The organism is Allochromatium vinosum DSM 180 (genome assembly GCF_000025485.1).
In the GTDB taxonomy this organism is placed as follows: Bacteria; Pseudomonadota; Gammaproteobacteria; order Chromatiales; family Chromatiaceae; genus Thermochromatium; species Thermochromatium vinosum.
On record NC_013851.1, the window covers coordinates 287,296 to 344,966 of the forward strand.

The 57,671-nt window shown below is 63.5% G+C and carries 44 protein-coding genes and 1 pseudogene (1 of these 45 running past the window's edge); 19 read left to right on the forward strand and 26 right to left on the reverse strand.

The window, feature by feature from the left end:
* The 11 genes from ALVIN_RS01220 to ALVIN_RS01270 form a co-directional block, all read right to left on the reverse strand.
* On the reverse strand, positions 1-2,467 hold the 5' portion of the coding sequence (locus ALVIN_RS01220) for a hybrid sensor histidine kinase/response regulator (RefSeq protein WP_012969483.1). It extends 605 nt beyond the left edge of the window; 2,467 of the gene's 3,072 nt are visible here — the first part of the coding sequence; the start codon lies at positions 2,465-2,467; the stop codon falls past the left edge of the window.
* A 34-nt stretch (positions 2,468-2,501) separates the two neighbouring features.
* A complete protein-coding gene (locus ALVIN_RS01225) occupies positions 2,502-3,137 on the reverse strand; it encodes a carbonic anhydrase (protein WP_012969484.1) in 636 nt (211 codons plus the stop codon).
* Between the two features lie 61 nt (positions 3,138-3,198).
* The gene (locus ALVIN_RS01230) at positions 3,199-4,497 is read right to left on the reverse strand and encodes a dicarboxylate/amino acid:cation symporter (RefSeq protein WP_012969485.1); all 1,299 of its coding nucleotides are present in this window, start codon (positions 4,495-4,497) and stop codon (positions 3,199-3,201) included.
* Positions 4,498-4,515: 18 nt separating this feature from the next.
* Positions 4,516-6,489: an alpha-amylase family glycosyl hydrolase gene (locus ALVIN_RS01235; RefSeq protein WP_012969486.1), complete on the reverse strand. Its 1,974-nt coding sequence runs from the start codon at positions 6,487-6,489 to the stop codon at positions 4,516-4,518.
* 33 nt (positions 6,490-6,522) lie between these two features.
* Positions 6,523-7,284, reverse strand: coding sequence for a hypothetical protein (locus tag ALVIN_RS01240; protein ID WP_012969487.1), 762 nt, complete (start codon positions 7,282-7,284; stop codon positions 6,523-6,525).
* Positions 7,262-8,473: an AAA family ATPase gene (locus tag ALVIN_RS01245; protein WP_012969488.1), complete on the reverse strand. Its 1,212-nt coding sequence runs from the start codon at positions 8,471-8,473 to the stop codon at positions 7,262-7,264. The genes ALVIN_RS01240 and ALVIN_RS01245 overlap by 23 nt, the downstream gene beginning before the upstream one ends.
* 12 nt (positions 8,474-8,485) lie before the next feature.
* Positions 8,486-8,899 (reverse strand): PIN domain-containing protein, encoded by a 414-nt coding sequence (locus ALVIN_RS01250; RefSeq protein ID WP_012969489.1) that lies wholly within the window; start codon positions 8,897-8,899, stop codon positions 8,486-8,488.
* The gene (locus ALVIN_RS01255) at positions 8,886-9,119 is read right to left on the reverse strand and encodes an AbrB/MazE/SpoVT family DNA-binding domain-containing protein (RefSeq protein ID WP_012969490.1); all 234 of its coding nucleotides are present in this window, start codon (positions 9,117-9,119) and stop codon (positions 8,886-8,888) included. Before ALVIN_RS01255 ends, ALVIN_RS01250 begins: the two co-directional genes overlap by 14 nt.
* Positions 9,120-9,210: 91 nt before the next feature.
* Positions 9,211-10,131, reverse strand: a complete 921-nt coding sequence (locus ALVIN_RS01260) for a PfkB family carbohydrate kinase (RefSeq protein WP_012969491.1) — start codon at positions 10,129-10,131, stop codon at positions 9,211-9,213.
* A 14-nt stretch (positions 10,132-10,145) separates the two neighbouring features.
* Positions 10,146-10,982: an HAD-IIB family hydrolase gene (locus ALVIN_RS01265; protein ID WP_012969492.1), complete on the reverse strand. Its 837-nt coding sequence runs from the start codon at positions 10,980-10,982 to the stop codon at positions 10,146-10,148.
* Positions 10,979-13,150 carry an HAD-IIB family hydrolase gene (locus ALVIN_RS01270; protein ID WP_043795467.1) on the reverse strand — a complete coding sequence of 724 codons (2,172 nt, stop codon included), beginning with the start codon at positions 13,148-13,150 and terminating at the stop codon, positions 10,979-10,981. Before ALVIN_RS01270 ends, ALVIN_RS01265 begins: the two co-directional genes overlap by 4 nt.
* 268 nt (positions 13,151-13,418) lie before the next feature.
* On the opposite strand from ALVIN_RS01270, the gene ALVIN_RS01275 reads away from it, so the two are divergent.
* Together ALVIN_RS01275 and ALVIN_RS01280 are read left to right on the forward strand one after the other, a co-directional pair.
* Positions 13,419-13,835, forward strand: coding sequence for a PaaI family thioesterase (locus ALVIN_RS01275; protein ID WP_012969494.1), 417 nt, complete (start codon positions 13,419-13,421; stop codon positions 13,833-13,835).
* The gene (locus tag ALVIN_RS01280) at positions 13,816-14,649 is read left to right on the forward strand and encodes a competence/damage-inducible protein A (RefSeq protein ID WP_081442699.1); all 834 of its coding nucleotides are present in this window, start codon (positions 13,816-13,818) and stop codon (positions 14,647-14,649) included. Before ALVIN_RS01275 ends, ALVIN_RS01280 begins: the two co-directional genes overlap by 20 nt.
* Positions 14,650-14,676: 27 nt before the next feature.
* On the opposite strand, the gene ALVIN_RS01285 is transcribed toward ALVIN_RS01280, so the two are convergent.
* Positions 14,677-15,012: a flagellar protein FliT gene (locus ALVIN_RS01285; RefSeq protein WP_012969496.1), complete on the reverse strand. Its 336-nt coding sequence runs from the start codon at positions 15,010-15,012 to the stop codon at positions 14,677-14,679.
* 96 nt (positions 15,013-15,108) lie between these two features.
* On the opposite strand from ALVIN_RS01285, the gene ALVIN_RS01290 reads away from it, so the two are divergent.
* The 4 genes from ALVIN_RS01290 (at position 15,109) to ALVIN_RS01305 (ending at position 20,724) form a co-directional block, all read left to right on the forward strand.
* Positions 15,109-16,341 carry an efflux RND transporter periplasmic adaptor subunit gene (locus ALVIN_RS01290; protein WP_012969497.1) on the forward strand — a complete coding sequence of 411 codons (1,233 nt, stop codon included), beginning with the start codon at positions 15,109-15,111 and terminating at the stop codon, positions 16,339-16,341.
* Positions 16,338-19,499, forward strand: coding sequence for an efflux RND transporter permease subunit (locus ALVIN_RS01295; RefSeq protein ID WP_012969498.1), 3,162 nt, complete (start codon positions 16,338-16,340; stop codon positions 19,497-19,499). The genes ALVIN_RS01290 and ALVIN_RS01295 overlap by 4 nt, the downstream gene beginning before the upstream one ends.
* A 162-nt stretch (positions 19,500-19,661) precedes the next feature.
* Positions 19,662-20,096, forward strand: coding sequence for a rhodanese-like domain-containing protein (locus ALVIN_RS01300; RefSeq protein ID WP_012969499.1), 435 nt, complete (start codon positions 19,662-19,664; stop codon positions 20,094-20,096).
* Positions 20,097-20,160: 64 nt separating this feature from the next.
* A complete protein-coding gene (locus ALVIN_RS01305) occupies positions 20,161-20,724 on the forward strand; it encodes a peptidylprolyl isomerase (RefSeq protein WP_012969500.1) in 564 nt (187 codons plus the stop codon).
* A gap of 54 nt (positions 20,725-20,778) precedes the next feature.
* Here ALVIN_RS01305 and ALVIN_RS16415 read toward each other — a convergent pair whose 3' ends face one another.
* On the reverse strand, positions 20,779-21,129 hold the full coding sequence (locus ALVIN_RS16415) for an Hpt domain-containing protein (RefSeq protein ID WP_012969501.1): 351 nt from the start codon (positions 21,127-21,129) through the stop codon (positions 20,779-20,781).
* A gap of 195 nt (positions 21,130-21,324) precedes the next feature.
* Between ALVIN_RS16415 and ALVIN_RS01315 the strand changes: the two genes are divergently transcribed.
* Positions 21,325-22,482, forward strand: a complete 1,158-nt coding sequence (locus tag ALVIN_RS01315) for a response regulator (protein ID WP_043795468.1) — start codon at positions 21,325-21,327, stop codon at positions 22,480-22,482.
* Between the two features lie 62 nt (positions 22,483-22,544).
* On the opposite strand, the gene ALVIN_RS01320 is transcribed toward ALVIN_RS01315, so the two are convergent.
* The 3 genes from ALVIN_RS01320 to nifJ form a co-directional block, all read right to left on the reverse strand.
* Entirely contained in the window at positions 22,545-23,390 is an 846-nt protein-coding gene (locus ALVIN_RS01320; RefSeq protein ID WP_223295244.1) for a DNA ligase, read from the reverse strand.
* Positions 23,391-23,532: 142 nt separating this feature from the next.
* Complete coding sequence (locus tag ALVIN_RS01325; RefSeq protein WP_012969504.1) at positions 23,533-24,549, reverse strand: dihydroorotate dehydrogenase-like protein; 1,017 nt, start codon at positions 24,547-24,549, stop codon at positions 23,533-23,535.
* A gap of 75 nt (positions 24,550-24,624) precedes the next feature.
* Positions 24,625-28,206, reverse strand: coding sequence for a pyruvate:ferredoxin (flavodoxin) oxidoreductase (gene nifJ, locus ALVIN_RS01330; protein ID WP_012969505.1), 3,582 nt, complete (start codon positions 28,204-28,206; stop codon positions 24,625-24,627).
* Positions 28,207-28,486: 280 nt separating this feature from the next.
* Between nifJ and rimI the strand changes: the two genes are divergently transcribed.
* Positions 28,487-28,930: a ribosomal protein S18-alanine N-acetyltransferase gene (rimI, locus tag ALVIN_RS01335; protein ID WP_050750350.1), complete on the forward strand. Its 444-nt coding sequence runs from the start codon at positions 28,487-28,489 to the stop codon at positions 28,928-28,930.
* A gap of 527 nt (positions 28,931-29,457) precedes the next feature.
* Positions 29,458-32,517 (forward strand): calcium-binding protein, encoded by a 3,060-nt coding sequence (locus ALVIN_RS16420; RefSeq protein ID WP_012969507.1) that lies wholly within the window; start codon positions 29,458-29,460, stop codon positions 32,515-32,517.
* A 222-nt stretch (positions 32,518-32,739) separates the two neighbouring features.
* On the opposite strand, the pseudogene ALVIN_RS18370 reads toward ALVIN_RS16420, so the two are convergent.
* The 5 genes and pseudogenes from ALVIN_RS18370 to rpe form a co-directional block, all read right to left on the reverse strand.
* Positions 32,740-33,046: pseudogene (locus tag ALVIN_RS18370) on the reverse strand (IS982 family transposase); the annotation flags it as partial.
* A 194-nt stretch (positions 33,047-33,240) separates the two neighbouring features.
* The gene (locus ALVIN_RS01350) at positions 33,241-34,989 is read right to left on the reverse strand and encodes an SWIM zinc finger family protein (RefSeq protein WP_012969508.1); all 1,749 of its coding nucleotides are present in this window, start codon (positions 34,987-34,989) and stop codon (positions 33,241-33,243) included.
* A gap of 22 nt (positions 34,990-35,011) precedes the next feature.
* Entirely contained in the window at positions 35,012-36,511 is a 1,500-nt protein-coding gene (gene trpE / locus ALVIN_RS01355) for an anthranilate synthase component I (RefSeq protein WP_012969509.1), read from the reverse strand.
* Positions 36,512-36,648: 137 nt separating this feature from the next.
* Positions 36,649-37,323 carry a phosphoglycolate phosphatase gene (locus ALVIN_RS01360; RefSeq protein ID WP_012969510.1) on the reverse strand — a complete coding sequence of 225 codons (675 nt, stop codon included), beginning with the start codon at positions 37,321-37,323 and terminating at the stop codon, positions 36,649-36,651.
* Positions 37,324-37,354: 31 nt separating this feature from the next.
* Positions 37,355-38,047, reverse strand: a complete 693-nt coding sequence (gene rpe / locus ALVIN_RS01365; protein ID WP_012969511.1) for a ribulose-phosphate 3-epimerase — start codon at positions 38,045-38,047, stop codon at positions 37,355-37,357.
* 267 nt (positions 38,048-38,314) lie between these two features.
* On the opposite strand from rpe, the gene ALVIN_RS01370 reads away from it, so the two are divergent.
* A complete protein-coding gene (locus ALVIN_RS01370) occupies positions 38,315-39,355 on the forward strand; it encodes an NADP(H)-dependent aldo-keto reductase (protein ID WP_012969512.1) in 1,041 nt (346 codons plus the stop codon).
* A 52-nt stretch (positions 39,356-39,407) separates the two neighbouring features.
* Here ALVIN_RS01370 and ALVIN_RS01375 read toward each other — a convergent pair whose 3' ends face one another.
* The gene (locus ALVIN_RS01375; protein WP_012969513.1) at positions 39,408-39,800 is read right to left on the reverse strand and encodes a septal ring lytic transglycosylase RlpA family protein; all 393 of its coding nucleotides are present in this window, start codon (positions 39,798-39,800) and stop codon (positions 39,408-39,410) included.
* Between the two features lie 154 nt (positions 39,801-39,954).
* Positions 39,955-42,594, reverse strand: coding sequence for a glycosyltransferase (locus tag ALVIN_RS01380; protein ID WP_012969514.1), 2,640 nt, complete (start codon positions 42,592-42,594; stop codon positions 39,955-39,957).
* A gap of 403 nt (positions 42,595-42,997) precedes the next feature.
* Here ALVIN_RS01380 and ALVIN_RS01385 point away from each other — a divergent pair, with 403 nt between their 5' ends.
* The 3 genes from ALVIN_RS01385 to ALVIN_RS01395 all read left to right on the forward strand — a co-directional run bounded on the left by ALVIN_RS01385 (position 42,998) and on the right by ALVIN_RS01395 (position 46,552).
* Positions 42,998-44,242 (forward strand): pectin acetylesterase-family hydrolase, encoded by a 1,245-nt coding sequence (locus ALVIN_RS01385; protein WP_190275516.1) that lies wholly within the window; start codon positions 42,998-43,000, stop codon positions 44,240-44,242.
* A gap of 223 nt (positions 44,243-44,465) precedes the next feature.
* Entirely contained in the window at positions 44,466-45,140 is a 675-nt protein-coding gene (locus ALVIN_RS01390) for a winged helix-turn-helix domain-containing protein (protein WP_012969516.1), read from the forward strand.
* Entirely contained in the window at positions 45,137-46,552 is a 1,416-nt protein-coding gene (locus tag ALVIN_RS01395; protein WP_012969517.1) for a sensor histidine kinase, read from the forward strand. Before ALVIN_RS01390 ends, ALVIN_RS01395 begins: the two co-directional genes overlap by 4 nt.
* On the opposite strand, the gene ALVIN_RS01400 is transcribed toward ALVIN_RS01395, so the two are convergent.
* Both ALVIN_RS01400 and ALVIN_RS01405 read right to left on the reverse strand, forming a co-directional pair.
* The gene (locus ALVIN_RS01400) at positions 46,546-48,807 is read right to left on the reverse strand and encodes a patatin-like phospholipase family protein (protein WP_012969518.1); all 2,262 of its coding nucleotides are present in this window, start codon (positions 48,805-48,807) and stop codon (positions 46,546-46,548) included. The genes ALVIN_RS01395 and ALVIN_RS01400 overlap by 7 nt on opposite strands.
* An 85-nt stretch (positions 48,808-48,892) precedes the next feature.
* Positions 48,893-50,101, reverse strand: a complete 1,209-nt coding sequence (locus ALVIN_RS01405; RefSeq protein WP_012969519.1) for an exo-beta-N-acetylmuramidase NamZ family protein — start codon at positions 50,099-50,101, stop codon at positions 48,893-48,895.
* A gap of 149 nt (positions 50,102-50,250) precedes the next feature.
* On the opposite strand from ALVIN_RS01405, the gene queA reads away from it, so the two are divergent.
* The 6 genes from queA to ALVIN_RS01435 all read left to right on the forward strand — a co-directional run bounded on the left by queA (position 50,251) and on the right by ALVIN_RS01435 (position 56,122).
* Entirely contained in the window at positions 50,251-51,282 is a 1,032-nt protein-coding gene (gene queA / locus ALVIN_RS01410) for a tRNA preQ1(34) S-adenosylmethionine ribosyltransferase-isomerase QueA (RefSeq protein ID WP_012969520.1), read from the forward strand.
* A gap of 70 nt (positions 51,283-51,352) precedes the next feature.
* Positions 51,353-51,781 carry an H-NS histone family protein gene (locus ALVIN_RS01415; protein ID WP_317623701.1) on the forward strand — a complete coding sequence of 143 codons (429 nt, stop codon included), beginning with the start codon at positions 51,353-51,355 and terminating at the stop codon, positions 51,779-51,781.
* Positions 51,782-52,143: 362 nt separating this feature from the next.
* Entirely contained in the window at positions 52,144-52,419 is a 276-nt protein-coding gene (locus tag ALVIN_RS01420; protein WP_012969522.1) for an RNA recognition motif domain-containing protein, read from the forward strand.
* 127 nt (positions 52,420-52,546) lie between these two features.
* Positions 52,547-54,382 carry a M61 family metallopeptidase gene (locus ALVIN_RS01425; protein ID WP_012969523.1) on the forward strand — a complete coding sequence of 612 codons (1,836 nt, stop codon included), beginning with the start codon at positions 52,547-52,549 and terminating at the stop codon, positions 54,380-54,382.
* Entirely contained in the window at positions 54,375-55,373 is a 999-nt protein-coding gene (birA, locus tag ALVIN_RS01430; protein ID WP_012969524.1) for a bifunctional biotin--[acetyl-CoA-carboxylase] ligase/biotin operon repressor BirA, read from the forward strand. Before ALVIN_RS01425 ends, birA begins: the two co-directional genes overlap by 8 nt.
* Before the next feature lie 14 nt (positions 55,374-55,387).
* The gene (locus tag ALVIN_RS01435; RefSeq protein WP_012969525.1) at positions 55,388-56,122 is read left to right on the forward strand and encodes a type III pantothenate kinase; all 735 of its coding nucleotides are present in this window, start codon (positions 55,388-55,390) and stop codon (positions 56,120-56,122) included.
* A gap of 46 nt (positions 56,123-56,168) precedes the next feature.
* Here ALVIN_RS01435 and ALVIN_RS01440 read toward each other — a convergent pair whose 3' ends face one another.
* Positions 56,169-57,626 carry a formylglycine-generating enzyme family protein gene (locus ALVIN_RS01440; RefSeq protein WP_012969526.1) on the reverse strand — a complete coding sequence of 486 codons (1,458 nt, stop codon included), beginning with the start codon at positions 57,624-57,626 and terminating at the stop codon, positions 56,169-56,171.
* Positions 57,627-57,671: the final 45 nt, after the last annotated feature.

Sequence of the window (57,671 nt, forward strand, 5' to 3'; positions counted from 1 at the left end):
GAATCGACTCCAGCGCCTGTCTGTCCACAAGGCTCGTTGGCGGGGGGGCATTGCGGGTCTCGGTTCGCGGCGCCGGCTGAATGTCCGCCGTGCGTTCCAGTACGTGCGGCAGCCAGCGCGCGAGCGTCTCGGTCAGTCGTTCGGGCTCGATGGGCTTGGCGAGGTGATCGTTCATGCCCGCCTCGATGCACTGCCGGCGGTCGCTCTCGAAGGCGTTGGCCGTCATGGCCAGGATCGGTAGCTCGCGATACTCGGCTCGCGCGCGGATGGCGCGCGTGGCTTCCAGTCCGTCCATGACCGGCATCTGGACGTCCATGAGCACCAGATCATAGGCGTTGGCGCACACCTGCTCCAGGGCTTCCCGGCCGTTCTCGGCCAGCGTCACGCGCGCACCGGTAGCCTGGAGCAACTGGAGGATGACCTCCTGGTTGATCTCGTTGTCCTCGGCGACCAGGATGCGCGCACCGCGCAGGCGCTCGCCATGATCGGCGGGCGTGTCGACCCGATCCTGAACGACGGGCAGATCCCGTGCGCCCTGGAGGGCTGCCGCCAGCGCATCGTGCAGACCAGAGGGCGTCACCGGTTTGGCGAGCACCTGGATGGCGCCCATGTCTTCGCGGCAGCTGTCTGGAAGCTGATCGCCATAGGCCGTCACCATGAGCAGTTCGGGGTGATACCGCACAGGCAGCGCCTGAAGACGCCGGACCGTCTCCAGGCCGTCCATGTCCGGCATCTTCCAGTCGATGGTGATCAGATGATAGGGATCACCGCGTCGATCGGCCTCGATGACGGCCGATACGCCCTCCAGACCGCCGGCGACCGCCTCGGCGCGCAGGCCCAGGCTTTCGAGCAGATGGATCAGGATGGCGCGGGCCTCGGGATGGTCGTCGATCACCAGGGCGCGGCGTCCGCGCAGATCTTCGAGCTTGGGGTCGGGGTGGGCCGGTTCACGCGCCGGTTCGAAGGGGATCTCTAGCCAGAATTCGCTGCCCGTGCCCGGCTGGCTGGACGCGCCGATCCGACCGCCCATGAGTTCGGTCAGACGCTTGCTGATGGCCAGTCCCAGCCCGGTGCCGCCATAGCGGCGCGTGGTGCTGCCGTCGGCCTGCTCGAAGGCGCGGAACAGGCGCGCGAGCTGCTCGGCGGTCATGCCGATGCCGGTGTCGCGGACCGTCCAGCGCAGCCACAGCGTCTCGGGGTCGGCCGCGCCGGCCAGCGGCACGGACATGGGGTAGACCGCGATGGCGATCTGGCCGCGTTCGGTGAACTTGACTGCGTTGCTGATCAGATTGAGCAGGATCTGACCGAGGCGGACGCCATCGCCATGCAGCCGCAGCGGCACATGATCGAGATCCACCAGGACGTTCAGTTCCTTGGCCTGGATCTGATCGGCGACCAGATTGAAGACATGGTCGAGCACGCGCGCCGGCTCGAAGTCGCGGGCTTCGAGCGTGAGCTTCTCGGCCTCGATCTTGGACAGATCCAGGATGTCGTTGATGATCTGGAGCAGATGCTGGGCCGAGTCGTTGAGTCGGTTCAACTGCTCGGTCTGGCGCGGGGTGAGCGGCTCCTGCCGGATGAGATGCGAGTAGCCGATGATCGCGTTCATCGGGGTACGGATCTCGTGGCTCATGTTCGACAGGAAGGCGCTCTTGGCGCGGTTGGCGCCCTCGGCGGCGACCTTGGCCGCTTCCAGCTCGGCGGTGCGGGTGGCGACCAGTTCCTCCAGATGTCCGCGATAGGCTTCCAGCTCGCGCGCCGTCTCCAGGCGCTCGCGCTCCTGCCGCTTCAGTTCGGTGACGTCGCGCCAGACACTGGAGATCAGTGTTCGGCCATCGTGTATGACGCGCCGAAAGTTGATTTCGACATCGTGAATGCGGCCCTCCTTGTCACGATGGCGCGTTGCGAAGCCGCCGATGTCCGCGTTCAGGATGGCGGCAATGTTGGCAGCGATCTCCTCGGACGCCTGTTCGGCCTGGATATCGGTGATCGACAGGCAGGCGAATTCCTCGCGTGTGTAGCCGAGATCACGATAGACCGCATCACTGAAGGCCAGGAAACGCCCGGTCTCCGGATCGACCAGCGCGATGGAGTCCGTGGTCTGGGCGAACATGGTCTCGATCAGCAATTCGCGTTCGGCGAGTCGCCGCGCGTTGGTCAGGTCACGCACGACACCCAGGAATTGGGCGTTGGTGTTCAGCGGGCAGATACGCGCCTCGAACTCGCGCGGACCATCGGGCAGGGGAAGGACGTACTGGAAGCTGACCAGCTCGGAACGCTCGACCGCGGCGGCGAGATATCTGTCGAACAGCGCCGCGACATCGGGCGGCAGCACCTCGCCTGGATGTTTGCCGATGAACTGTTCGGGCGGGACATAGAGCCTGTCGGTCGGCCCGCGAAACTCAAGGATGGTTCCGTCGGGCGCGAACAAGAAGAACAGGTCCGGAATGCTCAGTCGCGGATCCACGGGTGAACTCCGGCCACGTTTGGCGGCTAGTCGTTCAAGCGTCCGGAACCCCATCGAAGAAATCGACCCGCCCGGTCTCCAGCGCGTATTCGGCGCCGACCACCAGCAGTCCGTCGCTTTCGATGAGTGATTCGATGATGCGCGAGCCGTGACGCAGCTGGTTGGCCGAGGCACGGACGTTGGCGCGCACGGCGGCGCCGCGCAGGGCCTCGCGATCGTAACGCAGATCGGTGTCGAGCAGCGGCTGCACCGAGGGTTTGACCCGATCGACGATGGAGGCGATGTTGCGCGATTCGCTGCCTTCGCCTTCGAGCAGGGTCTCGATGGTGGCGGAGACGGCGCCGCAGTGCGAGTGACCCAGAACCACGACCAGCCGGGTGTTGTAGCGTGAGACGGCGAACTCGACGCTGCCGATCTGGGACGGAGCGACCACGTTGCCGGCGACACGGATGACGAACAGGTCGCCGAGTCCCTGATCGAAGAGAATTTCGGCGGGGGCGCGTGAATCCGAACAGCCGAGGATGATGGCGAAGGGTTTCTGGCCGGCGGTCAGTTCGGCGCGGCGCTGATAGCTCATCATGCGGTCGAGGCTGGTGAGGTTTTGCGCGAAGCGCTGATTGCCTTCGCGCAGACGGTCGAGGGCCTCGAGGGCGGAGATCGTGTTGGGCATGGAGCAGGGTCTCTCGTTCGGCGGTGATGTTCGAGTGATGCCGGGGCATCGAACGCGCATTCTATACCGAAGGAACAGTACTGTTTGGCTGTAATTTCAATACATTCCGTTCGCCCTCGCTGCGGGCGATGATGACGGCGCCGCAGGAATCGCTGAAGACGTTGACGGCGGTGCGCATCATGTCGAGCACGCGGTCGACGGCCAGGATCAGGCCGATGCCTTCGAGCGGCAGACCGACGGCGCTCAGGATGATGGCGATGGCCACCAGACTGGCGGCCGGGATGCCGGCCACGCCGATCGAGGTCAGGAGCGCCAGCGAGACGACCAGGAATTGGGTGCCGAGGCTGAGTTCCAGCCCATAGGCCTGGGCGATGAAGAGCACGGCGACGCATTCATAGAGCGCGGTGCCGTCCATGTTGACCGTGGCGCCGAGCGGCAGCACGAAGCTGCTGGTGCGGTTGGAGACCCCGGCGTTTTTCTCCACGCAGTCCATGGTGATCGGCAGCGTGGCCGAGGGGGACGCGGTCGAGAAGGCCGTCACCAGCGCCGCGCCCATGGCAGCATAGTGACGGCGTGGATCGACGCCGCCGAGAAAATAGAGCAGCAGCGGCATCACCACCAGGAAGTGCGTGGCCAGCGCCAGGGTGACGGTCAGGAAGAACAGCGCCAGCGGGCCGAAGGCTTCCAGCCCGGTATCGGCCACGGTGCGCGCGACCAGGGCGAAGACGCCGATGGGCGCGAAACGCATGATGAGATCCGTGATGCGCATCATGATCTCGAACAGACCCTCGAAGAACCGGCGCTGGATGCCGCCCTGAGTCTCGTTCAGGCGCGTGAGGAAGAAGCCGTAGAGCAGGCTGAAGAAGATCAGGCCCAGCATCTGGCCCTGGGCGGCAGCCTCGATCACATTGGTCGGGATCATGCGCAGGAAGACCTCGACCACGTCGCCGGCGTCGCGATCGCCGAGGCGCTCCTGCAGGGCGGCGGCCTCGGCGCTGAAGCCGAACACCTCGGCCGGGTCGCCCTCGACCACGCCCGGCTGGATCAGATTGGCCAGCGCCAGACCGACCAGGATCGCCAGCAGACTGGTCATGGCGTAATAGCCGAGCGTCTTGCCGCCGAGTCGCCCGAGATGTTCCGAGCCGCCCAGTCCCGAGACGCCGACGATGATCGAGGAGACGATCAGGGGCACGATCAGCATCTTGAGCGCATTGAGGAAGAGCTGACCGACGAAGTCGAAGATGGCGTAAAAGCTGACGCCGAACAATCCGGTCTCGCGACCGACGATCAGCCCGACCAGCACAGCCAGGACGAGCGCGATCAGGATCTGCCAGTGGAGCTTGAGTTTGAGCAGCGACATAGCCAGGGTTCCTGTGATCTAGAGCAACGACCGCGCCCGCTGATCGGCGAGCCAGTAGAAGTGATAGGGCGGGATCACCACCCGGTTGTTGAGCAACGCCGGTGAATCACCGCTGACCAGATCCTGGATCTGCCCGCCGCGGAACAGACCGCGATAGGCCGGCGCATCCAGATCGAGATACTGCGGCGTGACATCGAAGTTAGCCGCCACCAGCACCGAACTGCCCGGCATACTCGGATGCGTGCGCAGGAAGGCGAAGATGTGCGGATTGCCCGCGTCGATCAGCTCGCGGTTGTTGAAGTCGGCGAAGGCCGGGGTGTTCTTGCGCACCGCGATCAGGCGCTTGAGTCCGTCGAAGATCCGCTGCTCGACCGTGCCCTGTTCGCGTCGGCGCTCGACCCGGTTCCAGTCGATGCGCGGACGGTGGATCCAGCGCGCATCGCCTGCCTTGTTCACGTCGTCGAGGAAGGAGCAGTCGTTGAGCGTACCGACCTCGTCGCCGTACCAGATCAGTGGGATGCCGCCGAAGGACAGGATCATGCCGTGCAGGGTCAGGATCAGCGCGACCGAATGGTCGATGGCGGTCTGATCGCCCGAGTCGAGCGCCGCGTCCAGTCCGGCCAGCGAGGCCAGCGCCCCGGCGATGCGCGCATCCCCGGTCTTGTGATTGACGCCGAAGGGTCGCCCGCGCGCCGGTGAGCCTTCGAAGGCGCCGGTGAACCAGTCGACCAGAAAGCGCCGATGGGCATAGGGATCATAGTCACAGGCGCGGATGTCGGCATCGTCGAAACCGAGACCGATGTCGTCATGACAGCGCACATAATTCAGCCAGGTGGCACGGTCGAGTTTGACCGGCAGGCTCTTGATGCCCTGGCTCAGGAGTTTGGCGTTCTTGGTCGCCACCGCATCCCAGAGTAGCGCCATGAAGGTGGCGTTGTAGGCGATCTCGCATTCCTTGGCGATGACGGCGTCCTCGCCGAAATACTTGATGATCTCGGAGGGCGCGACGATGGCCTCGGCGATGAACAGCGTGCCGGGGGCGACGACCTGACAGCAGTCCTTCATCATTTGCAGGATCAGATGCGCCTCGCGTTCGTTCTGCGAGGTGGTGCCGATCTTCTTCCACAGAAACGCCACGGCATCGAGCCGCAGGATGTCGGCGCCCTGATTGGCCCAGAACAGCACGATGTCGAGCATTTCGATGAAGACGGCGGGATTGGAGTAGTTCAGATCCCACTGATAGGTGTTGAACACCGTCATCACCCACTTGCCCATGTCGGCGTCCCAGGTGAAGTTGCCGGGCGCGGTCTCGGGGAAGATCTCGGGCAGGGTCTCCTCGAACATGTCGGGCACGTCGCGGTTCGGGAAGACGTAGTAGAAATCCTGATAGGTCTTGTCGCCGTTGCGCGCCCGTTGCGCCCAGTCGTGTTCGTTGGAGGTGTGATTGACCACCACGTCGAGCGTGAGCAGCATCCCGCGCGCGCGCATGGCCTCGCCGAGCGCGCGCACGTCCTCGACCGTACCGGCGCGCGGGTCGATGTCGCGAAAGTCGCTGACCGCATAGCCGCCGTCGCTGGCCCCGAGCGGACAGCGCAGGATCGGCATCACATGGACCATGTTGACGCCCAGCTCCTGGAGATAGGGCAGGCGTTGCATCAGCCCCTGGAGATTGCCGGCGAAACCGTCGAGATAGAGTGCCATGCCGGTCCATTCCTGGCTCAGGAACCAGTTGTGGTTCTCCTCGCGCTCCATGTCGAGCCGGCGCAGTGATTCGGGCCGCGCGATGTAGGCGCGCGCCAGACGCTCGGTCAGCTCGGTGATCCGCTCCTTGAAGTCTTCGCGATGGCCGTAGAGATGGGCGAACAGCGAATGGATGGCATAGAAGTTCGCGCCCAGGCGGGTGTAGAAATGACGCAGATCCTCGCGCACCACCTGATGGCTGAGGTCGTCGAGGATATCGTTGAGAAGGGCGTGTGAAACCTGTTCGTACATGAGCGATACGTCCCCTTGAGGGCCTGAAAAGGGTCATTGACCGACACAGCCATGCGCGGACTGCTCGCCCCTTGATTTCTCCGGTGCAGCAAGCACCGCCTGTAGCCGATGGCGGAACTCGACGAAGCTCGGCATCGCGATTCTGGCTGCATCCACCCGACCGTCGCGCACCAATTCAGCGAGTTGAGCGGCTGTTGACGGCTCACCCAATGCCGCTTCCAATTGCGCTTTGAGTGGTTCGAGGCCGGCGTCGTTTCCCGATGCCTGTTCGATGTGGTCGCAGTGCTGATACGGTTGGAACAACTTGAGGGCACAGAGTAACCAGGCTTCGGACTTGGGATTGGGGATCATGGGGACACCGACCGAACAGCCTTCATAAGCGAAGCCGTGACACATGGAGTCCCATTTGTCGCGCCAGACGCCGCGCCCAGCCGACTGCGTGCCGTCGCCATCCCGGAAAAGTATCGGGATAACAGGTTGCTCCCAGAGCTTGGCCAGCTCGGCGGCAATCTGCGCCAGTCCGCGCGCATTGCGGAAGTAGTAGGCCGTTTCTTTGCCGCGGCGTCGCCCTGGTAAAGAGGCCGGCTGCAATCTTTTCGAGACTTCGGACAGTCGCTGCTTTGAAACACAGAACATCAACTCGGCATCGATGAACGGATAGCCTTCCGAGGTTTCGGCGATCTGATCCACCAGCCAGGCCATGGGACCGGCCTCGAAGGCCGTGCCCATGACGGGGTCAGCCCCCGTACATCGTCCCATGTCGGTTGGACCCTCACCGCTGACGAGGATCAGCATTCGGCCTCTCCACGTTGATGGTGCGCATAGCGTCGATTTCTTCGGGCAGGCGCGACAGGTGCGTATCCACGAAGGCTTCGCCCGGCCCCATGACTTCGAGCTTGGCGGCCAGCGAGGGGATCGAGAAAAAGGGCACCGCTCGCGTGAAGCCCTCCGGCGTCTTGTAGAGGTACTGCACCCCCTCGCGTGCCACCGAGTCGTCCAAGTAGTTCAGGATCATCGGGCTATGCGTCGTGACCAGGATCTGTTGGTGCGCGTTGACCAGCACATCAAGCAGAAACTCGACCAGTTCCGGATTGATGCCGTTTTCGATCTCATCGAACAGCAGAAACTGATGGTCGGTCAGAATCTCAGCCAGGATCGCCATCAGGCGCAGCATCCCGTCGTTGATATGACGAGCCTCGGTATAGAGTCCCTTGTCGCCGAACTGTTCGCGAATCCCCAGTTCTTTCCAGCCCGCGCGTAGCGAGCGGGTCACGAATTGCTCCAAATGGGGATAGGCGGTCTTCAGTTGACTCCCCAGAGTCAGTCGCTGCTCATCCGACAGCTCGGAGAGGAAGGCCGAGAGGCGTTCTCCGCCCATTCCCAATTCGCCCTGGCTTTGGGCGGCACGCTTGCGCAAAAGTTGAGGCGCGAGCAGGTCGAGCGAGGCGGTTTGCTGGAGAAAGCGCTTCAGCGGCAGCAGTGGCTTGGGTAGAACCTCATCTTTGAGCTGAGACAGGATCGAGCCTTCGTATTCGAAGGCGACCTTGGTGCGTGCGACCGTTGCTCCAGCGTGAACGACATCACCGAACCAATAATGTCCATCAGCGACCGAAAGCAGGGTTTTGCCATTGAGCTTCACGGTCTCCTGTGTGCAGCGCAGGAGTGAGCGGTTGAAGCTACAGTCCCAGGAGAAATTTCCATCGGCGCCCGACAGATCGATGCTCAACTTGAGGTTGCTTTTGCCGCTTAGCTTCGAGTTGATATCTCCCGGTTTCCACTGACGCTGCTCCAGCCACTGCGAAACATTGCCCTTGAACAGTCTGGAGATGAAATCGATCGCTTGCAGCACGGTCGATTTGCCCGAGCCGTTCAGACCGATCAGGCAGGTGAACGCGGCCAGCGATAGCTGGAAGTCCACCAGCGACTTGAAGTTGTCGACGTAGATGGATCTCAGACGGATGGGTGGAGCAGGTTGAGCGCTCACGATATGCCTACTTTAACAAGTCTGACCAAAGGGATTCCTGACCAAAAGCCTGTCGTCGATGCGCTGGCCGTCCTGGAGGTCTTCCGTCAGCAGCACCTCGCACTTGGCGCTCAAGGCGGACGCGACGATCAAGGCATCGTAGATCGAAAACCCGTAGTGCTCGCTGATCTCGAGACCGCGCTCATGGGTGGCAAGCAGCAGCGGTTCGACTCGGCACAGCCGGCGAACCGTATCCAGCACCTCATGGATCTCCGGCCAGGACAGACGCAGCTTCCGCGACGCGACGGACGCGAATTCGTTGAGCACCTGTACGCTGATCACACCGCCGGCGGCCAACAACGCCTCGGCGCGATCCGCCTTGGCTACGTCTTCCGACAACAGATAGAGCAGGATATTGGTGTCGAAAAAGACCTTAGCCGCGCTCATGGGCCTCCAGACGGTCGAAACGAAATCCCTCGGGCAACCGGCCCCGGTATTTGCGCAGCCGCTCCAGTAGCGCCCGGTTGTCAGGCGCCTTGCCGATACTCAATGCGCGGGCACTGTCCACCTGAATCTCGATCGCATCGCCCTCATGCAGATCCAGCGCCTCGACCACGGCTGCCGGCAAGCGGACCGCTAAACTGTTACCCCATCTGGACACTTGCATTTTCGCTTCCTTCCACTGTCTTGGATATACTTTTTCGAGTGTATATCAATCGCGTTGCGCGGGCCAGTGCGCGGCTGATTGTCCGCAAGCGTCATCGTTTCCAGTCGGCGATGAGCGGGGCGTAGAGCGCGCGATCTGCACGGGTTGCGCCCCGCTGCCCAACGATCCGCGCCGCAAACGCCTGAGCGCGTTCGAGGACGGTCGCCAGCGGCCAACCGTGGATCAAGCCAAGCAGCGTGACGGCGGCGAACGCATCCCCCGCGCCGACCGTATCGACGACCTCCAGCGCGTGCGGCGGCGCGACCAAGACCGGATCGGCATCCTGAGTCAAGCCAAGCGCCCCCTCGGCGCCGAGCGTGACGATGAGTCCGGCGAGATCGTGACGCTCCAGAAAACGCTGTGCCGACTCGATCAGCGCCGAGCGCGACTCCGGGTCCGACGCCAGCCAGCCCTCGTGCTCGGGCGCGGCATCCGACAGCCGTGCCAGCTCATCGCGATTGAGCTTGACCCAATCGGCCTCAGTCACCAGCTCGCGGGTCTGGTCGAGCGACCACCAGGGTTCGCGCAGATTCACATCCAGAAAGATCAGATCCGGCCCCGCGCTCTTGAGCTCGTCGAGCGTCGCCGCCGACACCGGCCCGCGCAGCGCCAGAGTGCCGTGATAGAGCAGACCGCCCGGCGCGATGTCCTCGGGCGCACGCACGAAGTCATAGGCGCGCTCGGGCACGATGTCATAACTCGGCTCGCCGTCGACCAGACTGACCGTGACCGCCCCGGTCGGATGCTCGGGATCGGTCTGGAGACAGGACGTAATCAGCCCCCAGTCCTCCATGCTTGCCCGAATCTGCTCACCCTCCGAATCCTCGCCCACAGCACTGATGAAGCGCGGCGCGGCGCCGAAGGCCGCCAGATGCCAGGCCACGTTGAAGGGTGCACCGCCGAGCACCCGTCGCCCGTCGGGGAAGTGGTCGAACAGAACCTCGCCGAAGATCTGTACGCTGGTGTGTTTCATCAGTGTCTCCGCGATCAGCCGATCCGATCCGCCAGATCCGGCCTGAAATGGGCCACGCCTTCCAGGATGCCCGCGCCATAGTTGCCGTTCAGCCCGCGCCAGCCGCCCTGGGCGCAATAGAGCCGGTCGGCCAGATCCAGTTCTCGCGACTGCGCGACGGCCATCTCCCGCACCTCGGGATGGGCATTGGCGACCAGGATCGAACGCACCGGACTGACCAGAACCTCCAGATCATTGCCGCTGTCGCCGGCAAAGAGCGTGGTGTCCAGACCGCGCCCGATACGGCACATCAAAAACTCGATGGCGTGCCGCTTGGACGCCTTCGCCGGCAGGATGTCGAGTAGCCCGACCCCAGCCGCCTCGTCGATGCTCCAGATCAGATTCGCACGGACCTCATGGCGCTCCAGACGTTCACGAATCCGGGCGCGCAGCGTCTCCGGGTCGAGATCGGCCGGGGTGTAATAGCTCAGCTTGAACGGCCCCTGCTTTTCGCGTTCCTGCTCGCGCAGTCCGTCGAGATCGGCCAGCCAGTCGGCGATGTCCGCCGGTCCCGCCCAGTCGGTCGCGATCTCGGTCTCCCAGTCCTGCACCCGCTCCCAGACGCCCTCGACGATGACATGCAGACTGGTCCCGACATCGCCGATGACGAAATTGGGCACCGGCAGCGCGTACTCGGCGATCGCCGACTCGATCAGCGCCCGATGGCGTCCGGTGACATAGGCCAGGGCCACCTCGGGTTCGGCCACCAGACGCCTGAACCAGGGACGCGCCTCGGGCGACTCGGGTTCGCGCCCGTTGGGGATCAGGGTGCGATCCAGATCCGTGCACAACAGCAGGGAACGCGCGTTCATGCAGGAGCCTCCGGTTCAGGTTCGGCGACCGGCTGAGGAATCGGATCCGGCACGCGACAGGAGCGGAAGAAGTCGTAATGGTCGATCGCCTCCAGGATGCCCTTGGCATGGGCCTGCTCGGCGAAATAGATCCGGTCGAGATCGGCGAGCTGCGACAGTTCCTCGTGATGGCGATTGGCGACCACCACCGCCAGCGTATTGCCGCGCATCATGTCCTCGTCCGCGCCCGAGCCGCCGACCACCAGCACATGCTCCAGCGGGATGCCGAAGCGGTGGGTGACATAGCGCACCGCCTGACCCTTGCTGGCGCGGATCGGCACGATGTCGAGGAACTGGCCGAAGGCATGGATGACGTTGACGCTCAGCTCGCGCGTGCGCAGCAGGGTGGAGATCTCTTCGACCGAGGGCGCGATCGTCGGATCATAGTGATAGGAGATCTTGAACCGGCTCTGCTCGATCTTGCGCTGCGGCACCAGTCCGGGGATCTCAGCCAGCGCCCGACGCACGGCGCGCGGACTCCAGAGATGATCGACATGGTCGGCCCAGTAGTCGTCGAGCACCAGTTGACCGCTGTAATGGATCTCGGTGCCAAGACTGGTGATGAGCACGTCCGGCACCGGAATGCCGTGGCGTTTGAGTTCGATCAGCACCGAGTCGAGCCGGCGTCCGGTGACGATGCCGAAGTTGGCGCAGCGTTTGTTGCGCTTCATCATCGCCACGAACTGCTCGACGCCCTCGGGATCGCCGAGCAGGCTCTGATCGAGATCGGTGAAGAGTGCGCGGTCGCGGTAGACCATGGCGCGGCGCATCGGCGGCGTGTCGGGAATGTGCTCGTGAAGCTCGGTCAGCGGGCCGATCAGCGCGCGGTAGCGCTCGGCATGGGACGTCCACGAATAGAAGCGGCGCACGCCGGCCAGACCGTTTTGGGAATAGGTCGTCCAGGTTTCGCGGTCTTCCAGGATCTTCAGCAGCGCCTCGGCGATGGCCGTGCGGTCGAGCGGATCGACCAGCAGACCGTTTTTGCAGTTGCCGATGATGTCGACCGGGCCGCCGTTCTCGGTCGCCACCAGCGGCAGTCCGGTCGCCGCCGCTTCGAGCAGCGTCAGTCCGAACGGCTCGGTGAGCGCCGGATTGATGAAGACCCCGCCCGAGCGCGCCACCAGCCGATAGATCTCCGGGACTTCGTCCGCGCTGTGGTGCTTGGGCAGCGCGACCTGACCGTAGAGATCATGGGCGTCGATGGTGATGAGAATATCGGTCAGGACGGTGCGCGCGCCCTCGTCGAGATCGCGGATGTCGTCGCGGTTGCCGGCGACGATCAGCAGATTGGCCAGCGCGCGCAGACGCGGACTCTCGGCATAGGCCTCGACCAGGGCGATGATGTTCTTGCGATGGTCGGCGCGCGAGAGGGCCAGGATCAGCGGTTTGTCCGGCTCGTCGAGAAAGCGCTCGACGACCTCGGCGAAGGGCGGGAGCGGATCGTCGTCGGCCGGGGGATGGAACTGCTTGAGATCCGTGCCGGGCGGGATGACGCGCATGCGCTCGGGCAGATAGTAGTCGTAGAGTCCGTACTGTTCCTCGATCTCGTTGTGGGTGCTGGTGATGACCAGCTCGGCCGTGGCCAGGGTCGTTTCCTCGGCATCGATGCGGCGCAGCATGTTGTAGCGCGCGTCGATCTGATCGCTGTCGAGACCGGCGGCCAGCAGGCGCTGGCGCTTGTCGCGTCCGAGCGAGTGGCCGGTGTGCACCAGGGGCACGCCGATGAGATTGGCCAGCCGTGACCCGACATAGCCGGCGTCGGCATAGTGGCTGTGGATGATGTCGGGCCACTGGCCCTGTTCGTGCAGCAAGGCGGTCAGGTTGTCGACGAAGCCGTCGAGGTGGTCCCAGAGCTGTTCCTTGGGCAGATAGCCCTCGGGACCGGCGTCGAGCCGCAGGATGCGCGCTTTCGCGTTGAGCGGCTCGACGGCTTCGGCGTAATCGGGACTGACGGCCGGGTCGACGACGCGCCGCGTCACCAGATCGACACGCGAGACGTCGGCGCGTTCGCCGAGTGCGCGGGCCAGATCGACCACGTATTTGGTCTGCCCGCCGGTGTCCGCGTCCCGTCCGAGTTCCAGGTCATGACCACGGATCAGTCCGTGGAGGCTGAGCATCAGGATGTACATCGGGTGAAGTTCCCCCGTTTCCTGGCGACCGCGAAGGGCGGTGCCTTCTGTCTCCATGGTTTTCAGGGTAAGGGACTTTGCCGCGGATGCCAATCATGGTGTTTCGCTCCCGACAGACTGGAGCACGCGGCCATCGATTGATGCCTACGCCCGATCAACGTACATTGGTCTGCATCAAGCCAATACAGACCGTGAGCGGACTCAGTTGAAATGATTGGCGTCCTCGCCTATCGCTTTTTGGTGTATATGAGAGTGATCTGACCATCCCATGAATCCAAGCCAAATCCAGGACTTTTTCCGTAACGACCGTTTCGCCGCCCATGTCGGCATCGAGCTGCTGGAGGTCGGGTCGGGGCGTGCGCGTGCTCAGTTGCTGATCGACGACCGGCACCTGAACGCCGTCGGCGTGGCGCACGGCGCGGCCATCTTCAGTCTGGCCGATCTGGTGTTCGCGGTCGCCTCCAACTCACATGGCACGGTCGCGCTCGGCGTGAACGTCTCGGTCTCCTTCATGAAGGCGGCGCGGTGCGGGTTGCTGATCGCCGAGGCCGATGAGGTGTCGATCAATCCCAAGCTCGCGACCTATGTGATCCGCGTCAGCGACGAGGCCGGTCAAGCCGTGGCGCTGATGCAGGGGACCGTCTATCGCAAACAGGAGGCGCTCGATGACTACATCGGCCGTTGACGGATATTCGCCCGACGCCGGACCGGAGCCGCTGGACGACGTGGAGACCGAAGCCCGTGAGCCGGTCGCCTTCGGTCTGATCGTCATCGGCGACGAAGTGCTCAACGGCGCGCGCGTCGACGGGCATCTGCCCGCCTTCAAGCGCCTGATCGGAGAACGCGGTCATACCCTGGCCCGCTACTGGATGCTCCCCGACGACCCGGACGTGCTGACGACGCATCTGCGCTTCTCGATGGGACGACCCGAGCCGGTGTTCGTCTGCGGCGGTATCGGCGCGACCCCGGACGATCACACCCGCGCCTGTGCCGCCGCCGCCGCCCATGTCGAGCTGGTGCGCCATCCCGAGGCGGCACGTCTGATTGAGGACAAGTTTGGCGAGTCGGCCTATCCGCACCGCATCCTCATGGCCGATCTGCCGGCGGGGGCGGATCTGGTGCCCAACCCGGTCAATCAGATGCCGGGCTTCACGCTGGCGCGGCACTGGTTCCTGCCCGGATTCCCGAAGATGGCCTGGCCGATGGCCGAATGGGTGCTGGACCGGCACTTCGGGCGCTGTGTCCAGGCGCGCGAGTCAGCGGTGCTGGTGCGCGGCGTGCCCGAGAGTCAGTTGATCCCGCTGATGCGCCGTCTGACCCTGGAGTATCCCGAACTCAAGCACTTCAGCCTGCCGCACATGGGCGAGGATCCGCACATCCGGCTCGGTTTTCGCGGACGCGATGGACTCGACGACGCCATGCGCGAGTTGCGTCAGGCGCTCGACGAGGCTGCGTTCGAGTACATCGAGGCGCCGGTCGATGGAGCGCGGGAGGACTGAACAACGGCCGCGCCCTCGGGACGCGGCTCAGGAATACCCGCTGTCGCGATAAGCGCGCTGCATCCGGCTGAGCTTATCGATACGGCCCTCGCCCTGGAGCTCGGCGATGGCCTCGCGCAACGCCTGCCGCTGCGTGCCGGCGAGTGCCGCGACGGTCGCCTCGTGGCGGCGCACCGCGCGCAGGCGCTCGGCATCCTCTTCGGTGATGGGTTCATGCGCGGCGCGTTCGACGATCGACTCGATCAGGACGCGGCGGCGCTTCTGCAAGCGCTCGACCATGTCCCAGTCGTCGCCCTGGGCAGCCGGCTTCATCTGATCCGTTGCCGCGACCAGATCGCTGATGAGATCCGTCAGATTGGCCATCGATACTCTCCAGCTCAAACGGGTTCGGTGGTATCCGATCCGGGGGTGTCGGTTTAATATGCCAGCTTCGCCCACGGTCGACGAGGATCTCTTTCGATGCCAGCTCATACCGCTATGCCGGAATGCCGGATCTCGCCCGCTCGTTCGTCTGCTCGCTCACGTCTGTCCCCGCCCATCTCGACATCCACCCGCTACCTTCAGGCCGGCGTGCTGTGCGCCGCGTTGGCCCTGGCACTCACCGGCTGCGAACCGGCCAAGCCCACGGCCGCCAAGCGCGAGATGCCGCCGCCGAGCGTGATCGCGGTCGCCGCCGAGACCCGGACCATCGAGGACGAGGCCAAGTTCGTCGGGCGTGTGGTCGCGGTCGACCGGGTCGAGCTGCGCGCCCGTGTCGAGGGCTTCCTCAAGGAGCGACGCTTCAAGGAGGGCCAGACGGTCGTCGTCGGTGACGTCCTCTTCCTGATCGAGCCTGATCAATATGCCGCCGTGGTCGAGCAGCGTGAAGCCGATCTGGAGAAGGCCAAGGCCGATTCACAGAACGCCGATGCGCAGCTCGCGCGCGGTCTGGAGCTGCTCAAGCAGAAGAACATCGCCCAAGCCAAGGTCGACGAACTCCAGGCCGCCGCCGCCGTCGCCAAGGCCAGCATCGCCCAGGCCCAGGCGGCCTTGAACGCCGCGCGCCTGGATCTGAGCTACACCCGGATCATCGCGCCGATCGCCGGTCGCATCGGCTTGGCCAACCTGAGCGTCGGCAATCTGGTCGGCCCCTCATCCGGGGTGCTGGCCACCATCGTCAGCCGCGATCCGATCCATGTCCAGTTCCCCGTGACGCAGCGCGATCTGCTGGCCGCACGGCGTCAGATCGAGTCCAAGGGCGGCGATCCGCGTAAGGTCGTGATCCAGGCGCGCCTGCCCAACGGCAAGCTTTACGAGCATTCGGGACATCTGGATTTCGTCGATGTCACCACTGATCGCGCGACCGATTCGGTGACGCTGCGCGCCGAGTTGCCCAATCCCAATGGCACGCTGGTCGATGGTCAGTACGTCGGTGTGGTGGTGCAGAGTGGCGAGCCGGAGTCGGCGATCCTGATTCCACAGTCAGCTCTCCAGGTCGATCAGCAGGGACTCTATGTGCTGATCGTCGACGCAGAGGGTAAGGCGCAGGTCCGCCGTGTCAAGACCGGCCAGACCAAGGGCGCCGAGATTGCCGTCACGCAGGGCCTGAACGCCGGTGATCTGGTCATCGTCGAGGGCATCCAGGGCGTCACCCCCGGTCAGCCGGTCAAGGCCGCTCCGCCCCAGCAGGCTGAAACGGGAGCCAAGCCATGATCTCGGACGTCTTCATCGATCGCCCGCGACTGGCGATCGTCATCTCGGTGGTGCTGACCCTGGTCGGTCTGGTCGCGCTGACCCAGCTGCCGGTCGCCCAGTTCCCCGACATCGTCCCGCCCCAAGTCTCGGTGAGCACCAGCTATCCGGGCGCAAGCGCCGCCGTGGTCGAGTCGACCGTCGCCCAGCCGCTGGAGTCGCGTATCAACGGCGTCGACAACATGCTCTACATGAAGTCGTCGAGCAACAACGACGGCAGCTACTCCCTCACCGTCACCTTCGCGCTCGGCACCGACCCGGACATCAACACGGTCAACGTCCAGAACCGCGCCAATCTGGCCATGGCCCAGCTTCCCGAGGAGGTCAAGCGCCAGGGGCTGACGGTCAAGAAGCAGTCCTCGGCCATGTTGCAGGTGGTGGCGCTCTATTCGCCCAAGAACTCTTATGACGGACTCTTCCTGAGCAACTATGCCGCCATCAACGTCATCGACACCCTGGCGCGCGTGCCCGGTGTCGGTGAGGTCTCGCAGTTCGGTCCGCTCGACTACAGCATGCGCATCTGGCTCGATTCGGATCGGCTGACCGCGCTCGGACTGACGCCCTCGGATGTCGTCTCGGCGATCCAGAGCCAGAACGTCCAGGCCGCCGTCGGGCGCATCGGCGCCCAGCCCATGACCTCGGATCAGCAGTTCCAGATCACGCTCCAGACCCAGGGCCGGCTGAGCGATGTCGAGGAGTTCGAGCGCATCCTGGTGCGCGCCAACCCGGACGGCTCGCGCATCCTGGTGAGCGATGTCGGGCGGGTGGAACTGGGCGCCAAGCAGTCCGACGCCGTCAGCCGGCTCGATGGGCGACCCACGGCGGCCATGGCCATCTATCTGGCGCCGGGCGCCAATGCCGTGTCGGTGGCCGATGGTGTCGACGCGGCCATGCAGAAGCTCGCCGAGCGCTTCCCGGACGATCTCGATTACGCGGTCGTCTATGACACCACGGACTTCGTCAAGGCCAGTCTGGAGAAGGTCGTCCACACGCTCTTTGAAGCCTTCGTGCTGGTCATCCTGGTGGTGTTCCTGTTCCTGGGAAGCTGGCGTGCGACTCTGATTCCGCTGATCGCGGTGCCCGTGGCCCTGATCGGCACCCTGGCGTTCCTGCTGCTCATCGGTTTCTCGCTCAACACCATTTCGCTGCTGGCGATGGTGCTGGCCATCGGCATCGTGGTCGACGACGCCATCGTGGTGGTCGAGAACGTCGAGCGGCTCATGGAAGAGGAGGGGCTGTCGCCGCGCGAGGCGGCCAAGAAGGCGATGGGCCAGATCACAGGTCCCATCATTGCCATCACGCTGGTGCTGCTGTCGGTGTTCCTGCCGGTGGCCTTCATTCCCGGCATCACCGGGCAACTGTTCCAGCAGTTCGCGGCCGTGGTCGCCTTCTCGATGCTGATCTCGGCGATCAATGCGCTCACGCTCTCGCCGGCGCTGTGCGCCCTGCTGCTCAAACCGACCCATCACCAGCGCGGAATCATGCGTTACGTCATGGGCGGCATCGATCGGGTGCGCGACGGCTATGCGGCCGTGGTGCGGCGTCTGGTGCGTTTTTCGCTGCTGGTGCTGGTGTTGATCGCGGGTGTCGGACTGGCGACCGGCTGGCTGTTCAAGATCACGCCGACCGGCTTCCTGCCGACCGAGGATCAGGGCGCCTTCATGGCCCATGTCCAGCTGCCCGAGGGCGCCTCGGTCAACCGCACCCTGGCGGTCGTCGAGCAGGTCGAGCAGATCGTGCTGGCTGATCCAGCGGTGGAGCATGTGATCGCCATCCCGGGTTACAACATCGTCGACGGCAGCATCCAGTCCAATGCGGCGGCGATCGTCGGCCGGCTCAAGCCGTTCGAGGAGCGCACAACACCGGATCTGGCGGCGACAGCGGTCATCCGGCGCATCGCCGTCGAGACTGCCGGACTGTCGGCGGCGCGCGTGATGCCCTTCAACCTGCCGCCCATCGTCGGTCTGGGCACGGGCAGCGGATTCGAGTATCAGCTACTCGATCTCCAGGGCAGCGAGCCGGCCGATCTGGCGGCGGTGATGCGCGGTCTGGTGCTGGCGGCCAATCAGGATCCGGTGCTCTCGCGCGTCTATTCGACCTGGACCACCAGCAATCCGCAGGTCGATCTCAAGCTCGATCGCGAGAAAGCGCAGACGCTCGGGTTGCCGATCAACAGCATCTTCAACGCGCTCCAGTCGACGCTCGGCGGCTACTATGTCAACGACTTCAACCGTTTCGGCCGGGTCTGGCAGGTCAAGATCCAGGGCGAGGAGTCCGATCGCGAAGCCTTCGAGGACGTCTACCGCATCCATGTGCGCAACACCGAGGGCGAGATGGTGCCGCTGCGCGCGCTCATGTCGGCCGAGCTGATCGTCGGCCCGCAGCTCATCCAGCGCTACAACAACTATCGCAGTGTCACGCTCCAGGGCGGTCCCAAACCGGGCTACAGCTCAGGCGAGGCGATCGCGGCCATGGAGCGCGTTTCGGTCGAGACCCTGCCGAACGGCTATGGCTTTTCCTGGACCGGCACCGCGCTCCAGGAGAAGGACGCCGGCGGCAAGACGCCGATCGTGCTGGGGCTGGCGGTGCTCTTCGCCTATCTGTTCCTGGTCGGACTCTACGAGAGCTGGTCGATGCCGACGGTGGTGCTGCTCTCGGTGACGGTCGGGGTGCTCGGGGCCATGGTGGCGCTTCTGATCGCCCGGCTGGCCAACGATCTCTATGCCCAGGTCGGGCTGGTGGTGCTGATCGGTCTGGCGAGCAAGAACGCCATCCTCATCGTCGAGTTCGCCATGGAGCAGCGCGCCTCGGGCCGATCCATTCTGGAGGCGGCCGTCACGGGCGCGCGGTTGCGGATTCGGGCCGTGCTCATGACCAGCTTCGCCTTCATCCTGGGGCTGGTGCCGCTGATCCTGGCCAGCGGGGCCGGGGAGGCCAGTCAGCGCGCGGTCGGCACGGCGGTCTTCGGCGGAATGCTGGCGGCGGCCCTGATCGGTATCTTCCTGATCCCGATGCTCTATGTGGTCTTCCAGCGGCTGCGCGAATGGGCGCATGGCAGTGCGTCACAGCATGGCGGCGCCGAACCTAACGCCAGCCATCCAAACGAGGCGCATCCATGACCTGCCGGCTCAAGGCACACTGACGATCAGCGAGGATGTCGAGGTTCCATCGCTGGTTGCCGAGTGGCCGACGGGCTGAATCGGCGCCAAATGCCCCCATATCCGTGATCGTTTCTGCTGTGACGTCCAACGAACGACAACTGTTGTATTAGAGAACCAAACATGCCGTATCAATCCGTTCGGCGCTTCGTCGCGCTCATCGTCGCCAGTCTCGTTTTCGTCGCCGGTGCCCAGGCGGGCGGACTCGACCTCAGCCCGCAAGAGGCGCTCGCCAAGGCCAAAGCGGGGGAGATCCTGCTGATCGACATCCGTACCCCGCCCGAGTGGCGCGAGACCGGCGTGGCTCCCGAGGCTCACCGCATCGACATGACCGACCCCAAATTCCTTGAGCGTCTGCTCCAGGACATGGGCGGCGACAAGTCGGCCCCCATCGCCCTGATCTGCCGCACCGGCAACCGCAGCGGCTATGTGCAGAAGCAGTTGCAGAAGATGGGATTCAGCCAGGTCCACAACGTCCCCGAGGGCATGGCGGGCAGCCGCTCCGGTCCGGGCTGGATTCGTCGCGGTCTGCCTGTGGAAACCTGTACCAACTGCTGAACCTGACCGTCCGCGCATCCCGGATATCCAATCCCTTGAAACCACCTTTCAACAAGGAAATCTGATGAAGAAGTCCCCGCTCGCGCTCGCCGCCGTCCTGTTCGCCGTTGCCGTGACCCCGGCCCTGGCCGCCAATCCCAAGGTTGCGCTCGATGTCAGCATCGGCGGCCAGCCCGCCGGAACCATCACCCTGGAACTCTTCGCCGACGTAGTGCCCAGGACGGCCGAGAACTTCCGCGCCCTCTGCACCGGCGAGAAGGGCGAGGGACTGGCCTATGCCGGCAGTCCCTTCCACCGCATCATTCCCGGCTTCATGATCCAGGGCGGCGACTTCACCAACGGCAACGGCACCGGCGGCAAGTCGATCTACGGCGAGATGTTCGAGGACGAGAACTTCACCCTCAAGCACGAGTCGGCCGGCACCCTGTCCATGGCCAACGCCGGTCCCAATACCAACGGTTCGCAGTTCTTCATCACAGTCGACTCGACCCCCTGGCTCGATGGTCGGCACGTGGTCTTCGGCAAGGTGGTCGATGGCATGGACGTGGTGCGCGCCATGGAGCAGCAGGGCAGCCGTTCGGGCCGCACCCAGGCACCCGTGATGCTCGAAGCCTGTCGTCAACTCTGAAGGCTCCAGGAGGCGATCGCCGTTGCGGTTGCCTCGGACTTCGTGGAGCGAGACTCAGGGGGCCGCACCGAGATAACCGGAGTCTCGCAATTCGTCGATCGTGGTGTTTATCGTGCTCGAAAGCACCTCGATCATCGATTCGAGCGAAATGTCTCCTCCGCGTATCTGCTGTTCGAATGTTTGTGTGATCTCGGCCAGAGTTTGCGCGCCAATGTTGCCCGCGCTGCCTTTCAGTGAGTGTAGGATATGAGCGCATTCGGGTAACTCGCGGCATTCCGCATGCTGTCTGAGCGCTTGCAGTTGGCGCTCGAATTGCTGGGCGAATGTATTCGTCACCTCGAAAAAGTCACTCTCTCCAAGCGTTTCGCGCAGGGTGTCGAGCACGTCATGATTCAAGTGGCGCATCGTGGCCTCCCAATGTGTTTCCGATAACGATGGTCTTCGCCCTGTCGAGTGCGTTCGATCATATGAGATTTCATCATGCCGTGCGAGCGGCTGATCCGCTGTTCGGCGTCAGTCGATGCTTTATGGATGACCGGGAAATCTGGAGCAATACCGAGACCTTATTGAAAAATCCGGAGACACTGTGTGATCCGCGTCATGATCGTCGAAGATGATCCGGCAACCGGCGCCCTGCTGCGTCAGCTCGTCAGGCGGATCTGGCCAGGGGCCACCGTGACGCTGGATGCCGATCCGTTGCTGGCGCTCGATCGCTGGCGCACGCAGGGTGCGGATCTGATCCTGCTCGATTGGGAGCTGCCCGGAATGAGCGGACTCGAGATCCTCAAGACCATTCGTCGCTTGGGTGCGAAGACCAGCTGTGTGATGATCACGAGTCATTCCGACCGCGAGCAGATACTCGCTGCACGTGCCTTTCATGTCGACGCCTATATCGTCAAGCCGTTCGATGCCAAACAGATCATGGAACGTCTGTCACGCATCGTCGATGTGGATATGGCATCCGATGTTTCGTGTGAATCGTTCGAGAGCCTGGATGACTTCATCGAGAGCCGGTTGAAACAGGATCTGCCTGGACTGCCCATTGCCCCCGAACTCGTCGAGCGCATAGTGGGTATCCGCGCAATGGAAGCGCCGGAACGTATTCGATTGCTGCGTGAATGCCAGTTCGAGCCGGGGCTGTTGTTTCGTATGCTGAGCCTGGCCAATAGCAGCCGCTATATCGACGGAATGGATGTCGTGGAGACCTTCGAGGGCGCTATTCGCAAGATCGGTCTCGATGCATTCATCAATCTGGCCGTCGAGGTCTCATTGCATCCCGGAAGTCACATCGAACATGCGAGTCTGGCTCACAAGTGCTTTGAGCTTCGGCGTAGAGCGATGTCGCTGGTTGGGATTCTCGTCAAACTCAGAGAGCACCTCGAATTCAATCTCGACAGTTGCCGCACCGCCTGCATCCTGCACTCCATGGCCGAGTTGTCCCTGCTCCAGCTCATGCAAACCTGGGTCGACGCCGGCCACGCCATCGACGAGACGACCCGTGACGCGGTTTTCGATCGCTATACGGAGCGTGCGCGCGAGCCGCTCCAGGCCCAATGGACCATCCCCAATACGCTCCGCGAGCGCATCGATGCGCTCGATCGACTGCCCGCAGGCACTGTGGTGCGCAAAGAACCCATCATCATGCGGATCGTGGCACTCCTGCATGCGGGCGATCCTCAGCGTGAGCTACCGCGTTTGATGGCCCGCTTTGGTCTCAGCGGCAGGATCGACGCCATTTCAACCGGAAGCGCGTCTTGAATCCGCTGCACCGGCATCTGAAGACGACGCTGAAACGCTGGCGACCAGAGCCGGAACCCGCCTCAGTGGGTCGAATCTGAGCGTGTGGCCGGGTCTCGCACGCGCAGAAAGCTGGCGAAGCGTGGAATGCCGTTGCGGGTGCGTCCGTGGTATTTGAAGGTCACGCGGCTGCCGATCGGTGGCGGTGAGCGTCGCTCGGCGTCGCTGAAGCCGCTGCCGAGACGGAAGCGCTGCCCCGAGGGTTCCTCGACCAGGAGTGCGCCCAGCATCCCCTCGTACTTGCCCTTGCCCGGCAGATGCGCGATCACGCGGGCCTCGGCGTCCAGATAGGGCTTGACCTTGATGAGGTCGTCGCTGCGTCCGGCGCGATAGGGGGCGTCGTCGCGATGCAGCATCAGCCCTTCGCCGCCGCCGGCGACGACCGTTTCCAGACGCGCCATCAGGTCGGCGTGATCGGCGACCCGGAATTGTTCCACGGGGGCGATGCGCGGATTCGGCGTGTCGGCCAGCAGACGTTCGAGCGCCTGGAGGCGCTCGCCGAAGGGGGCGTCCATACCCGGCAGGTCGAAGACCCGGTAGCTCACCGCGCGCCAGGCGTCGTGATCCGGTTCCAGGCTCCGCACTGTGCCCGACAGGACCTCGAAGGTGCCGCGCCCCATCCAGAGTTCGCCGTCCAGCGGGATGGCTGGAAAGCCGTCCGTGAACCAGACGGGCACCGCGATCGGCTGACCGCCGCGTGTGATCAGCCTGGAACCATCCCAATAGGCTCTGACTCCATCGAGTTTTTCGCTCACCCAGTAGCGCGACAGATCGATGCCTTCGCGGTAGACGTTGGCCAGGATCAGCGCGGGTGGTGTCGCAGCCTGCTCGGTCGTGGTCTGGGGGGCCGTGACGGAGCGTGGGGACACGTCCGCCACGACTGGCGGTGTACAGCCGAGAACCAGGATCAGCGCCAGGAACGCTCCGCGCCAGCTCCAGAAGCCGGCGCAGCGTTCCCAATATCGCGTTTCTCTGTTGTGCCGCATGGCGGAGAAGGCAATCCAGCCGATCTCAGGTCATGACGCCAGGCGCGGCGCTGTAGCTGTCGAGCACGTTGATGTAGTTGGCGCGCTCCAGCTCGGCCGGGTTGGGAACGGTCAGGGCGCTGACCCGGCCCCGGAAGTCCTCGACCGACTCGAAGCCCTGTTCCTCCATCCAGTCGGCGATGCCGCGCAGGATCAGGCCGGTATAGACCGGTCCCTTCTGGAGCAGCACGCTGCATAGATGGACCACGTCAGCCCCGGCGAGCAGCAGCTTGATGGCGTCCTCCGAGGTATGGATCCCGCCGGTGGCGCCCAGCGACAACCCCGGAACCCGACCGTAGAGGAGCGCGATCCAGCGCATGGCCAGCAGCGCCTCGGCGGAGGTGGAGGGATGCAGCCGCGCCTGGAGGCGCAGACTGTCGATGTTGATGTCAGGCTGATAGAAGCGGTTGAACAGCGAGACGCCATTGGCCCCGGCCGCCGCCAGCCGTCCGACGAAGTGCCCGATGGAGCTGAAACTCGGCGAGAGCTTCATGTTGATCGGAATCCGGATCCGGCCCCGCAGTTCGGTCAACAGATCCAGATAGCGCTGCTCGACCTGCGCGCCGTTCTGGCTGATGTCACCAGCGATGTAATAGACATTGAGCTCGAGCGCGTCGGCTCCGGCCTGCTGGAGTTCGAGCGCGTGCTTGACCCAGCCGCCGGTCGTGACTCCATTGAGACTGGCGATCACCGGGATGTCCAGGCTCTCCTTCAGCCGCCGGATCTGTTCCAGATACCGCTCCAGGCCATTCTCGAAGTCCTGATGATCGGGCAGGAAGCCGGCGCTCGATTCGGCGAATCCGGTGTCCTGATGATGCAGGAAGCGCGTCATGGATTCGGCCTCGGCCGTGATCGCCTCCTCGAACAGCGAATACATGACGATGGCCGCCGCGCCGCTGTCCTCCATCTCGCGTGCGGCCGAGAGGCTCCGGGAGAGCGGCGAGGCGGACGGCACCAGGGGGTTCTTGAGCGTCAGTCCGAGATACGTTGTCTTCAGGTTCATAGCCTTTGAAACCTCGTGCTAGAGACGTTGAAATCGGATGGCGGGCGGCTGGGATGGCCGTCCGCCGCTACGCTGTTACTCGGAGGCCGGACCTTTCTGGACCGCCAGATGCGCCAGTTGCTCATAGAGACTGAAGCGGGTGTCCACATGCTTCTGCGCCAGGTCGAGGAAGCGCTCGGCGGCCTCGGGATGGGTGCGGGTCAGCAGGCTGAAACGGGTCTCGGAGTTGATGAAGTCGCGATAGGGGACGCTCGGGGCCTTGTTGTCGACGAGGAGCGGATTCTCGCCGCGCGCGGTGCGTCGGGGATCGTAGCGCAGCAACGGCCAGTGCCCGGAGTTGACCGCCATGTCCTGCTGACGCAGGTTGTTGGACAGATCCACGCCATGGGCGATACAGGGCGAGTAGGCGATGATGATCGAGGGACCATCGTAGGACTCGGCTTCCAGGAAGGCGCGCACCGTCTGCACATCCTTGGCGCCGAAGGCGACCTGGGCGACATAGACGGTCTCATAAGCCATGGCCATCATGGCCAGATCCTTCTTGAAGGTTGGCTTGCCGCCGGCGGCGAACTTGGCCACGGCGCCGAGCGGGGTGGCCTTGGACTTCTGGCCGCCGGTGTTGGAGTAGACCTCGGTGTCGAGGATCAGCAGATTGACGTTGCGCCCGCTGGCGAGCACATGGTCGACGCCGCCATAGCCGATGTCATAGGCCCAGCCGTCGCCGCCGATGATCCAGACACTGCGCTTGACCAGTTGTTCAGCCAGCGCGAGCAGGGCACGGGCTTCGGCCGAGTCGATCCCGGCCAGCTTGGCCTTGAGCGCCGCGACCCGTTCGCGCTGTTCGTGGATACCGGACTCGGTCGACTGATCGGCGTTCAGCAGCCCATCGGCCAGCGTCTCGCCGATCCGGCCCGCCAGCCGCGCCACCAGCTCGCGTGCCTGTTCGGCCTGCTTGTCGACCGCCAGTCGCAGCCCCAGACCGAATTCGGCGTTGTCCTCGAACAGTGAGTTGTTCCAGCTCGGGCCGCGTCCTTCCGCATTGGTCGTGTAGGGAGTGGTCGGCAGGTTGCCGCCGTAGATCGACGAACAGCCGGTGGCGTTGGCGATCAGCATCCGGTCGCCGAACAGTTGGGTCGCCAGCTTGATATAGGGCGTCTCGCCGCAGCCGACGCAGGAGCCGGAGAACTCGAACAGCGGCTGCATCATCATGGCGTGCTTGATCTTGGTCGCGTCGAGCTGGGTGCGGTCGTACTCGGGGAGCGTCAGGAAGAAATCCCAGTTGAGCTGCTCGGCGGGCTGGATCTCTCCGGCCTCGACCATGTCGAGCGCCTTGTGATCCGGATTGGTGCGATCGCGGATCGGGCAGACCTCGGCGCACAGACCGCAACCGGTGCAGTCGTCGGGCGCGATCTGATAGCTGACGCGATAGCCCTCGGGGAAGTCCTTGCCCTTGATAGCTGCGTGCTTGAAGCTTGCTGGCGCCCCATTGGTCAGCGCCGCCGGATAGACCTTGGCGCGGATCGCCGCGTGCGGGCAGACCAGCGGACACTTGCCGCACTGGGTGCAGAGGTTCTCGTCCCACTTGGGCAGTTGCAGGGCGAGCTGGCGCTTCTCGAACCGCGTAGTACCGGTCGGCCAGGTGCCGTCTGCGGGCATCAGGCTCACCGGGAGCTGATTGCCGTGGCCGGCCATGAGCGTGGCCGTGACCCGGCGCACGAACTCGGGCGCGGCGTCTGGAACCACGGGCGGTCGATCGAAAGTACTCGTGACCTGTGCCGGAACCTGGACTTGATGCAGTCCGGCGAGCGCGGCGTCGATGGCCTGATAGTTGCGATCGAGCAGCGCCTGACCCTTCTTGCCGTAGGTCTTCTCGACCGCGTGCTTGATCTGGGTGATGGCCTCCTCGCGTGGCAGGACACCCGAGATGGCAAAGAAGCAGGTCTGCATGATGGTGTTGATACGCCGGCCCATGCCGGTCGCCGCCGCGATGCCGTAGGCGTCGATGACGTAGAAGGTCAGCCCCTTGTCGATGATGGTGCGCTGCATCCGTTTGGGCAGGTCGTCCCAGACCCGATCCGGCGGGGTGTGCGAGTTGAGCAGAAACACGGCGCCTGCACGCGCCTTGTCGAGCATGTCGTAACGGGTCAGGAAGGTCGGCTGATGACAGGCGACGAAATTGGCCTCGTTGTCGCCGATCAGATAGGTGCTCTTGATCGGATTGGGGCCGAAGCGCAGATGGCTGATGGTCACGGCGCCGGCTTTCTTGGAGTCGTACTCGAAATAGCCCTGACCGTGGTTGGGCGTCTCCTCAGCGATGATCTTGATCGAGTTCTTGTTGGCCGAGACGGTGCCGTCCGAGCCGAGGCCATAGAAGACGCAGGCGGTCACGCCCTGGATCGCGTCGGCCTTGAAGTCAGGATCCCAGGCGAGGCTGGTGTGGCCCACGTCGTCGAGGATGCCGACCGTGAAGGGATTCTTCGGGGTCTCCTGGGCCAGCTCGTCGAAGACCGCCTTGACCATCGCAGGCGTGAATTCCTTGGAACCCAGACCATAGCGTCCGCCGATGACGCGCGGCATGGTCGACAGTTCGCCGGCTGAGAAGGCGCGGGCGAGTGCGGTGGTCACGTCTTTGTAGAGTGGCTCGCCGTCGGAGCCGGGTTCCTTGGTGCGATCGAGCACGGCGATCCGGCTGGCACTGGCGGGCAGAGCGGCGATCAGGGCCGAGGCATCGAAGGGCCGGAACAGCCGGATCTTGAGCAGCCCGACCTTTTCGCCGCGCGCGGTCAGATGCTCGACCGCTTCCTCCGCTGCGCCCAGTCCCGAACCCATCAGCATCACCACGCGCTCGGCATCGGGTGCGCCGACGTACTCGAACAGCCGGTACTGACGACCGGTCAGGGCGGCGAAGCGGTCCATAACGCCCTGCACGATGGCGGGCGCGGCGGCGTAATAAGGATTGACCGTCTCCCGCCCCTGGAAATAGACGTCCGGGTTCTGCGAGGTACCGCGCAGCTTGGGATGATCCGGGTTCAGGGCGCGCTCGCGATGGGCCTTGACCAGCTCCTCGTCGATCAGGGCGCGGATGGTCTCGACCGGCAGCCGCTCGATCTTGTTGACCTCGTGCGAGGTGCGGAAACCGTCGAAGAAGTGCAGGAAGGGCAGGCGGCTTTCGAGCGTCGCAGCCTGGGCGATGAGCGCGAAGTCCATCACTTCCTGTACCGAACCGGCGCACAGCATGGCATATCCCGTGGCGCGACAGGCCATGACGTCCGAGTGATCGCCAAAGATCGACAGGGCTTGAGCCGCGAGCGCGCGCGCCGAGACATGGAACACCGTCGGGGTCAGTTCGCCCGCGATCTTGTACATGTTCGGGATCATCAGCAGCAGGCCCTGCGAGGCCGTGAAGGTGGTCGCCAGCGATCCGCCCTGGAGCGCACCGTGGATGGCCCCCGCCGCGCCGCCCTCACTCTGCATCTCGACGACATCGGGGACCGTGCCCCACAGATTCTTGACGCCCAGCGAGGACCATTCGTCGGCCCATTCGCCCATGTTGGAAGAGGGCGTGATGGGATAGATGGCGATGACCTCGTTGGTCAGGTGCGCCACGTAGGCGGCGGCCTCGTTGCCGTCGAGTGTGACCAGGCTGTTGTGCGACATCGGACTGTCCATTTGGGTGGTTGGAACGGGATGACCGCGATGCGGAATGCCAAGCGCGGCACTCAGAGCCAAACTATAGACCGAAAACAGGCGGCGTTGGTGACGGCTCGCGCCGCGCGGCGGTACGAATCGACGTTATCCTGATCGAGATCAAGTGGGCGTGAGACAGGTTTTGAGCGATGATCCGGGCTGGGGTTCAAATCTTGGGGGACGGAATCGAGTGAATACCGCTTCGGCGAGCACAGACAAAGGGGCGTGTAAGCGCCTGCGCGTGCGGCCCATGTGTCAGGCGGATCTGGACGCAGTGCTCGCGGTCGAGTACGCCGCCTACGCCTTTCCCTGGAGTCGTGAGATCTTCGAGGACTGTCTGAAGGCCGGCTACAACTGTTGGCTGGGCGAGATCGACGCGACCATCGTTGCGCATGGTGTGATGTCGGTTGCGGTCGGCGAATGCCAGATCTTCAATCTCGGCGTCCACCCCGACTGGCAGGGGCGCGGGCTGGGGCGTCAGATGCTGCGTCATCTGCTGCGGCTGGCGCGCCGGCGCGAGGCCGAGACGGCCTTTCTGGAAGTGCGCGTCTCGAACACAGCGGCACTGGCGCTCTATCGTGCCGAGGGATTCTGTGAGGTCGGTCGGCGGCGCCATTACTACCCCGCGCCCAATGGGCGCGAGGATGCGCTCGTTCTGGCACTCGAATTGATGACAGTTGGTCCAGGGTCTTGAGCTACACTCGGTCGTCGTTCGATGGGCAGGCGTCGCAATCGGATCGAAGAAACAGAGCGCACAAGGCGCTTATCCGGCAGATAGTAGCGAAACAGCCGATCATAGGTCAGGATCTGCATCCCCTCGCACTGCGCCTGAGCGATCAAAGGGATCTTTGTGATGTGAGGAGAAATCGAGGACGGCTTGAGCATGAAGCAGCGTGATGTTGAGCCAGCCGAATCCCTGTGCACCAATATCCTTGACGACCCGGCACGTGGGCACCTCAAGGTGATAGGTGGTGAGCTACAACCTCCGGGGACTTGACAGGTGTGCAGTCCCGGGATGAGGCGGCGCGCTTTATTCTGACCAACGTGCGGGTTTGAACTTCAGGCGACGCACCGATTCCATGACGAGTTTAATTGAATTAGCGTCCACATTCGTTGTAAAGTTTACGCGCAAAAATTACACACTTCAGCGCATTTTCATGCCACGACAACGCTGAAGCCGACGCGCAGGCTTGTCATCCTCAACCAATGCAGGAACGCATCATGGCAACCTATTACTTCAGTAAGATCACTAATGGTCAGACCCTGACGTTCACCCCTGGGTCGGACATTCTGCAATTCGATGACGACACCATCAGCGCCGGCTTAGGCTCGGTCACCCAGGTTCAAACCGATCTGCTCTTCAGCTACGGCGGCAAGACCTTCACGCTCAAAAACGTCGTGCTTGGACAGTTGACCATGAGCAACGTCAAGTTCAAAAACGGCAGTCTGTTACTGGTGGGCGACAACACCACCGACATCGCCAAGGATGAGTTGAACAACCCCCTGACCGGCGCGGCCCAGTCGGATTTTCTGCATGGCCTGGGCGGTAACGACACGCTCGACGGCAAGGCGGGCGCGGACATTATGATCGGCGGCGATGGTGCGGACACCTACATCGTTGATAACGATAGCGATCAGGTCAACGAGACCAATGCTTCGACTGGACTTGATCAATGGGATACGGTCAAATCGTCTGTCAGCTACACGCTCGGCGCCAATGTCGAGCAGTTGAACCTGACTGGCGCCACCGCCATCAATGGCACCGGCAACACCCTCAAAAATGTGCTCATCGGCAACAGCGCCGCCAATCGGCTCGATGGCGGCAAGGGCGACGATCGCATGGAAGGCGGTAACGGCAACGATACCTATGTCGTTGACAGTACAAAAGATGAGGTTATTGAAACCTCGGCCCTAGCGGCCGGCGGCGTGGATACCGTCGAGTCCTGGATCAGTTATACCCTGACCGCGAATGTCGAGAACCTTCTGTTGCTGGGCACCGCCAACAACAGCGCGACCGGCAACACCCTGAACAACCGGCTGACGGGCAACAGCGGCTCCAATCGGCTCGATGGCGTCACGGGTGCCGACACCATGGAGGGCGGCGACGGTCAGGACGTCTATGTCGTCAACAGCGCCGACGACGTGGTTATCGAGACTAATACCTCCACGTCCTCCCTACAGATCGATCTGGTCGAGGCGAGTCTCAGCTACACCCTGACCGCCAATGTCGAATGGCTCCAGCTGATGGGGACGACGAGCATCAACGCCACCGGCAACACCGGCGACAACCTCCTCATCGCCAATGTCGGCAACAATGTCTTCGACGGTGTAAGCGGCAACGATACGGTGTCCTATTCGCTCTCCTCGCCGTACATCGCCTCCATCAACCCCAAATCGAGCATCAATCAGAGCGCCAACCCGGCCCTGGCGGGGGTCAAGGTCTCGCTGGCGGTCACGGGTGCACAGGCCACCATCGGCTCGGGCATGGATAAGCTCAACAACATCGACAACCTGATCGGCAGCCGCTTCAACGACCAGCTGACCGGTAATAGCAGCGCCAATATTCTCGACGGCGGACTGGGCGCCGATGTCCTGATCGGCGGCGACGGCAACGACATCTACTATGTCGATGGCAACGATACGGTGATCGAGACCAACGCCTCCAAGACCCAGAGCGATACCGTGCGCTCGATCGTGAGTTATGTGCTGGGTGCCAATCTGGAAAAACTGGAGTTGATCGGGAGTGACAACATCCACGGCACTGGCAACGAACTGCAAAATACGATCATCGGCAATGACAAGGACAATCTGCTTGATGGCGCCGGCGGTGCGGACCGGCTGGAGGGCGGCAAGGGCAACGACACCTATCTGGTCGACGGCTTCGACACCGTGATCGAGGCCGGCAGTGCCGGAACAGACACCATCATGACCGAGGTCGGCATCCTCAACAACACCCTGCCGACCAATGTCGAAAACCTGCTGCTGCTGGGTTCGGTCAACCTGACCGGCAAGGGCAATACCCTGGCGAATGTCATCTACGCCAATGTCGGGGACAACCTGCTCGACGGCGTTAAAAACACGTCCTCCTCGTCTAAAGACACCCTGTCTTACGAGTTTGGGGCCACGGCGGGCGTACGGGTGAATCTGTCGCTGCTCGGCTCCGCTCAGAATACGGGCGGCTCCGGGACCGATACCCTGGTCGGCGACAGTTTTCACAATCTCACGGGGAGCTACTACAACGATATCCTGCAGGGAACGACCAGTGACAATGTGCTCAATGGATTGGGCGGCAGCGATACCGTCTCTTATGAGAACAGCGCCACCGGCAGCGTGATCATCAATCTGAACCTCTCGACCCGCCAAAATACACTCGGCTCCGGCGGGGACACGCTGCTATCGATCGAAAACATCACGGGCAGTACCTTCGATGACACCATCATCGCCAGCTCCGGCAATAATATTATGGATGGTGGTCTGGGCAGCGATACCGTCTCCTATGTCAAGAGCGACGGTCTGGTTGCGGTCAATCTCGCTGTCACAACGGCTCAGAACACCGGCGGTTCCGGGAAGGACACCCTGATCAAGATCGAGAATCTGATCGGCAGTAACTACAACGACAGTCTGACCGGCAACACCGGCGCGAATCGACTCGATGGCGGCAAGGGTGCGGACGCACTCAAGGGTGGCGCGGGCGATGATGTCTATGTCGTCGACAATGCCGGCGATGTCGTGACCGAGGCATTCAGCCAAGGCAACGATACTGTGCAGTCGTGGATCAATCTCACCTTGGGTGGCAACATCGAGAATCTTGAATTGATGTACGATAAGAGCTTGGGCGACGCCAATAATCCCAAGACAGGCACGGGCAACACACTCAACAACACGCTGACCGGAAACGCTCTCAGCAACACCCTAAGCGGTCTTGGCGGCAACGATGTGCTCGATGGCGCCGGCGGACAGGACAGCCTGACCGGTGGAGGGGGAGCGGATCGCTTCGTCTTCAGTGTGGTCACCGATACCTCGGCTTCTATGCCGGATGTCATCACGGACTTTACTCGCTCCCAAAGCGACAAAATCGATCTCTCGCTCGCCACCTTCTACGAAGGGGTCTTCAAGTTCGTCGGCATTAAAGCCTTCAGCGGCGTCTCAGGTGAGCTGCGTTATCAGACCCTGAGCAACAAAACACTAATCACGGGCGACACCAATGGCGACAAGGTTGCCGATTTTGCCATTGAGCTGACAGGCGCAATCGCCATGCAGGCTAGCGACTTCGTGCTCTAGTCGCCTGTCGCCAAACCACGCCGATCCTCCCGCAAGGCCGCTGGGGAGAATCGGCGAACAACGCGTAGCTGGACGGCCCAAGGTCGTCATAAGCGGCTCGGCTGCCGGTCTAGTGCGGTCGGCAGCCGATATTGCCATCTGACTTGATATGCATTCTACCCACCCTTGATTTGGCTTTTTGCGTGCGGGGCGCAACCAAAAGGTCATGTATGGTTATCACGTTGAGCTGCTATAGACGCATAGCGGCATCAAGGTCGGCAGGATCAACGCCACAAATCGCGTATAGCTCACCAGGCTGGGGAACTCGCGGCGGGCGTGTTGGCTCAGGTACAACAGATAGAACGCTTTGAAGGTTGCGGTACTGGGATTGATGGAAGACGATCAGGATCGTCAGAATCTCGCTGAGCCTCAAACGCCTGGCCCGCGGCCGACCTCGCTGCCCGCTGGTCAGGAGTTGGCGGTGCCACACCGGCAAAAACACTTGGCAGAAATCATCTACATCGCAGTACACGGCTTCAAAATCGATCATGGCGGCTCTTCGGGGCCTCAGGGTGGTCTCCTGAAACCTGAGCTGGTTTCGCCCCCAAGAGTCGCCGCCCTTATCCAGAACTCGCGTTAAGGTTATGGTCATTGTGTCTGGATCATCCGGGTTTCACTTCAACGAATGAATCCGATCAGCGTTGTGCTGGAATCTGAACACCGGTGCCTGTGCTGCTTACCCAATCAAGCGGTTCGGACCGTGTCGAGCAGTTTGATGAAATTGCGCTTGGCTCTGTAACGCGCACGCAATCCCTCCACATACTCCCTGAACTCCGGCAGGCGCTCCTGTTGCTTCATCAGCTCGCCGACGCGCCGGATCAGTTTGACGGCCTCTTCGTAGGCGCGGCTGTTGGTCTGCTCGATCGTGGGCTGGATGATTCGGCGATAGAGCTTCATGGCCTCGTCCGGCTGCCCGGCTTCCAGCTGACCGGCGAGCCGGATCAGCAGTCGAGAGTCACAGGTACCGCGTCCGACGGCTTCCAGCCCTGCTTCGGGATCCTCTTCCCAGAGCGCGATCTCGACCCGCGACGAATAGTCAGGTTCCGAAGTCCGGGGCCGCCATCGACTGGTCTTGGCGGCCTCGGTCTGGATGTATTCCTCCAGCCGCTTCAGCGCCCGCTCGCGCTGCTCCGGCCAGATGCCAAGCCGTTCGGCGACCGCCTTGAGTTTCTGATAGCATGAGAGTTCGGGCTGCTCATCGAACTGCACCCAGGTCAGGGCGAGCGCCTCGTCCCGGCGTCCGCGCTCCAGATAGGCCGCGACCAGGAAGTCACGCAGACGGTTGCTGGTGTTCTCAGGAAAGGCCGCCAGGCCGCGCTCTGCCCATTCCAGGGCGCGTTCCGGTTCCCCGGCCTGGGTCCAGATCTCGGCGATGTCCAGATAGCTGTAGGAGGAATCGAGATCCCGTGCGCGTATGGCGACCAGTTCCTCGACATTGCCGTCGAGTCTGGCCAGACACTCCATCAGGCGCTTGAGACGCGCGTACTGCGGGTCGTAGCGTCCTGCGTCCGGTGGGGACAGGTCGCGCCACTGGGCCTCGACCAGTTCGCGATAGCGTTTGAGACCGCGTTCGCCGAGCGCCTCGCTGTAGGTGTCCGGGCTGAAGCTGACGAACTGCAAATCCTGGCGCCCTTCGAGCCGAAACAGTCGCTCGGCCAATTCGACCGGATCGGGCGGCGCGAGCCGGCAGGCTTTCTGGTGCAGCTCACCCAGACGTTCGACGACCTCGACGCCTGCGCCCTCCTCGTCATCCTCAATGTGCTGCATAGCCTTTTCCGCGCGTTCGATGGCGTGCTCGGTCAAGTCGATCAGCAGGGTGGCGCTCTGCGGTTCGAGCAGTTCCTCCAGTGCGTCGATCACGGCGCCGAGATCCTCGGCGAACTCCTCGGCGCTCTGCCAGTCGTCTTCAGCGCCACGGGTCGCCTCATCGATCGCACGTCGAAAGCGCTTGGCTTGATCGCTTCCCGATCGTCCGCGTTCGGCCTTGAGCAGGAGCGACTGATAAAGCCGGTCGTCGCGCCGGGCGATCTCCATGAGCCGGGAGACGAGCGTCTCTTGCGGTTGGGTCTCCAGATAGGACTGAATGAGTTTCCAGGGATCCGTAGGCGTCCGCGAGACAGCCGTCCCGTCCTCGTCGTCGACATCCGGCCGATCCGCCGCGCCGCCGATCCAGGCCAGACCGACCGCGACACAGTGCTTGCAGAAGTAGCCATCGGCCGCGTGCGGACAGGTGCAGTCATAACCCAGTTGGCCGCCGTCGTCCCAGAGTTCGACCTGATAGACCTCGGTGCCCTGGACCCTGGCTTTGATCCGGTCACCCATCACCCGCACCCGACCGACCGCGTTGCCCGAGAAATAGCTCTCGCCACGCCAGAAGACCTTGCTGCCGGCCAGATCCATCAAATTGTCGACCGTGATGACAGTATCGAGCATGGCGATGACTTCCGAACGGGTTTCAGACCCGCTTCACCCCGCAGCCATAGCGGTCGATCCCGACCTCGGCGGCGGTGACGGCGCGAAAGATCGCGCGCCCCTTGTTCATGGTCTCCTGCCATTCGGACTCAGGCACCGAGTCGGCGACGATGCCGGCACCGGCCTGGATGTGCAGGGTGCCGTCCTGGATGACGGCGGTGCGGATGGCGATCGCCGTGTCCATGTTGCCGTTCCAGGACAGATAGCCGACCGCGCCCGAATAGATGCCGCGCTTGACCGGCTCCAGCTCGTCGATGATCTCCATGGCGCGGATCTTGGGCGCGCCCGAGACGGTTCCGGCGGGGAAGGTGGCGCGCAGCACGTCGATGGCGCTCAGGCCCTCCTTGAGCCGGCCGATGACGTTGGAGACGATGTGCATCACATGCGAATAGCGCTCGACGATCATCCTGTCGGTCAGGCGCACGCTGCCGATCTCGGAGACGCGCCCGGTGTCGTTGCGTCCGAGATCGATCAGCATCAGATGCTCGGCCAGTTCCTTGGGGTCAGCCAGCAGCTCGGCTTCGAGCGCCTGATCCTCGGCCTCGGTGTGACCGCGCCGTCGGGTGCCGGCGATCGGACGCACCGTGACCACGCCGTCTTCCAGCCGGGTCAGGATCTCGGGCGAGGAACCGACGATCTGGAAGTCGGCCAGATCCAGGAAGTACATATAGGGCGAGGGATTGAGCCCGCGCAATGCTCGGTAGAGATCGAGCGGCGGCGCACCGAAGGGGATCGAGAGCCGCTGCGAGAGCACCACCTGCATGCAGTCGCCGGCGAGGATGTACTCCTTGATGCGCTCGACGGCCTCCTTGAACGCGGACTCGGTGAAACCCGAGACGAAATGCGATTCCTCGACCTCGCGCGGCGGGTTGCTCTGACCATTGGGGATCGGCTGACGCATCATGGCGTTGAGCGCACCGATACGCGCCTCGCCGGCTTCCAGTGTGTCCCCGGCGGTCGGGTCCAGGTGCACGATGATGTAGAGCCGCCCGCTGAGGTTGTCGAACACGACCACCTCGTCCGAAACCATCAGCAGGATATCGGGCGTGCCGAGCTGATCGGGATTGGGGCAGACCGCGAGCTTCGGTTCGATATAGCGGATGGTGTCATAGCCGAAATAGCCGACCAGACCGCCGGTGAAGCGCGGCAGACCTTCGATCTCGGCGACCTGGAACCGGCTCTGGTACTGCTCGATCCAGGCCAGCGGATCGGCACTCTCGGTCGACTCGATCACCTGACCATCGCGCTCGACCTGGATCTGACGACCGCGGATCTTGATGACGGTGCGTGCCGGCAGGCCGATGATGGAGTACCGGCCCCATTTCTCGCCGCCCTGCACCGACTCGAACAGATAGGAATATGGCCCCTTGGCCAGCTTGAGATAGACACTCAGCGGGGTTTCGAGGTCGGCGAGCACCTCGCAGGCGACTGGAATGCGGTTGTAGCCCTGCTCGGCGAGGGCGTTGAAGGTCTTGGGGGTCATCGGGATCTCCGGACGCTGGGAAAGGACTGGGGTTATGAACGCGACCTCAGCGTCGCCATCGCCAGGATCTCATGTCCCCTCCTAGAGTCCGATCGAACCGGAATCCCATCGTCTGCCTGCTCCTGATCCTGCGGTCCTCAGCTCGCCAGCAGCTCGCGCAGCTCGACGAACGAATCGATCACCGCGTCCGGGTCGGACTCGCGGATATCGACTCCGTGGTTGTAGCCGTAGCTGGTACAGATGATCTTGAACCCGGCCGCGCGTGCCGCGTTCACATCGCTCACCGAGTCGCCGATCATCAGCGACGCCTCCGGCTTGACGCCGAAATGACCGGCGGCATGGATCAACGGCAGCGGATCGGGCTTCTTGCGCGGCAGAGTGTCGCCGCTGATGACGATGCCGAAGAAGTCATGGATCCCGAGATGCTGGAGCAGCGGCTCGGTGAAGCGCGCGGCCTTGTTGGTGACGCAGCCGAGCGGATAGCCCGCGTCCCGCATGAACTCCAGTCCTTCGCGCACGCCCGGATAGATCTGCGAACGGTTGAAGGTGTTCTCGGCGTAGAGTTCGAGAAAGATCGGATAGGCGCGCTGATAGTCGGTCTCGTCCGGCTCGCCGTCGAGCCGACCGATCAGGGCGCGGCGCACCAGACGCTCGATCCCGTTGCCCACCCAGGTGCGCACGGCCGCCTCGCCGCGCGCCGGGCGCCCGAGCCGCGCCATCATGGCGTCGACGCAATAGGTCAGATCCGGAACACTGTCGACCAGGGTTCCATCGAGGTCGATCAGGATCATTTTCGGCTGCAACAGCGACATGGACACGGACTCCGGAATCGAGCGGGCAGGATCAGCGATCGACACGGGCGAGTGCGCGCCGCATTTCGGCGACGATGCTGTCGTAACGATTGGGGTCGGAGTCGCGGCCCTGGCCGAAGAGGCCCGAGCCGGAAACGAAGGTGTCGGCCCCGGCCGCCTTGATCTCGGCGATGTTGTCGGCCTTGACGCCGCCGTCGATCTCCAGCCGGATGTCGAGTCCCGAGTCGTCGATGATCTCGCGCACCTCGCGCAGCTTGTCGAGCGCCGTGGGGATGAAGCTCTGACCGCCGAAGCCGGGGTTGACCGACATCAGCAGGATCATGTCGACCTTCTCCAGTACATAGTCGAGATAGGTCAGGGGCGTGGCCGGGTTGAACACCAGACCGGACTTGCAGCCTGAGTCGCGGATCAGTTGCAGTGTGCGGTCGACGTGCTCGCTCGCTTCCGGATGGAAGGTGATGTAGGTCGCACCCGCCTTGGCGAAGTCGGGGATGAGGCGGTCGACCGGCTTGACCATCAGATGCACATCGATGGGGGCCGTGACGCCATGCTTGCGCAGCGCCTCGCACACCAGCGGGCCGATGGTCAGGTTGGGAACATAGTGGTTGTCCATGACATCGAAGTGCACGATGTCGGCCCCTGAAGCGAGGACGTTGTCTACTTCTTCGCCGAGCTTGGCGAAGTTCGCCGAAAGGATGGACGGTGCGATCAGATCAGCCGGCATGGTGTGTCCTCCAGATGAACCCGGCTCGGTCCGAACACCAGTGCCAGGATCAGGATATTTGTGTTGTGGATGAGGATGATCGGAAAGTCGTCAACTCTACCCCATGCCGAGCCGTTTTTCACTCGCGCTGAAGCACGTCCGGCCCTCCGTCCGAGCGCATGGCTCGGCGTCCGTCTGTCGCCCGGAACCATTGAACTCGACAGCGACGGCATTTAGGTTTCTAATTTTTCTCAGTTTTCGGAATTCCACCACTGGAGGGCAACCGCCATGCAATACAGACGTCTCGGCCGTTCGGACATCGACGTGAGCGCACTCTGTCTGGGCACCATGACCTTCGGACAGCAGAACAGCGAGTCCGAGGCCCATGCTCAACTGGATCTGGCGCTCGCCGTCGGGATTAATTTCATCGACACGGCCGAGATGTATCCGGTGCCGCCCATGGCCGAGACTCAGGGCCTGACCGAGACCTACATCGGCACCTGGCTCAAGTCACGCGGCTGTCGGGATCGGGTGGTGCTGGCGACCAAGGTCGCGGGGCCGGGCGACTGGCTGCCGCACATTCGGGGCGGGACGAACCGGCTCGACCAGCCCAATATCGAGGCGGCGATCGACGCCAGCCTCAAGCGGCTCCAGACCGATTGGATCGATCTCTACCAGCTCCATTGGCCGGATCGCCGGACCAATTTCTTCGGTAAGCTCGGTTATGAGCCGGTCGACGACAGCGACAGCGTGCCGCTACTGGAGACGCTCGAAGTGCTGGCCGATCTGGTCAAGGCCGGCAAGGTGCGTCAGATCGGGGTCTCCAACGAGACGCCCTGGGGGCTGATGCGCTATCTGGCACTTGCCGAACGGCACGACCTGCCGCGCATGGTCAGCATCCAGAACCCTTACAACCTGCTCAACCGCAGCTTCGAGGTCGGTCTGGCCGAGATCGCCATTCGCGAGCCGTGCGGGCTGCTGGCCTATTCGCCGCTGGCCTTTGGTGTGCTCTCAGGCAAGTATCTCAACGGCCAGCGCCCGGCTGACGGACGTATCACCTTGTTCGAGCGCTTCAGTCGCTACTCCAACGGCGAGGCTGAGCGCGCGACCGCTGAGTACGTCGCCCTGGCCGAGCTGCATGGTCTGGATCCGGCACAGATGGCGCTGGCCTGGGTCACGAGTCGGCCCTTCGTCACGGCCAACATCATCGGGGCTACGACGCTCACGCAGTTGGAGAGCAACATCGGCAGTCTCGACCTGACGCTCGACGATGCAGTGATCGCCGGGATCGAATCGATCCACACCAAGCAGCCGAATCCGGCGCCTTGAGACTGGGTGCTGTCAGTGGAGGAGGGTACGCATGGCGTACCCTGTGCGGGCTTCAACTACCCTGTTGAGGTGTGCTCAACACCTTGAGATCGACTCGCGCGATGCCGCGATCGACGATGCCGAGTTCCTTGGCTGCTTCCTTGGAGAGATCGACGATGCGGCCCTTGGCAAAGGGGCCGCGATCGTTCACTCGAACGATGACACTGCGGCCGGTCCGGGTATCCGTGACACGGATCTTGGTGCCGAGCGGTAAGGTTCTGTGTGCAGCGCTCAGACGGCGTTTGTCGTAGACCTGTCCGCTGGCGGTTTTGCGACCGTGCAGACTGTCGTGATAGAAGGAGGCAATGCCTTTCTGGACATGACCGATTCCGCTATTGGCCGTGGCACTGCTGGCGAAGGGCAGAAGCCCCGCCAGCAGGCCGGCTGTGATGAGCGTCTTCTTCATGGAGCCAACCTCTTGTTTTCGAAGGGCGCGCCGAAACGATGAGACGCGATAAAACCCTTCTCTGACTTAAGAAAGGCGCCAGTCTAGGTGAAAACCCTATATGGGGTAAACCCTGAATCGGCCGGGAATATCGATTAGTGTATGAATCGGTCTGTCATGCCTCCCGGCTCACAGGTTGATCCACTCCATTGGCCTCCCGGCAATCCATGTCCGACATCGGACCGACCAGATTGGCCGACAGATGCGTCCAGGCACTCATCAGCGACACCAGTACCGTCGCCAGATAGGGAATGGCCTGCACCACCAGCACCGCGACCCAGATGCGCACGTCGAGCATGAAGGCATCATCGCGCTGCATCACCGACACCGCCGCAAACAGGAAGGCAAAAGCCAGCAGTGCCTCCTCGCGCGCATCGGCCAGGGCACGGATCACCGCCGGCGCCTCGGCCATCTTGGGCGTGCGGAAGAAGCCGAGCTTGCCCGTCACCAAGCCCCCGAACATGGCGCGCGCGATGGTGTGCGAGAGCGCCAGCCCCGCCAGCCCGGCGGCCAGACTCTGACGCAGCGTGGCCGTGACCCGGCGCCGGTACAGGAACAGGCTCTTCGACATCTTGAACAGGAACAGCACCAGCGGCACCAGGGCGATGGTCATATAGGGCGGGGTGATGGTGTCGGGAGCCATGACCATGGCCACCGACCAGGCGAGCGCGGCGAAGTTGAACAGCAGATTGAAGCCGTCGGCGAACCAGGGCAGCCAGCCGGCGACGAAGTGATAACGCTGACCGAGCGAAAGCGAGGTACCCCGCAACCCGAGCAGTTCGCGCCGATGGTGCAGCAGGATACGCACCGCGCCATAGGCCCAGCGGTAGCGCTGCTTGCGGAAGTCGGCGAAGGTGTCCGGCATCAGACCCTGACCATAGGTGCAGGGGATGTAGAGCGCCTTGTGACCACCCTCGAACAGCCGCAGACCGAGTTCCGCGTCCTCGGTGATGCACCACTCGGCCCAGCCGTCGACCGCGTCGAGCGTCTGGCGTCGGATCATGGTCATGGTGCCGTGCTGGATGATGGCGTTGCGCTCGTTGCGCGTGACCATGCCGAGATGGAAGAAACCGCGATACTCGGCCATGCACATGGCCTTGAAGGCATTCTGATGTGCGTCGCGATAGTCCTGCGGCGCCTGGACGATGGCCACCTCTGGATCGCCGAAGGCGGGCACCAGATGACGCAGCCATGGCGGCCGCACGATGTAGTCGGCGTCGATCACGGCCACGACGTCCGCGCGCGGATCTGTGTGGCGCAGGGCGAAGTTCAGCGCCCCGGCCTTGTAGCCGGCGAGCGGGTCGACATGGAAGAAACGGAAGCGCTCGCCGAGCCGGGCGCAATAATCGCGCACCGGCTCCCAGACGGCCGGATCCTTGGTGTTGTTGTCGATCACCAGCACCTCGAAGTGCGGATAATCGAGCGCGGCCAGGCCGTCGAGCGTTTCCTTGAGCAGTTCGGGCGGTTCGTTGTAAGCCGGAACATGCACCGAGACGAAGGGGAGTTGGTCATCGGGCACCGAGCGTAGCGGGAAGGGCCGGCGCCAGCGGCGCAACCAGACCGACTCGGCCCATTCGTGCGCCTCGGCCATCAGCAGCACGATCACGCCCACCCCGCCGATCAGCAGCAGCACGCCGACGATGGCCGTCGCCGGGGTCATGTACTGGCGCGTGTAGTCGTAGACGACCCACACGGCGGCTGTCGAGATGGCATAGGTGATGAGCGCCAGGAAGCTCTTGCCGCGCTTGGAGAGCGTCGAGCTGTCGCGATAGAGGAAGGCCAGCAGCAACACGCCCATGACCACCGACAGCCCGGCCAGCTCACGCCACTGCGGGATGCGCACCACGGGTTCGGTGAAGTCGAACTTGGGTTCGCGGTTGGTATCGTAGACGCCCCAGTAGGTGCCGGTCGCGCCCTCGGTCCTGAGCTTCCAGGGCTGATCGAACGCCTCCATGACGTAATAGACATAGTGCTCGGACTCGGCGGCGGCCAGGAAGCGGCGCAGGAAGCGGGTCTGATTGGCCAGGGACGCCTCGGCACCGCGATTGCGCCGTCCGTTGCTCGGCCAGCCGACCTCGCCGATGATGATCGGTTTGTTCGGATAGGCCTCCTTGACCTGGTTGTAGCGACTGATGGCGTAGTCGACCGCCTGATCCAGCGGTACGCCCTCCCAGTAGGGCAGCAGATGGATGGTGATGAAATCCACATGCTCGACCAGCGTGGGATACTTGAGCCAGACGTGCCAGGGTTCGGCGGTGCTGACCGGCAGCCAGGTGAACTGGCGCACCCGATCCAGATACTCGACCAGCTCCATGACCTCGACGTCGTCGCGCAGGATGGCCTCGTTGCCGACTATGACCCGCACCAGATTGCGATACCCCTTGGACAGGATCTCGCGCAGACGCCCGAGTTCGGCCTCGTTGGCCTCGGGATCGTCGCCGATCCAGGCACCGAGCGTGACGTTCAGGTCGTACTGGGCGGCCAGTCGCGGGATCTCGGCCAGAGTGCTCTCGACGGTGTAGGAGCGCACGGCATGGGCACGGCCCTTGAGCAGGGCCAGATCGGCGTCGATGTCCTCGACCGAGGGAAAGCGTTTCTGGCTCGGGTCGTCGTCGGCGCGCATGGGCGAGAAGGAGAAGCCCTGGATACGGGTCGGCCAGGCCGGTTCCTCGTTGGGGCGGTTCAGGATCCACCAGGCCGAGATCGTGAGGACAGCGATCAGGATCGGGATGACGAAGTTGACGGAGCGATTCATGGGGATGTGTCAGTGGTGGACTATGGGCTGGTGTGTGACCGTGTTTGCCAGGTGTCGGCGAGCGGTCGTACCGAACGTGCGGCGCAGCGACTCGGAAGGCGTGAGCAGGACGATCGGGGCGTATCCGGACGGCCGCGTCGGATCAACGGTGCAGGGTTTGGCATGAGCAGCAAGCGGTGAGATCCATAGGCAGTCTTGATCGGATGAGGCATCGGAGGCGGTCTCGAACCGGAGGAGGTATGACCCCCGATCGGCGATGGGCTATGATAGCTCGGTCCTTGGGTTTTGGATGCGCCGAGGATTAAGGATTGATGGTTTGGGTCGTGCCTGTTTGGAATCCGCAGTCAAACCTCAATAGATAAGGAGTATGGCAATGTGTCGTGTAATGCCTGGACGGTCATTGGTGCTGGCCACGCTCTTGATGATGGCCGCGAACGTATCGGCTGCGTGGACGACGATTTCAGCGAGCTCTTTTACCGACGAAGATGGCATCGAGCGTTTTCCGGCCTGCTCGCAGGGGGACACGTTTTCGTTCTTCGTCGACGAACCCGAGAGTGCTGAGGGGCTGCTGCTGTATTTTGCCGGTGGCGGAGCCTGTTGGGACGCTGCAACCTGTGTCGGCTCGGCTCAGACCGACAGCCCGACCTACTATGGATCGATTTGGGAGACGGCGGAATCGCTCGATGCCCTCTCGGCAGACGTGGATGGTTCGGGCGCAGGCGGTATCCTCACGACGAGACTCGACAATCCCTATGCCAGATTCGTCAAGGTCTACATTCCCTATTGCACAGGAGATGTGCATATAGGCTCGAGTGATACGAACTATGATTACACCTTGCCGTCTGAATCCGGAGTGCAAACAGCGCCGTCTAGCCGTACGATCCACCATCGCGGGTTCGACAACCTGCTTGCGGCTTTAACCTGGATTCGAAGCAATCTCTCGGTCGATGATTTCAGCGAAATCACGGTAGCCGGTTCGAGTGCCGGCGGCTACGGTGCGCTATTGAATTTTCCGGTGATTCGTGAGTCTCTCGGCGCCGAGGGAGCTGACTACTCGATCATCATCGATTCTTCGAATGGTGTGCTGACGAATGGTTTTGTGGATCGGGCGTTCGGGCCGTCCAAGACGGATCCAGGTGTCTGGAATGCCAGGCAAAATCTCCACCCATCGTTAGCCGCAATCCCAGACCTCGATGCCAGTTCACTCTGGGTGACGGCGATCAAGACCGTTGCACGTCGCTATCGCGATACCCGTCTATCACAGTCGACCGCCGCCTACGATCTCGTGCAGTCGATCGTCTACTGGACGATGAAAGCGGTGGATCAGGGAACCTATGATCCCTTCGTGGAGCCAACTCAGAACGAGCTTCTGCGCTTGGATCTCTTGGAGTGGAGTCCGAAAGCACGTTGGGCGATGGTGAGTACCGCGCTACAGGCTCCCAACTACCGATATTATCTCGGGGCGGGTCAGGGGCATATACATCTGCTCCTGGACGAGGCGTCTTCTCTCTTTCCGACGACCAATTACTTCGAGGAAGATTCGGCAATGGGTGTGCTTTATACAAATTGGCTACACGATATGCTGTATAACAATCGTTTTCTGATAACGGATTGGCGGAATCTGACCTGCTTCCCAAACTGTCTCTAGCTTCAATCGATCCGGCCTACCCTAAACGGCAGGCCGGATTCTGCCTCGCCTTCGGTCAGAATGTTCGCGGCCATTCTGGTCTATCTGAACAAAAGTTAAGCAGTCGTCAATCTTGACGCAAGGTTCAATCCTGATACTGCGCGTCGAGCGCGGTGGATGTGGGTTCTTCGTCACTGCTGCACTGATGACGGCTTGAACGCATGACAGAGAGGGCACCAAGACGATGCACATTCTGCTGGTCGAGGACGATCCGCAAATGGCCGACTATCTGCGCAAGGCACTCATCGAGGCGGGTGCCGTGGTCGATCGCGCGGCCGATGGACGCGAGGGCTTGCTGATGGCCGCCGGCAGCGACTATGACGTCCTCATCCTGGATCGTATGCTGCCCGGACTCGACGGGCTGGCGATCGTGCGAACCCTTCGCGCCTCGGGCAATCGTACCCCGGTGCTGTTCCTGAGCGCGCTCGGCGATGTCGACGATCGGGTCGAGGGGCTGCGCGCCGGGGGCGACGACTATCTCATCAAACCCTTTGCCTTCTCTGAACTCCAGGCGCGCGTCGAGGCGCTGCTGCGGCGCGGCGCGGCCGAGGCTCCCGAGACCCGTCTGCGCGTGGGCGATCTGGAGATGGATCTGCTCAAGCGCGAGGTCACGCGCGCGGGTCAGTCCATCCAACTCCAGCCGCGCGAGTTCCGGCTCCTGGAGTGCCTGATGCGCCACGCCGGACGGGTCGTCACCCGCACCATGCTGCTCGAACAGGTCTGGGACTATCACTTCGACCCCCAGACCAACGTCATCGACGTCCACATCAGCCGCCTGCGCGGCAAGATCGACAAAGACTTCGATCCGCCGCTGTTGCAGACGGTGCGCGGCGCCGGCTACCGGTTGCAGGCCGGGTGAGGGTCTCGGCCCTGGTCAGGCGTCTGCGCGCGCGCGTGGCGCGCGTGGCACGTGGTTCCATCTTTCGGCTGGCGCTGCTCTATGTGCTGTTGCTTGCCGGCTCGTTGGGTATCCTACTTGGCTTCATCTACTGGTCCACCGCCGGTTACATGGGTCGTCAGACCACAGAGACCATCGAAGCCGAGATCCGCGGTCTGGCCGAGCAGTATCGCCGCCGTGGGCTGGTTGGCCTGACAACGCTCATCAGCGAACGGGTGGCGAGCGATCCGGTCGGGGCGAGCGTCTATCTGCTGGTCGACGAGCGCTTCGAGCGCGTCGTCGGCAATCTGGATCGCTGGCCGTCCGAATCGCCCGATGCCAACGGCTGGATTCGTTTCCGGCTGCGCGAATGGGGTACGGATCACACCGACGAGCACGAGGCGCGCGCTCAGGTCTTTCTGTTGCGCAGTGGGTTGATGCTGCTGGTCGGGCGCGACATCCGCGATCTGGAGGCGACCCGTCATCTGATCCTGGATGCCCTGACCTGGGGGTTGGCGATCACGCTGGCCCTGGCACTCGCGGGCGCCTGGCTGATGGGGGCGAGCCTGACTCGGCGTCTGGAGGCGATCAACCTGACCAGCCGCGAGATCATGGAGGGCGATCTGACGCGGCGTATCCCCTTGAGCGGCAGCGGCGACGACTTCGACCGGCTCGCCGATGGACTCAACCGGATGCTGGAGCGCATCGAGGCGCTCATGGCCAGCGTGCGCCAGGTCTCAGACAACATCGCCCATGATCTGCGCACACCCCTGACCCGGCTGCGCAACAAGCTCGAACTGCTCGCTGCCGCCCTAGCCGAGTCGAGCGAGTCACGTCTGCTGGCCGAGGAGGCGATCGCCGATGCCGAGGAGCTGCTCGCGACCTTCAACGCCCTGCTGCGCATCGCACGCCTGGAGTCCGGCAGCCGGCGCGCGGCCTTTGGCCCCGTCGATCTGGTACCGCTGATCGAGGATCTGGTCGAACTCTACGAACCGCTGGCCGCCGAGCGCGAGCAGCGGCTCGACTGGACGGCCGGAGCGTCCTCGATCGTGGTCGAGGGCGATCGCGATCTGCTGTTCCAGGTCATGGCCAATCTGGTCGACAACGCCATCAAATACACTCAGCCCGGCGGCCACATCCAGCTCGCGGTCGATTCGGCGGGTGGGCAGGCGCGGGTGCTGGTTGCCGACGATGGTCCAGGTATCGCCCCCGAGTTCCGTGAACAGGTGTTCAGGCGTTTCTTCCGTGTCGACGACAGCCGTGCCACGCCGGGCAGCGGGCTGGGGCTGAGTCTGGTGCAGGCCGTCATCGCACTCCACCGCGCGCACATCGAACTCTCGGACAATGAGCCGGGGTTGCGGGTGAGTCTGAGTTTCGGTCGCTCGCCTCAATAGGCTCCGCTCAGACCATCCTGCTGATTGCCCCAGGGACGTCCGAGGAACAGATAGAGCGCGCCATTGCCGCTGTCGGCCTGACCATAACCGAGATAGAGCGGCCCGATGAAGGTGTCGGCGCCGACGAAGAGACTTCCGCCGAGGCGCAGACTGTCCCAATCGATGTCGCTACGCCGGTTCCAGACGTTGCCGACCTCCAGCGAGCCGCCGGCATAGGTCTTGACGAGGCCAGTACCCAGATCGCGCAGATAGATGGCGCGAACCAGACCGAGATTGGCACCCGAGAGTTCGTTCTGATTGAAGCCCGAAAGATTGAGGAAGCCGCCCAGCCGATAGTAGGACTGAGGCGGGGCCTCGCCGCCGAAGCTCCCGGCCAGTGTCATCCCGGTCAGCAGGCTGTTGCGGCCCCAGCTCTGGGCGTGTAGCCAGCTCAGGCTGCCCTGGTCGTAGTCGTGCGAGGCGCCCAGCTCGCCGCGCGAGGTGAGCACCTGCGCATCGAGTGACCAGCCGTGGCGAGGGAAGGTCAGGCTGTCGAGTTCGTCGACACTGAATCTCAGGCTCAGTTCGCCGGCATCGAAGTCATAGTCCGGATAGAAGGCGGCGCCGATGCGTTGCTCGGCGCGTCCGTCGAAGCGGGCATATCTCAATCCCAGGCGCCCCCAGGTGTCGAGGTTGCGTCCGAACTCCAGTGCGCCACCCGCACGCGTGAGCTGATATTCGGCGATCGGTTTGCTGTGAGCCTCGGGATCGAAGATCACCAGATTGTCGTTCAGATAGCCCAGGCCGGCCATCACATACCATTTCTCCAGGGGGTCGAGGGGCTGATAGAGGGCGGTGTAGAGGCCGGGTTCCTCACCCAGCTGGAGCTGGGTGCGCCATTCGCCGTTGAACGCATTGAGCGGTGCCATGGTGTAGGCCAGGCCGATGTTGAAGCGCGAATCGCCGCCCGTGGTCGAGGAAAATTCCAGCCCGCCCTGGAGCGAGCTGGTGCCCCAGGACTTTTCGCGCGCCGTGACCACCAGGGTGGCTTCGGCGTCGGTCTGATCCTCCAGGCGATAGCGCACCGACTCGAAGTTGTCCTGATCGTAGATGCTGGCCAGTTGATGCTCCAGGGCCGCCGGATCGAGCCGGTCGCCGGGTTCGACGTCCAGACGCTCACTGATGACGCGATCCGAGAGCCGCGAGTGGTTCTCGATGCGCACGGCGCGGATGGTCGGGCGTGTGTAAGGAGATCGCTGATGGCGTTCGCGATAGGCGGCATACTGGGCGCTCGGCAGGGCGAGCCGGGCCAGTTCGGGGCGTGCGTCCTCGGCGGCGCGCTCGCCGATGGCGATGGCCTGGAGCATCTTGCCGAAGTCGCTCGCCAGGACCTCGTGCCCGAGCGCCGGTGTGATCAGCAGATCACGTCCGCCGAGCGTGGCGATCTGCTCCTGGGTGTTGCGCCAGGTCACGAGACTGGCGATCTGGTCGAGCATGGTCAGGACGTTGGAGATCTCCTCGCGCTCGCGCCGCGGACCGCCGACGTCGACGGCGATGACGATGTCGGCGCCCATCTGGCGCACCACGCTCACCGGCATGTTCATCGCCAGCCCGCCGTCGACGAGCAGCCGGTCGCCGATCTCGACTGGCGCGAACACCGCCGGCACCGCCATGCTGGCGCGCATGGCCGTGGCCAGATCGCCCTCGCCGAGGACGACCGCTTCGCCGGTCACGACATCCGTGGCCACGGCGCGAAAGGGGATGCGCAGGTCGTCGAAATCCTGGATGCGGCTGGCCGGCAGGCTGTACTTGCGCAAGGCCAGCTCCAGCTTCTGGCCCTGGATGAGCGCCGGGACCAGATTCACCTTGCGCTCGCGTTCCTGCACGCCGGGTCGCGCCTTGACCAGATAGTTGCGATCCTCCAGCTTGCGGCGCATCCGCCGTTCCTCGCGTTCGGCCTCGTCCTGGAAGATGCCGTCCCAGTCGATCTCCTCGATGGTCTGTTCGATCTCGTCGGGTGAGAGCCCCATGGCATAGAGTCCGCCGACGATCGAGCCCATCGAGGTGCCGGCCACGTAGTCGACCGGAATGCCCAGTTCCTCGATGAGCTTGAGTACCCCGACATGGGCCGCGCCGCGCGCGCCGCCGCCGGAGAGCGCCAGTCCGATCTTGGGCCGCTCAGCCGCCTCGACCGGGGGCGCCGGGAGCGTGAGGACGGCGAGGACGATGAGCGACAGGGCCAGCCAGGGCCTGAAACTGGGCTTGATGAAGGACACGGGGCATCTCCATGGCTTGAGCGGTTGGCGGCGAGCTGGAAGGAAACCACGATTTCAGTGGTCGGGTCGAGACTCGGGCGTGTGCTCAAGCGTAGAGCAACAATGGTCTGACCGCTTCGGCCCAGTGCGCCTCGTCCGGTTGCAGACGCTGCTCCAGATCCTCGGGGCCGGCGGCCGGATCGTCGACCCATTCACGCAGGAAGGTACCGCCCGAGAGCAGATCGATGGCCAGCCGCTCGGTCTCGTATTCGTAGTGGAAGTGACGCCAGAGCGGATAGTCGGGATACTCCAGCCGGATACACTTGAACAGGAGCGCGATCAGGCGATAGGGCTTGAAATGCGCGTGTCGATAGTCGGCGTTGTCGGTATGGATCTGGAAACCGGCGCACCGCTGACCGGCGTGTTTGTGAAAGGTCGGTTCGAACCAGCACGGGCGGATGAGCGCGCCCTGGAGCCAGTCGGCGCGTTCGCGCTCCATGCGCGCGAGCAGCCGGTCCAGGTCCAGATCGGGTGCGCCGATGAGTTCGAGCGCCGTGGTGGTGCCGCGTCCCTCCGAGAGGGTGGTGCCCTCCAGGAGCACGGTTCCCGGAAAACAGCGCGCCATGTTGAGACTGGAGGCATTGGGGCTGGGATTGACCCAGGACAGCTCCAGCACCGGCCAGCCATAGCCGGGCGCCTCGTTCGGGTGATAGCCCTCCATCGCCACCACATGCAGATCGAGATCCAGGTTCAGATGGGCGACGAACCATTTGGCCAACTCGCCCAGCGTCAGACCATGGCGCATCTGGATGGGACCGGCACCGACGAAGCTCTCCCAACCCGGTTCCAGCAGACTGCCTTCGATCGGACGCCCCGCCGGATTCGGCCGGTCCAAGACCCAGAGTGTCTTGCCGTGCGCGGCACAGGCGCACATCAGATAGACCAGGGTCGTGACATAGGTATAGATGCGGGTGCCGATGTCCTGGAGATCGATCAGCAGGACATCGAAGCCGTCGAGCATAGCGGCCGTCGGTTCACGCACCTCGCCATAGAGGCTATAGACGGGGATTCCATGTCGTGGATCGATCTCGTCCGGGGTCTCGATCATGTTGTCCTGTTTGTCGCCGCGCATCCCATGCTGGGGGCCGAAGGCCGCGACGATATCGAGTTCCTTCAGCGCCATGAGCGCATCGAGCGCATGATGTCCGTGACGGGTCATAGAGGCCGGATGGCCGAGCAGCGCCACGCGCCGCCCCCAGAGCGGTTTGCGCAGTTCCGGATTTTCGAGCAGACGGTCCAGACCGAGTTTGATCATTGTGTATTTCGAGATCCTGTAGTGTCGAGTGTGAGAGGCTGCACCAGCGCATCCACAGCCGGTTTTTTTACGGGTCAGGTGCGGAAAATGGTCGGCCGACTCGAATCCGGCATATCCTAGCGGCCTCTGTTTGTCATAGAATGATGCCGATGCGCCGCTCCGATTTCCATTATGAACTTCCCGCCGAACTCATTGCCCAACATCCACTGCCCGAACGCTCAGGTTCGCGCCTGCTGGTGCTCGACGGTTCGCAGACCCCGCCACGCGATCGGATGTTCACCGATCTGCCGAGCCTGCTCAAACCCCATGACCTGCTGATCTTCAACAACACCCAGGTGATGCGCGCCCGTTTGTTCGGTCACAAAGAGACGGGCGGACAGGTCGAGATCCTGATCGAACGTCTGCTCGACGCGCGCGAGGCGCTGGCCCATGTGCGCGCCAGCAAATCACCCAAGCCGGGCAGTCGTATTCGCGTGACCGATGGAGCCTGGTTGTCGGTCGTCGGTCGCGAGGGCGATCTGTTCCGATTGCGCGCGCTTGAAAGCGACTTCGGCGAGCAGATGGCGCGGCATGGTCATATGCCGCTGCCACCCTATATCCAGCGTCCGGACGACGTGCTCGATGAATCCCGCTATCAGACCGTTTTCGCGCGTCGCACGGGTGCGGTCGCGGCACCGACGGCGGCGCTCCATTTCGACGAGCCAATGCTCGCACGGCTCGATGCGCTCGGAGTCGCACGCGCCGAGATCACACTGCATGTCGGTGCCGGAACGTTTCAGCCGGTGCGCGAAGACGATCTCGAACGCCACCACATGCATTCCGAATGGCTCGAAGTCGACGAGACGGTGTGTGAACGAATCGAACGGACACGTCAATTGGGCGGGCGTGTCATTGCCGTGGGCACCACCAGTGTGAGAAGCCTGGAAACAGCGGCGGCCGATGGGAGGCTCAGACCTTTTCGGGGCGAGAGCCGGCTTTTCATTCGGCCCGGTTATCGTTTCAGGGTTGTCGACGCCATGATTACGAATTTCCATTTGCCCGAATCGACCCTGCTAATGTTGGTGGCGGCTTTTTCGGGGTATTCCGAAATCATGAAAGCCTACCGCCATGCCATCGACCAGCGTTATCGCTTCTTCAGCTATGGTGATGCCATGTTCCTGACGCGTCAGGATGCGGCCTGAATATTTTCAAGCCGATCTAGAATATTCATTCCACTTTGTAATAAAATAGCGGCATCGCTGTCATGATTCCGTGACACCGAAGTCATCAAGCTATTCACCACCAGGAGACATGCGAGTGGAACATTCCAATCTCAGCCTCGAAGAAATCCAGCGTCAGCTGGAAGAAGCCGATAACAAGAAAGCTCAGCTCGAAAAGCTGCTCAAGGACAAGCGCGAGGAAGGCAAGGGCGCAGTCGTCGAACAGATCAGAAACATCATTCTCGACAATGGCTATGATCCGGAAGAGATCATGAATCTGGTTCTGCGCCGTCGCCGCAAGCTCGTCAGTGATCGTCAGTATCGCCGTTATGTCGATCCGGACAATCCTGAAAACGTTTATTCGCGTGGTGTTCTGCCGGGCTGGATGAAGGAGAAGATGGCTCAGCAGGGCTATGACCCGAATTCCAAGGAAGACCGCGAAGCCTTCAAAGCCAACTCGCTGCGACTGGTCGAGGGCTGAAACGACTGCCACGCGCGACGTCCTCAGTATGACGTCAGCTCGTGATATCCGGTGCAGTCATTTCTGACCTCTGCCTCGGACGCGGTTCGTGATCGATGTCTGGATACCGAATCCAACGAACCGCGTTCGCTCGTACTGACCTCCTCACATTTCACCCGCACGCCAGCCTGTCACCGTGACCTGTGTATCTTTACGGATATACCGCGCTCCGGTCTTGCCGTATCGTCCTCCTCAACGCGAGGAACGGACCACCTCCCAAGCTTCGCTCCGGCACCCGGAGCCAAGACTGTCGAATTAGTTGTGCATTGATTTTTCGACTGTTTTCTCACTCTCTTCAATGCGCTTTCCACGGAATTTGAACGATGAATATCTATGTCGGCAACCTGGCCTACAGCGTCACCCAGGACGAGCTTCGCGATGCCTTCGGTGCCTACGGTGAAATCTCCAGCGTGAACCTGATCACGGACAAGTTCACTGGCAGCTCCAAGGGCTTCGGTTTCGTCGAGATGCCGAACAACTCCGAAGCCGATGCCGCGATCAAGGGTCTCAACGAGACTCCGCTCAAGGGCCGCAACCTGAAGGTCAACCAGGCCAAGCCGCGTGGCGAGCGCCCGGCCAGCCGTGGACCGCGCTGGTAAGCACCTGCTGACCGCGTCTGGCGCGGTGTCGACCGGCACCGCCGCCCATACTCCAGACGCGGTTTAAAAAAGCGATTTCGATCTGTTACCGTTACGGCATTCGATTCCTGTCCCCGGATGCCGCTGAATGACCCACTCCGCCTCGTCTAATTCCACGCTGCTCTATCGCGTCTGTCCGGTCTCGCCTCAGGCCCATCTGTTCGAGGTCGAGATCCTGGTCGACCCGCCATCCGACGGCGCGCTCGTACTCTCCATGCCGGCCTGGATTCCAGGCAGCTACATGATCCGCGACTTCGCACGCAACATCGTCGCGATCTCCGCGTTCGATGCGTGTGGCCGACCCGTCGCGCTCGACAAGCGCGACAAGCAGAGCTGGACGCTTGGGGCTGTCACCGGACCGTGCCGGATTCGCTATCGCGTCTTTGCCTGGGATCTCTCGGTACGCGGTGCGCATCTCGACACGACCCATGCCTATTTCAATGGTCCGGCGCTGCTGTTGCGTGTGCATGGACAGGATGACCGTCCCTGTCGGCTGGAACTCCTGCCGCCCGCTGACGAATCCTGTGACGACTGGCGTCTGGCCACCAGCCTTGAGCCGCTCGACGTCGATCCCCGTGGTTTCGGTCTCTATGGCGCCGACGACTATGAAGATCTGATCGACCATCCGGTCGAGATGGGGCGCTTCCGTGAGCTGGCGTTCCGTGTGTCCGGCGTTCCCCATCGGTTCGCCATCACCGGACGGCATCGGCTCGACGAGCGGCGCCTGCTCGACGATCTGACGCGCGTCTGCGCCGAACACGCGGCGCTCTTCGGCGAACTGCCGATCGATCGCTATCTGTTTCTCGTCACGGTGCTGGGCGAGGGCTATGGTGGGCTGGAGCATCGCTATTCGACCAGTCTGCTCTGTGTCCGTGACGATCTGCCCCAGCCGGGGGAGGACACGCCCACCGAGGGCTACAAGCGCTTTCTGGGATTGTGCAGTCACGAATACTTCCATCTCTGGCATGTGAAGCGCATCCGCCCGCGCGCCCTGATCGAGTCGAGTCTGGAGCGCGAGGCGCCGACCCGGACGCTGTGGGCCTTCGAGGGCATCACCGCCTATTACGACGAGCTGGCGCTGGTGCGCGCCGGCTGCATTGGCGAGAAGGACTATCTCGGGCTGCTCGCCCAGACCCTGACCCGCGTGGCGCGCACACCCGGACGGCGTGTCCAGACGTTGGCCGAGTCCAGCTTCGATGCCTGGATCAAGTTCTACAAGCCCGACGAGAACGCACCCAATGCCCTGGTGAGTTACTACGCCAAGGGGGCGCTGGTGGCGCTGATGCTGGATCTGACCCTCAGGCGTGACACTCAGGGCGCTTGTTCGCTCGATGACGTGATGCGCGAGCTGTGGCGCGTCCATGGACGGACCGGACTCGGCGTTGAGGAACGGGGCGTGGAGGCGATCGCCTCGGCCGTCAGCGGACTGGATCTGAGCGGTTTCTTTGCCTGCGCGCTGGATTCGACCGCTGAACTGGACCCGACTGAACTCCTGGCCAGTGTCGGCGTGGCGCTGCGCTGGCGTCCGAATCGCGGCGACAAGGATCTCGGCGGCCATGTCGAGCGCTTCGAGCCGGTCACGGCCAAGCCGACGCTGGGGGTCCGTCTGCGTTCGGGTGAGACCCTGATTCAGAACGTGCTCAGCGATGGCGCGGGCGAGCGCGCTGGATTGGCGCCGGGCGATCAATTGCTGGCGCTCGATGGGCTGCGCGTCACACCCGCCAATCTGGAGACACTGGTCGCGCGCGCCGCTGGTGAGTCTGTCGTCCTCCACGTCTTCCGGCGCGACGAGCTGCTGACCCTGACCGCGCAACCCCAGCCGGCTCCCGAGGATACCTGTGAGCTGAATCTGCTGGAGGATGTCCCGGACAGCGTGAAACAGGCACGCGCCGCCTGGCTGTCGAGTGTCAGCGCCGATGGATGAGCGCCAACTTGCCTTGATCCGGCGTCTGGCCGATGGTCGCTCGCACTCGGGCGAGGCCATCGCGCGCGAGTTCGGGCTGACCCGCGCGGCGGTCTGGAAGACGCTGCGCAAAACGGCCGAGGCGTTCGGACTCGATCTGATCTCCGAGCGCGGGCGCGGTTATCGGCTCGCCACGCCGCTCGAACTGCTCGACGCCGAGCGTATCCGTGAAGCTCTGTCCGACGCGGGACGCGCGCGTCTGAGCCGGCTCGACATCCATCCGCTGATCGGCTCGACCAATAGCGAACTCATGCGTCTGGCCGCCGAAGGCGCGCCCTCCGGGAGCGTCTGTCTGGCCGAGCGTCAGACGGCCGGGCGTGGACGGCGCGGGCGTGAATGGGTCTCGCCGTTCGGGGTCAACCTCTATCTCTCGCTGCTGTGGCGCTATCCATTCGCGCCGTCCAATCTGGGCGGTGCGAGTCTGGCGGTCGGTGCCGTCCTGGCCGATGCCTTGAACGGACTCGGGACCGAGGGGCCGGCGCTCAAATGGCCGAACGATCTGCTGTGGCGGCGGCGCAAACTCGCCGGTCTGTTGTTGGAGGTGGCGGGTGAGTCTCAGGGGCCATGCCATCTGGTGGTCGGACTCGGACTCAATCTGCGCATGACGGCCGGGCAGGGGAGCGCGATCGATCAGCCCTGGACGAGTCTCGAAACCATGCTCGGCACGGCCATGATCGGACGTAATGCGCTGGTCGCGCGTCTGCTGGAGGCGCTACTGGAGGCGCTCGACCGCTATGGACGCGAGGGGTTGTCGCCCTTTCTCACCCGCTGGCGTGCGCATGATGCCTATCTGGGCGAGCCGGTGCGCCTGCTGATCGGCGAACGGGTCATCGAGGGTGTCCACGCCGGCGTGGGCGAGGATGGCTCACTGCTCTTGGAGACATCGGAGGGGTGCCGCACCTTCCAGGCCGGCGAGGTCAGTCTGCGTCCAGTGTCAACGCAAGCCCAATAGAATCCTCTCGACTTATGAATCTACTCATCGATATCGGCAACACCAATCTGCGTTGGACAGCGCATGGCTCAGAAGCCGAGTGGTCGGTCCGGATCGCGCGTCACTCGGGGGCGATTCCGCTCGATCTTCTGGCGGCCTGGGAGGCGATCCCGACGCCTGAGCGCGTGATCGTGAGCCATGTCGGGGGGCCGGCGGTCGCTGAGGCGCTGGAGCGGGTGACGCGCGCGCTCTGGCGGATCGAACCGGAATTTGTCCGCGTGGCGCCGTCGGCTGCCGGCGTGTGCATCGCTTACGAGCATCCGGAGCGCTTTGGCGTCGACCGCTGGCTGGCGCTCATCGCCGCCCATGCCGAGCGCCGGCAGGCGACGCTCATCCTGGATGCCGGCAGCGCCGCAACCTTCGATCTGCTGCTGGCCGATGGGCGCCATCTCGGCGGACTCATCCTCCCCGGCGTCGAGATGATGCGTACCAGTCTGCTCATGGGGACTCACATCCCGCGCGTCGAGTATGAGCCGACCGACGTCGACTGGGCCACGGATACCACGACGGCCGTGGCCGCCGGCAGTCTTGGCGCCATCGCCGCGTTGGCCAGCCGACTCCATGACCGATTGGCCGATGCGGCGGGCGAATCCCCCAGATTCATTCTCACGGGCGGTGACGCCGAGCGTGTGTACCCCTATCTCGATCGTCCCAGCGAGACCATTCCCGATCTGGTACTGCGCGGTCTGGTCTCGTTGTCGCTGGATTGAATATCCGTGGGTGTCGGCGGATCGGTCGTCGTGACGCGACCCGGAGTCAGCGTCGACCCGAAGCATCCTGGTCTGTGGGTCCGGGATCGCGGGCCACTCGGAAACCGAGCATGTTGAGCTTAGTATCGGGCGCGAAGCGTGCACGCACGAAAGCGCGCATCGAGTCGGCAGGCTTGTTGAAGGCGCCGCCGCGAGCGACCCGGCTGGCGCAGTCGCCCGAGACCAGAGCGCGCCCATCGTTCGGAGCGTCCTGGTAACGCGCCCGGTAACAGTCGGCGACCCATTCCATGGCGTTGCCGGCCGTTTCGTAGAGACCAAAGGGGTTGGCCGGGAAGCTCATCACCGGGGCGGTCGAACGGTTGTCCCATTGGCTGCCGCAATCGAAACAGACGGTACGGTTCGAGTCGGCGTTCTGTCCCCACCAGAAGGGGGTGGTGGTTCCGGCGCGCGCGGCGAACTCCCATTCGGCCTCACTGGGCAGGCGATAGCGACGGCCGGTCTGCTGGGCCAGCCAGGCCGTATAGTCGCGCGCCTCCTCCCAACTGATGCCGACCACCGGGCGCGTACCGCGCCCCCAACCCTGATCGTCGGGCAGCTCGCGGCCGGTCGCGCGGGCGAAGCGGTCGTACTCCAGAAAGGTGACTTCGTGGGCGGCCATCATGAAGGGGCCGACTTTCACCGAGCGCGCCGGACTGAAGTCCTCGCCGCCGAGACTGTTGTGGCCCATGCGGAAGGCGCCGCCGGCGAGTACGACCATCGCCGGCCCTGGGGTGCCGTCGCGGAGGCGATCCTGATGGATGCGCGGCGGCTGGGTGGTCCCGGCGACGGCGGGCGGCCCGGATGGCTTGGGCTCAGGGGCCGATTCGGTTCGGGGACCGGATGGCACACTGGAGACCGGCGGGCGCTCGACCGGGACAGTCGCGACACGGGTGTTCCGGTCGGGCGCGGGCGTCTCGGGACGATCGCGCATCAGATAGAGGTTGGCGACCGCCGACACCGTGAGGAGCACGGCCAGCAGACCCGTGGTCGGAACCAGCCAGCGCGGCGTCTTGCCTCCGCGCACGATCACCGGCTGGGATGGCGTCGCCGCCGCGCGCTGCTCGGCGGCGCGACTGGCCTCCAGCAATTCCTGGCGCAGACGGTCGATCTCGGTATGGGCCTCCTGGAGCGACTGCTCCTTGCGGTCGAGCTCCTTTCTGAGTCCCTCCAGGGCCAGATGCTTGTCCTCCATCGCATCCTCGAGCCGCCGGCACTCCTCGGTGATGTGATCGAGCGCCTGTTCCTTGGCGTCCAGTGACTGCTGCATCAGCAGCATCTCCTGCTGGAGCGCGAGCCGTTCGGTCGCGGTCGCGACCTGACTGCTGGGCGCGAAGTCGCCTTCGCCCAGCCGTGCGCTGAGCCGTTTGATCTCCTCTTCCGCCTCCTGGCGCAGCTGCTCCAGGGTATTGCGCAAGAGCTCGGACTCGGCGTCGGAATAGAGTTGCGAGTCGGGTTGCTCGGCCATCGGCGTGTGTCGGTCTCGATCGTCGTGGGACGGTGATTGCAGTGA

What these genes read in the sequence shown, in the direction of transcription:
- ALVIN_RS01225 (WP_012969484.1), bottom strand. Translation starts at nt 3,137, where the DNA reads ATGCCCAACACGATCTCCGCCCTCGAGGCCCTCGACCGTCTGCGCGAA.
- ALVIN_RS01230 (WP_012969485.1), bottom strand. Translation starts at nt 4,497, where the DNA reads ATGTCGCTGCTCAAACTCAAGCTCCACTGGCAGATCCTGATCGCGCTC.
- ALVIN_RS01235 (WP_012969486.1), bottom strand. Translation starts at nt 6,489, where the DNA reads ATGTACGAACAGGTTTCACACGCCCTTCTCAACGATATCCTCGACGAC.
- ALVIN_RS01240 (WP_012969487.1), bottom strand. Translation starts at nt 7,284, where the DNA reads ATGCTGATCCTCGTCAGCGGTGAGGGTCCAACCGACATGGGACGATGT.
- ALVIN_RS01250 (WP_012969489.1), bottom strand. Translation starts at nt 8,899, where the DNA reads ATGAGCGCGGCTAAGGTCTTTTTCGACACCAATATCCTGCTCTATCTG.
- ALVIN_RS01255 (WP_012969490.1), bottom strand. Translation starts at nt 9,119, where the DNA reads ATGCAAGTGTCCAGATGGGGTAACAGTTTAGCGGTCCGCTTGCCGGCA.
- ALVIN_RS01260 (WP_012969491.1), bottom strand. Translation starts at nt 10,131, where the DNA reads ATGAAACACACCAGCGTACAGATCTTCGGCGAGGTTCTGTTCGACCAC.
- ALVIN_RS01265 (WP_012969492.1), bottom strand. Translation starts at nt 10,982, where the DNA reads ATGAACGCGCGTTCCCTGCTGTTGTGCACGGATCTGGATCGCACCCTG.
- ALVIN_RS01270 (WP_043795467.1), bottom strand. Translation starts at nt 13,150, where the DNA reads ATGTACATCCTGATGCTCAGCCTCCACGGACTGATCCGTGGTCATGAC.
- ALVIN_RS01275 (WP_012969494.1), top strand. Translation starts at nt 13,419, where the DNA reads ATGAATCCAAGCCAAATCCAGGACTTTTTCCGTAACGACCGTTTCGCC.
- ALVIN_RS01280 (WP_081442699.1), top strand. Translation starts at nt 13,816, where the DNA reads ATGACTACATCGGCCGTTGACGGATATTCGCCCGACGCCGGACCGGAG.
- ALVIN_RS01285 (WP_012969496.1), bottom strand. Translation starts at nt 15,012, where the DNA reads ATGGCCAATCTGACGGATCTCATCAGCGATCTGGTCGCGGCAACGGAT.
- ALVIN_RS01290 (WP_012969497.1), top strand. Translation starts at nt 15,109, where the DNA reads ATGCCAGCTCATACCGCTATGCCGGAATGCCGGATCTCGCCCGCTCGT.
- ALVIN_RS01295 (WP_012969498.1), top strand. Translation starts at nt 16,338, where the DNA reads ATGATCTCGGACGTCTTCATCGATCGCCCGCGACTGGCGATCGTCATC.
- ALVIN_RS01300 (WP_012969499.1), top strand. Translation starts at nt 19,662, where the DNA reads ATGCCGTATCAATCCGTTCGGCGCTTCGTCGCGCTCATCGTCGCCAGT.
- ALVIN_RS01305 (WP_012969500.1), top strand. Translation starts at nt 20,161, where the DNA reads ATGAAGAAGTCCCCGCTCGCGCTCGCCGCCGTCCTGTTCGCCGTTGCC.
- ALVIN_RS16415 (WP_012969501.1), bottom strand. Translation starts at nt 21,129, where the DNA reads ATGCGCCACTTGAATCATGACGTGCTCGACACCCTGCGCGAAACGCTT.
- ALVIN_RS01315 (WP_043795468.1), top strand. Translation starts at nt 21,325, where the DNA reads ATGATCGTCGAAGATGATCCGGCAACCGGCGCCCTGCTGCGTCAGCTC.
- ALVIN_RS01325 (WP_012969504.1), bottom strand. Translation starts at nt 24,549, where the DNA reads ATGAACCTGAAGACAACGTATCTCGGACTGACGCTCAAGAACCCCCTG.
- nifJ (WP_012969505.1), bottom strand. Translation starts at nt 28,206, where the DNA reads ATGTCGCACAACAGCCTGGTCACACTCGACGGCAACGAGGCCGCCGCC.
- rimI (WP_050750350.1), top strand. Translation starts at nt 28,487, where the DNA reads ATGTGTCAGGCGGATCTGGACGCAGTGCTCGCGGTCGAGTACGCCGCC.
- ALVIN_RS16420 (WP_012969507.1), top strand. Translation starts at nt 29,458, where the DNA reads ATGGCAACCTATTACTTCAGTAAGATCACTAATGGTCAGACCCTGACG.
- ALVIN_RS01350 (WP_012969508.1), bottom strand. Translation starts at nt 34,989, where the DNA reads ATGCTCGATACTGTCATCACGGTCGACAATTTGATGGATCTGGCCGGC.
- trpE (WP_012969509.1), bottom strand. Translation starts at nt 36,511, where the DNA reads ATGACCCCCAAGACCTTCAACGCCCTCGCCGAGCAGGGCTACAACCGC.
- ALVIN_RS01360 (WP_012969510.1), bottom strand. Translation starts at nt 37,323, where the DNA reads ATGTCGCTGTTGCAGCCGAAAATGATCCTGATCGACCTCGATGGAACC.
- rpe (WP_012969511.1), bottom strand. Translation starts at nt 38,047, where the DNA reads ATGCCGGCTGATCTGATCGCACCGTCCATCCTTTCGGCGAACTTCGCC.
- ALVIN_RS01370 (WP_012969512.1), top strand. Translation starts at nt 38,315, where the DNA reads ATGCAATACAGACGTCTCGGCCGTTCGGACATCGACGTGAGCGCACTC.
- ALVIN_RS01375 (WP_012969513.1), bottom strand. Translation starts at nt 39,800, where the DNA reads ATGAAGAAGACGCTCATCACAGCCGGCCTGCTGGCGGGGCTTCTGCCC.
- ALVIN_RS01380 (WP_012969514.1), bottom strand. Translation starts at nt 42,594, where the DNA reads ATGAATCGCTCCGTCAACTTCGTCATCCCGATCCTGATCGCTGTCCTC.
- ALVIN_RS01390 (WP_012969516.1), top strand. Translation starts at nt 44,466, where the DNA reads ATGCACATTCTGCTGGTCGAGGACGATCCGCAAATGGCCGACTATCTG.
- ALVIN_RS01405 (WP_012969519.1), bottom strand. Translation starts at nt 50,101, where the DNA reads ATGATCAAACTCGGTCTGGACCGTCTGCTCGAAAATCCGGAACTGCGC.
- queA (WP_012969520.1), top strand. Translation starts at nt 50,251, where the DNA reads ATGCGCCGCTCCGATTTCCATTATGAACTTCCCGCCGAACTCATTGCC.
- ALVIN_RS01420 (WP_012969522.1), top strand. Translation starts at nt 52,144, where the DNA reads ATGAATATCTATGTCGGCAACCTGGCCTACAGCGTCACCCAGGACGAG.
- ALVIN_RS01425 (WP_012969523.1), top strand. Translation starts at nt 52,547, where the DNA reads ATGACCCACTCCGCCTCGTCTAATTCCACGCTGCTCTATCGCGTCTGT.
- birA (WP_012969524.1), top strand. Translation starts at nt 54,375, where the DNA reads ATGGATGAGCGCCAACTTGCCTTGATCCGGCGTCTGGCCGATGGTCGC.
- ALVIN_RS01435 (WP_012969525.1), top strand. Translation starts at nt 55,388, where the DNA reads ATGAATCTACTCATCGATATCGGCAACACCAATCTGCGTTGGACAGCG.
- ALVIN_RS01440 (WP_012969526.1), bottom strand. Translation starts at nt 57,626, where the DNA reads ATGGCCGAGCAACCCGACTCGCAACTCTATTCCGACGCCGAGTCCGAG.